This is a genomic window from Streptomyces sp. NBC_00354 (assembly GCF_036106915.1).
GTDB lineage: Bacteria > Actinomycetota > Actinomycetes > Streptomycetales > Streptomycetaceae > Streptomyces.
Genome location: NZ_CP107983.1, coordinates 2511348 through 2569018, shown reverse-complemented (window position 1 = coordinate 2569018; position 57671 = coordinate 2511348). Strand labels below are relative to the sequence as shown.

The 57671-nt window shown below is 69.8% G+C and carries 41 protein-coding genes, 1 tRNA gene and 3 rRNA genes (2 of these 45 cut by a window edge); 31 read left to right on the top strand and 14 right to left on the bottom strand.

Annotated elements, in window-relative coordinates:
- From OHT74_RS11160 to OHT74_RS11150, 3 genes are all read left to right on the top strand, one after another.
- Positions 1 to 353, top strand: partial view of a GNAT family N-acetyltransferase gene (locus OHT74_RS11160; RefSeq protein WP_328620171.1) — the final stretch only. It extends 493 nt beyond the left edge of the window; the window shows 353 of its 846 coding nt (coding positions 494-846); the start codon falls outside the window, past its left edge; it ends in the stop codon at positions 351 to 353.
- An 86-nt stretch (positions 354 to 439) separates the two neighbouring features.
- Positions 440 to 1012, top strand: a complete 573-nt coding sequence (locus OHT74_RS11155; protein ID WP_266997287.1) for a GNAT family N-acetyltransferase — start codon at positions 440 to 442, stop codon at positions 1010 to 1012.
- 43 nt (positions 1013 to 1055) lie between these two features.
- A complete protein-coding gene (locus tag OHT74_RS11150) occupies positions 1056 to 2753 on the top strand; it encodes a proline--tRNA ligase (RefSeq protein ID WP_328620170.1) in 1698 nt (565 codons plus the stop codon).
- A gap of 345 nt (positions 2754 to 3098) precedes the next feature.
- On the opposite strand, the gene OHT74_RS11145 is transcribed toward OHT74_RS11150, so the two are convergent.
- Genes OHT74_RS11145 through OHT74_RS11130 form a run of 4 tightly spaced genes read right to left on the bottom strand, consistent with a single transcriptional unit; the run spans position 3099 to position 6241 of the window.
- Positions 3099 to 4220, bottom strand: coding sequence for a slipin family protein (locus OHT74_RS11145; protein ID WP_328620169.1), 1122 nt, complete (start codon positions 4218 to 4220; stop codon positions 3099 to 3101).
- Between the two features lie 44 nt (positions 4221 to 4264).
- Positions 4265 to 5167: an aminoglycoside phosphotransferase family protein gene (locus OHT74_RS11140; protein ID WP_266663198.1), complete on the bottom strand. Its 903-nt coding sequence runs from the start codon at positions 5165 to 5167 to the stop codon at positions 4265 to 4267.
- A 16-nt stretch (positions 5168 to 5183) separates the two neighbouring features.
- Positions 5184 to 5642, bottom strand: coding sequence for a ferritin-like domain-containing protein (locus OHT74_RS11135; protein ID WP_266663196.1), 459 nt, complete (start codon positions 5640 to 5642; stop codon positions 5184 to 5186).
- On the bottom strand, positions 5639 to 6241 hold the full coding sequence (locus OHT74_RS11130; protein WP_328620168.1) for a hypothetical protein: 603 nt from the start codon (positions 6239 to 6241) through the stop codon (positions 5639 to 5641). The genes OHT74_RS11135 and OHT74_RS11130 overlap by 4 nt, the downstream gene beginning before the upstream one ends.
- Positions 6242 to 6355: 114 nt before the next feature.
- On the opposite strand from OHT74_RS11130, the gene rimP reads away from it, so the two are divergent.
- The 7 genes from rimP to truB all read left to right on the top strand — a co-directional run bounded on the left by rimP (position 6356) and on the right by truB (position 13398).
- Positions 6356 to 6853 (top strand): ribosome maturation factor RimP, encoded by a 498-nt coding sequence (gene rimP / locus OHT74_RS11125; RefSeq protein WP_266663192.1) that lies wholly within the window; start codon positions 6356 to 6358, stop codon positions 6851 to 6853.
- A gap of 2 nt (positions 6854 to 6855) precedes the next feature.
- Positions 6856 to 7866, top strand: coding sequence for a transcription termination factor NusA (gene nusA / locus OHT74_RS11120; RefSeq protein WP_266663190.1), 1011 nt, complete (start codon positions 6856 to 6858; stop codon positions 7864 to 7866).
- 119 nt (positions 7867 to 7985) lie between these two features.
- Positions 7986 to 8273: a YlxR family protein gene (locus OHT74_RS11115; protein ID WP_078622365.1), complete on the top strand. Its 288-nt coding sequence runs from the start codon at positions 7986 to 7988 to the stop codon at positions 8271 to 8273.
- 148 nt (positions 8274 to 8421) lie between these two features.
- The gene (gene infB / locus OHT74_RS11110) at positions 8422 to 11568 is read left to right on the top strand and encodes a translation initiation factor IF-2 (protein WP_328620167.1); all 3147 of its coding nucleotides are present in this window, start codon (positions 8422 to 8424) and stop codon (positions 11566 to 11568) included.
- A gap of 153 nt (positions 11569 to 11721) precedes the next feature.
- A complete protein-coding gene (locus OHT74_RS11105; RefSeq protein ID WP_030651158.1) occupies positions 11722 to 12015 on the top strand; it encodes a DUF503 domain-containing protein in 294 nt (97 codons plus the stop codon).
- Between the two features lie 28 nt (positions 12016 to 12043).
- A complete protein-coding gene (gene rbfA, locus OHT74_RS11100) occupies positions 12044 to 12493 on the top strand; it encodes a 30S ribosome-binding factor RbfA (protein ID WP_266663184.1) in 450 nt (149 codons plus the stop codon).
- On the top strand, positions 12490 to 13398 hold the full coding sequence (gene truB, locus OHT74_RS11095) for a tRNA pseudouridine(55) synthase TruB (RefSeq protein WP_266636236.1): 909 nt from the start codon (positions 12490 to 12492) through the stop codon (positions 13396 to 13398). Before rbfA ends, truB begins: the two co-directional genes overlap by 4 nt.
- A 206-nt stretch (positions 13399 to 13604) precedes the next feature.
- Here the strand turns inward: truB and OHT74_RS11090 are convergent, their stop codons facing one another.
- Complete coding sequence (locus OHT74_RS11090) at positions 13605 to 14225, bottom strand: hypothetical protein (RefSeq protein ID WP_266663181.1); 621 nt, start codon at positions 14223 to 14225, stop codon at positions 13605 to 13607.
- Entirely contained in the window at positions 14222 to 14824 is a 603-nt protein-coding gene (locus OHT74_RS11085) for an RNA polymerase sigma factor (protein WP_328620166.1), read from the bottom strand. Before OHT74_RS11085 ends, OHT74_RS11090 begins: the two co-directional genes overlap by 4 nt.
- Before the next feature lie 228 nt (positions 14825 to 15052).
- Between OHT74_RS11085 and OHT74_RS11080 the strand changes: the two genes are divergently transcribed.
- Positions 15053 to 16009, top strand: a complete 957-nt coding sequence (locus OHT74_RS11080) for a bifunctional riboflavin kinase/FAD synthetase (protein WP_266663177.1) — start codon at positions 15053 to 15055, stop codon at positions 16007 to 16009.
- Positions 16010 to 16090: 81 nt separating this feature from the next.
- Here the strand turns inward: OHT74_RS11080 and OHT74_RS11075 are convergent, their stop codons facing one another.
- The 3 genes from OHT74_RS11075 to eccE form a co-directional block, all read right to left on the bottom strand.
- A complete protein-coding gene (locus OHT74_RS11075) occupies positions 16091 to 18610 on the bottom strand; it encodes an SCO5717 family growth-regulating ATPase (RefSeq protein WP_328620165.1) in 2520 nt (839 codons plus the stop codon).
- Between the two features lie 582 nt (positions 18611 to 19192).
- Positions 19193 to 19891, bottom strand: a complete 699-nt coding sequence (locus OHT74_RS11070) for a hypothetical protein (RefSeq protein ID WP_266663173.1) — start codon at positions 19889 to 19891, stop codon at positions 19193 to 19195.
- Positions 19888 to 21162 carry a type VII secretion protein EccE gene (eccE, locus tag OHT74_RS11065; RefSeq protein WP_266663171.1) on the bottom strand — a complete coding sequence of 425 codons (1275 nt, stop codon included), beginning with the start codon at positions 21160 to 21162 and terminating at the stop codon, positions 19888 to 19890. Before eccE ends, OHT74_RS11070 begins: the two co-directional genes overlap by 4 nt.
- A gap of 275 nt (positions 21163 to 21437) precedes the next feature.
- On the opposite strand from eccE, the gene eccB reads away from it, so the two are divergent.
- From eccB to OHT74_RS11045, 4 genes are all read left to right on the top strand, one after another.
- Positions 21438 to 23000, top strand: a complete 1563-nt coding sequence (gene eccB, locus OHT74_RS11060; protein ID WP_266663169.1) for a type VII secretion protein EccB — start codon at positions 21438 to 21440, stop codon at positions 22998 to 23000.
- Between the two features lie 17 nt (positions 23001 to 23017).
- Positions 23018 to 24289, top strand: coding sequence for a type VII secretion-associated serine protease mycosin (mycP, locus tag OHT74_RS11055; protein ID WP_328623300.1), 1272 nt, complete (start codon positions 23018 to 23020; stop codon positions 24287 to 24289).
- 213 nt (positions 24290 to 24502) lie between these two features.
- Positions 24503 to 24838, top strand: coding sequence for a WXG100 family type VII secretion target (locus tag OHT74_RS11050; protein ID WP_266997297.1), 336 nt, complete (start codon positions 24503 to 24505; stop codon positions 24836 to 24838).
- Between the two features lie 57 nt (positions 24839 to 24895).
- Entirely contained in the window at positions 24896 to 25204 is a 309-nt protein-coding gene (locus tag OHT74_RS11045) for a WXG100 family type VII secretion target (protein WP_266663165.1), read from the top strand.
- Positions 25205 to 25286: 82 nt separating this feature from the next.
- Here OHT74_RS11045 and OHT74_RS11040 read toward each other — a convergent pair whose 3' ends face one another.
- Both OHT74_RS11040 and eccCa read right to left on the bottom strand, forming a co-directional pair.
- The gene (locus OHT74_RS11040; RefSeq protein WP_030303613.1) at positions 25287 to 25532 is read right to left on the bottom strand and encodes a DUF397 domain-containing protein; all 246 of its coding nucleotides are present in this window, start codon (positions 25530 to 25532) and stop codon (positions 25287 to 25289) included.
- Between the two features lie 158 nt (positions 25533 to 25690).
- Positions 25691 to 29656, bottom strand: coding sequence for a type VII secretion protein EccCa (gene eccCa, locus OHT74_RS11035; RefSeq protein ID WP_266663162.1), 3966 nt, complete (start codon positions 29654 to 29656; stop codon positions 25691 to 25693).
- 207 nt (positions 29657 to 29863) lie between these two features.
- Here eccCa and eccD point away from each other — a divergent pair, with 207 nt between their 5' ends.
- From eccD to OHT74_RS11005, 6 genes are all read left to right on the top strand, one after another.
- Positions 29864 to 31369, top strand: coding sequence for a type VII secretion integral membrane protein EccD (eccD, locus tag OHT74_RS11030; protein ID WP_328620164.1), 1506 nt, complete (start codon positions 29864 to 29866; stop codon positions 31367 to 31369).
- A gap of 173 nt (positions 31370 to 31542) precedes the next feature.
- Positions 31543 to 31830 carry a 30S ribosomal protein S15 gene (gene rpsO, locus OHT74_RS11025; protein ID WP_030161433.1) on the top strand — a complete coding sequence of 96 codons (288 nt, stop codon included), beginning with the start codon at positions 31543 to 31545 and terminating at the stop codon, positions 31828 to 31830.
- A gap of 313 nt (positions 31831 to 32143) precedes the next feature.
- Entirely contained in the window at positions 32144 to 34366 is a 2223-nt protein-coding gene (locus OHT74_RS11020) for a polyribonucleotide nucleotidyltransferase (protein ID WP_266672644.1), read from the top strand.
- Positions 34363 to 35742 carry a M16 family metallopeptidase gene (locus OHT74_RS11015; RefSeq protein ID WP_266997300.1) on the top strand — a complete coding sequence of 460 codons (1380 nt, stop codon included), beginning with the start codon at positions 34363 to 34365 and terminating at the stop codon, positions 35740 to 35742. The genes OHT74_RS11020 and OHT74_RS11015 overlap by 4 nt, the downstream gene beginning before the upstream one ends.
- 81 nt (positions 35743 to 35823) lie before the next feature.
- Positions 35824 to 36579 carry a 4-hydroxy-tetrahydrodipicolinate reductase gene (dapB, locus tag OHT74_RS11010; RefSeq protein WP_266663155.1) on the top strand — a complete coding sequence of 252 codons (756 nt, stop codon included), beginning with the start codon at positions 35824 to 35826 and terminating at the stop codon, positions 36577 to 36579.
- Positions 36580 to 36598: 19 nt separating this feature from the next.
- Positions 36599 to 37045 (top strand): hypothetical protein, encoded by a 447-nt coding sequence (locus tag OHT74_RS11005; protein WP_266663153.1) that lies wholly within the window; start codon positions 36599 to 36601, stop codon positions 37043 to 37045.
- Between the two features lie 102 nt (positions 37046 to 37147).
- Here OHT74_RS11005 and OHT74_RS11000 read toward each other — a convergent pair whose 3' ends face one another.
- Positions 37148 to 37717 carry a PH domain-containing protein gene (locus OHT74_RS11000; RefSeq protein ID WP_328620163.1) on the bottom strand — a complete coding sequence of 190 codons (570 nt, stop codon included), beginning with the start codon at positions 37715 to 37717 and terminating at the stop codon, positions 37148 to 37150.
- A 48-nt stretch (positions 37718 to 37765) separates the two neighbouring features.
- Entirely contained in the window at positions 37766 to 38005 is a 240-nt protein-coding gene (locus tag OHT74_RS10995; protein ID WP_053786194.1) for a hypothetical protein, read from the bottom strand.
- 258 nt (positions 38006 to 38263) lie between these two features.
- Between OHT74_RS10995 and thyX the strand changes: the two genes are divergently transcribed.
- From thyX to OHT74_RS10955, 8 genes are all read left to right on the top strand, one after another.
- Positions 38264 to 39004, top strand: coding sequence for an FAD-dependent thymidylate synthase (thyX, locus tag OHT74_RS10990; RefSeq protein WP_266636204.1), 741 nt, complete (start codon positions 38264 to 38266; stop codon positions 39002 to 39004).
- 248 nt (positions 39005 to 39252) lie between these two features.
- Positions 39253 to 40152 carry a 4-hydroxy-tetrahydrodipicolinate synthase gene (dapA, locus tag OHT74_RS10985; protein ID WP_030161419.1) on the top strand — a complete coding sequence of 300 codons (900 nt, stop codon included), beginning with the start codon at positions 39253 to 39255 and terminating at the stop codon, positions 40150 to 40152.
- Positions 40153 to 40272: 120 nt separating this feature from the next.
- Positions 40273 to 41958 (top strand): ribonuclease J, encoded by a 1686-nt coding sequence (locus OHT74_RS10980; protein WP_328620162.1) that lies wholly within the window; start codon positions 40273 to 40275, stop codon positions 41956 to 41958.
- Positions 41959 to 42592: 634 nt separating this feature from the next.
- Positions 42593 to 44117: ribosomal RNA gene (locus OHT74_RS10975) — 16S ribosomal RNA — on the top strand.
- A gap of 284 nt (positions 44118 to 44401) precedes the next feature.
- A 23S ribosomal RNA gene (locus OHT74_RS10970) occupies positions 44402 to 47525 on the top strand.
- Positions 47526 to 47601: 76 nt separating this feature from the next.
- Positions 47602 to 47718 (top strand): 5S ribosomal RNA (gene rrf / locus OHT74_RS10965).
- The 16S, 23S and 5S rRNA genes sit together here with 1 tRNA gene alongside, the layout of an rRNA operon.
- 5 nt (positions 47719 to 47723) lie before the next feature.
- Positions 47724 to 47799 (top strand) — tRNA-Thr (locus tag OHT74_RS10960).
- A 173-nt stretch (positions 47800 to 47972) separates the two neighbouring features.
- Positions 47973 to 48572: an HdeD family acid-resistance protein gene (locus tag OHT74_RS10955; protein ID WP_266663143.1), complete on the top strand. Its 600-nt coding sequence runs from the start codon at positions 47973 to 47975 to the stop codon at positions 48570 to 48572.
- Here OHT74_RS10955 and OHT74_RS10950 read toward each other — a convergent pair.
- Positions 48569 to 51145, bottom strand: coding sequence for a SpoIIE family protein phosphatase (locus OHT74_RS10950; protein ID WP_443047346.1), 2577 nt, complete (start codon positions 51143 to 51145; stop codon positions 48569 to 48571). The two genes, OHT74_RS10955 and OHT74_RS10950, sit on opposite strands and share 4 nt — an antisense overlap.
- A 177-nt stretch (positions 51146 to 51322) precedes the next feature.
- On the opposite strand from OHT74_RS10950, the gene OHT74_RS10945 reads away from it, so the two are divergent.
- Together OHT74_RS10945 and OHT74_RS10940 are read left to right on the top strand one after the other, a co-directional pair.
- Positions 51323 to 56854 (top strand): HAMP domain-containing protein, encoded by a 5532-nt coding sequence (locus tag OHT74_RS10945; protein ID WP_328620161.1) that lies wholly within the window; start codon positions 51323 to 51325, stop codon positions 56852 to 56854.
- A 277-nt stretch (positions 56855 to 57131) separates the two neighbouring features.
- Positions 57132 to 57671 carry the 5' portion of a response regulator gene (locus OHT74_RS10940; RefSeq protein WP_133896729.1) on the top strand. Its footprint extends 138 nt past the window's final position, so 540 of the gene's 678 nt are visible here — the first part of the coding sequence; it begins with the start codon at positions 57132 to 57134; its stop codon lies off the right edge, out of view.

Here is a 57671-nt window from a genome sequence, read left to right as displayed (position 1 = left end):
TCGGCGTCTCACCGATGGCGGGCGACGGCGGGCTGCTCTACCAGGCCCGGGTGGCCGAGCTGGTCGGCACCGGCCGCTCCTTCGCCCGCATCGAGGACGGCAAGGTCGTCTTCAAGGCGGAGATCGGCGCGGCGACCGCCAGGGCCTGCCAGATCCAGGGCGTGTGGGTGGACCCCGAGTTCCGCGGCCGCGGGCACTCCGAGAGGGGGATGGCGGCCGTCGTCGAGTTCGCGCTGCGCGATGTCGCGCCCGTGGTGAGCCTGTACGTCAACGACTTCAACACCGCGGCGCGGGCGTCGTACCGGCGGGTGGGGTTCCATGAGGTGGGCGCGTTCATGAGCGTGCTCTTCTGAACGCGCCTCACACGCCGGCGGAGCCGAGTGCGGTAGGGGTGGGGGCCGTACGGACGGGGTGGGGGAACGCCCAGTAAGGTCGCCGCATGCTGCCTACCCCCGGGGGCGACGACCCCGACCGGCCCGCCGGACTCCGCATCGGTCCCCTCGACCTCGCCGACCGCGTGGACGAGGCGCTGCGCGTGCAGGCCGTGGCCTTCGGGCTCAGCGAGGAGGAGGTCGGCATCCGGCGCTACATCGTGCAGCGCCACATGACCTGCCGCGGAGCCCGTGCCCTCGGTGCGTACACCGAGGACGGGGCGCTCGCCGGGTTCGTGTACGGGATGCCGAACGACCGGGCGTACTGGTGGTCCTCGGTCGTCGAGCCGTACCTGCGGGCCGAGGGGCACGACGGCTGGCTCGACGGTTCCTTCGTGATCACCGAGCTGCACGTCCACCCCGGCTTCCAGGGCCACGGCGTCGGCCGCACCCTCATCACCCGGCTCACCGACGCCGCCGAGGAGCCCCGCTCCATCCTCTCCGCCATCGACACCGAGAGCCCGGCCCGCGGGCTCTACCGCGCCCTCGGCTACACGGACCTGGCCCGCCAGGTGCACTTCCCGAGCGCGAGCCTCCCGTACGCCGTGATGGGAGCCCCGCTGCCGCTCCGCCGCGCTTGAAACGGGTTTCCGGGGGGCCGGGTGCCCCGGGTAGCCTCCCGTCATGTCATCGCAACACGTGCAGCGCATGTCCCGCCTCATGGCCAAGACCCTCCGAGAGGACCCGGCCGACGCGGAGACCCTCAGCCACCGGCTCCTCGTCCGCGCCGGATACGTCCGCCGCAGCTCCGCGGGCGTCTGGACCTGGCTGCCGCTCGGCAAGAAGGTCCTCGACAACGTCTCGCGCATCGTCCGCGAGGAGATGGACGCCATCGGAGCCCAGGAGGTGCTGCTCCCGGCGCTGCTGCCGAAGGAGCCGTACGAGGTCAGCGGGCGCTGGACGGAGTACGGGGACCTGCTCTTCCGGCTCAAGGACCGCAAGGGCGCGGACTACCTCCTCGGCCCCACCCACGAGGAGATCTTCACCCTGGTGGTGAAGGACCAGTGCACGTCCTACAAGGACCTGCCGGTCATGCTCTACCAGATCCAGACCAAGTACCGGGACGAAGCCCGGCCGCGGTCCGGCGTGCTGCGCGGCCGCGAGTTCCAGATGAAGGACTCGTACTCCTTCGACGTGAGCGACGAGGGCCTCGCGGAGTCCTACGCCCTGCACCGGGCCGCGTACCAGCGGATCTTCGAGCGCCTCGGCCTGGACCACCGCATCGTGTCGGCGGTGTCGGGCGCGATGGGCGGCTCGGCGTCGGAGGAGTTCCTGGCCCCGGCGCCGGCGGGCGAGGACACGTTCGTGGACTGCCCGTCGTGCGACTACGCGGCGAACACGGAGGCGGTGACCTTCGCGCTGACGCCGGTGGACACCGAGCACCCCGCGCTCGAGGAGGTGGACACCCCCGACACCCCGACGATCGAGACCCTCGCCGCGCACCTGGGCGTGCCCGCGTCGGCGACGCTGAAGAACCTCCTGGTGAAGGTCGACGGCGAGATCACGGCCGTGGGCGTACCCGGTGACCGGGAGGTGGACCTCGGCAAGCTCGGCGAGCATCTGGCCCCGGCGGTCGTGGAGTTGGTGACGGCCGAGGACTTCGTCGACCGCCCCGACCTGGTACGCGGCTACGTGGGCCCGCAGGGTCTCGGCAAGGTCCGCTACCTGGCCGACCCCCGTGTCGCGCCCGGCACTTCGTGGGTGACGGGGGCCAACCGCGAGAACACGCACGCCCGGAACGTGGTCTGCGGGCGGGACTTCGAGGTGGACCAGTACCTCGACGTGGTCGTCGTCGAGCCCGGCGACCCCTGCCCGCGCTGCGGTGCCGGGCTCCGGCTGGACCGCGCGATCGAGATCGGGCACATCTTCCAGCTGGGCCGCAAGTACGCGGACGCGTTCGGGCTGGACGTGCTGGGCCGGGAGGGCAAGCCGGTGCGGGTCACGATGGGCTCGTACGGCATCGGCGTCTCGCGGGCGGTGGCCGCGCTGGCCGAGCAGACCGCCGACGAGCGGGGCCTGGCCTGGCCGGCCGCGGTGGCCCCGGCGGACGTCCACGTGGTGGCGGCGGGCAAAGCGGTTCCGCTGGCTCTGGCGGAGCAGGCGGCCACCGCGCTGGCCGGCGCGGGCCTGCGGGTCCTGCTGGACGACCGGCCGGGCCTGTCGCCGGGTGTGAAGCTCACGGACGCGGAGCTGATCGGGGTCCCGTGGATCCTGGTCGCGGGCCGCCGCTCGGCGGACGAGGTGGTCGAACTCCAGCACCGCGCCACCGGCACCCGCGAGGAACTCCCCCTGTCCGAAGCCCTGTCCCGCCTGACGGCCTGACCCCCACCCCCCTCCGGCCACCCGCTGCCTCCGGCTGCCTGCCTTCCGTCGTCGGCCAGCGGGTGCCGGCTAGCGGGTGCCGGGTGCCGGGGGCCGGGGGCCGGGGGCCGGGGGCCGGGGGCCGCTGCGCGGAGCTTTCTCCCCGCCCCGCCCCTTCCCGAAACCGGGGGCTCCGCCCCCGGACCCCCGCGCCTCAAACGCCGGCGGGGCTGGAGTTTCCCCCGGTCGGGGCTGGATGGCGCGCAGCGCCATCCAGCCCCGCCGGCGTTTGAGGCGCGGGTCCGGGCCGAGCCCGGGGAACGGAGAAAGGGCGGGGCGGGGAGAAGGCCCGCGCAGCGGCAGCAGTCAGCCGGCCTGCGCTTCGTCCGTGCCGGGTGCGGTGGCGGCGTCCGGGGCCGGGCCCGGTGAGCCGTCCACGCTCGGTCCGGGGCCCGGGGAACCGTCCAGGTCGGGGCCCGCGTCCGGGGAGCCGTTCAGCGTGGGCCCAGGATCCCCGGAGCCGTCCAACGCGGGGCCAGGGCCCGGGGAGCCGTCCACTGCGGGGCCGGGGGCTGCAGAGCCGTCCACTGCGGGGCCGGGGTCTGCAGAGCCGTCCAGCGCGGGGCCGGCGGCAGCCGGGGCGTTCAGTGCGGGATCGGGAGCCGGTGAGGCGTTCAGCGCAGGGCCAGGGTCCGGCGAGGCGTTGAGTGCGGGGCCGGGGGCCGGCCCCGGGGCCGCGCGTTCCAGGAAGCGGAGGAGTTCCACCGGGAAGGGGAGGACCAGCGTGGAGTTCTTCTCCGCAGCCACCGCCACCACCGTCTGCAGCAGTCGCAGCTGCAGCGCCGCCGGCTGCTCCGACATGACCTCCGCCGCCTGGGCCAGCTTGTGCGAGGCCTGCAGCTCCGCGTCCGCGTTGATCACACGGGCCCGCCGCTCCCGGTCCGCCTCCGCCTGTCGGGCCATCGACCGCTTCATCGTCTCGGGAAGGGACACGTCCTTGATCTCGACCCGGTCGATCTGCACGCCCCAGCCCACCGCCGGGCTGTCGATCATCAGCTCCAGGCCCTGGTTGAGCATCTCCCTGTTGGACAGCAGATCGTCCAGGTCCGACTTGCCGATGATCGACCTGAGCGAGGTCTGCGCCATCTGCGAGACGGCGAAGCGGTAGTCCTCCACCGCCACGATCGCGTTCGCCGGGTCGACGACCTTGAAGTACACGACCGCGTCCACGCGCACCGTGACGTTGTCCCGCGTGATGCCCTCCTGAGCCGGCACCGGCAGCGTCACGATCTGCATGTTCACCTTGTGGATCCGGTCGATCACGGGAACGATCATCGCGAAGCCGGGTGGCCGGATCTCATCGCGCAGCCTGCCGAAGCGGAAGACCAGGCCCCGCTCGTACTGCTTCACCACCCGGGCCGCGGCGCCCATGTAGACCGCGACGCCCACACCCGCGGCGATTGCCGCTGTCAGCAGTTCTTCGACCATGACGGCCCCCTGCCGGACGTGCATACCTACCTAAACGGTATGCCCTACAACCAGGCCGCGAACTCCAGCAGCAGCTCCGCGTCCCGGCGCCGCCCCGCGGCCAGCGCCCGGTTCCCGGACTCCACCGCACGGAACAGCGTCCAGCCCCGCAGCCGGTCCCGGTCCACTTCCAGGGAGTCGGCCAGCTTGTTCACCCGGCGCCGGGCGCCCGCCGCCCCCGCCGAGGACGCGACCTGGTCCTCCAGCCGGTCCCGGACCAGCCGGGCCAGGTCGTACGCACGGTCCCCGACCAGCGGATCCGGGCCGACCGCCAGCCACGGCGCGCGCTCGCCCGCCAGCACCTTGCCCTGCCGGAAGTTCCCGTGCAGCAGCAGCTCTTCGCCGGGCAGCGCCGTCAGCTCCTCGCGGACCGCGAGCGCGGCGGACGCCAGCGCCTCGGCCTCCGGCGGGGCCTTGCGCAGCACCTCCGCCTGCTGCGCGGTGCGCTCCGCCACCGTCTCGAACGGGTGCCCGGCCGGCGGGGCCACCCACAGCCTGCGCAGCGTCCCGCTCGCCTCGAGCAGGGCCTTCGCCTCCGGCAGCGACCGCAGCGACACCTCCGGGTGGAGCCGCTCCAGCAGCAGCGCCCCGTCCTCCTCGTGGTGCCGGGTGTCGAGGACCCGTACGGCGCCGAACCCGCCCCAGTGCGCCAGCGCGGCCAGCTCCCGGTCGGGCCGCGCGGACGGGGGAGCCAGCTTCACCGCGGCCGGGGTCCCGTCGGCGTAGTGGACGAGGACGACCAGACTGCTCCGGCCACCCGGGGCCTGCACCCGCTGGGCCTGCACCCCACGCCGGGCCAGCGACTCCTCGGCGAGCCGGGGCAACTGCCCCAGCCAGTCCGCGTTCTGGGCCGGATCCGGCGTCTCGCCGAGCGCCCGTACAAGCCGCTGCGGCGGTTCGAAAGCCATGCGTGCGTGGTCCCTTTCAGCTGGTCCGGGCTCGTTCTCCACGTTCCGTGAGCCCAGGGAAGGCTACGCCGACACCACGCCAGCGTGCCGCGCGCACGGCCGCGGAGCTCAGCGCGTCGGCCGCCTCGCGGCGCAGCCGGCCGTCCGCCGCCCGCACCAGGTCGGAGTACGCACCCGCCACCCGGTCCTCGATCTCGGCGGCCAGCCGCTCGGCATCGGCCGGGGTGCGGACCTCGAAGGGCAGGGCGTACGCCGCCTCCGAGGGCCGCGGAGAACCGCCCATCTCGCGCACCGTCCGGGCGAGCGCGTCCCGGCGGGAGAGGTGCCCGCCGTGCGCCTCGCGGGCCTCGGCGGAGCGCGCCGAGGAGGCTCGCGCGCCGATGACCCCGTAGCCGTACGCGGCCGCGTGCTCGGCGGCGAGCGCCGACTGCGCGGCCTCGAGGGCGCGGTTCGCGGGGGAGGGTTCGGGCTTCACGGCTTGGCTCCCTGGGGCGAGGTCAGCAGGTAGGCGTGTACGGCGCCGCACGCGGCCACCGAGGCCAGCAGCCGGGCCAGCTCCCCGGGCGCCCCGGCCAGGGCGATGGTCCGCGCCTCGGCGAGGCTCCGCTCGGCGTCCGCGAGGGCGGTCAGGGCCTCCTCGGGCTTCGGCGGCACGGGTTCGCCGTTCACCGCGGGGGCGCCGGCCGCCGCGGACGAGGCGGCGGCGGAGGGCGAGGCGGAGCCCGAGGGCTTGCCGGTCGCGGAGTCCGAGGAGGCCAGTGCCCCGGTGTGCGCTGCGACCGCGGCCCGCAGTGGCGCGAGGCGCGCGGCCAGGGCCGGATGGGCGGCGGCGGTCGCGTCGTAACGTTCCAGCAGCCGCTCGCTGTCCCGAACGGCCGTCTCACGCATCCGCCGTTCGAGTGGAACCCCGACAGCGGTGTCCGACGAGCCGTCCCCGTCGGAGCACCCGGTGAGCAGCGCGGCGCCGGCCACACCGGCGGCACCGGCGAGCAGGCTCCTGCGGGAGAGCCGCAAAGGCGAAGTCCAGGGCACGGCGACGTCCTCGAAGGTGGTGACGGGACAGGGTGTGATCACCGTACCCGGGGCCCTGTCCCCACGGAGGACGGCAACACCCTCCGCGACCGGATACCCTTTGACCTGACACGCGACGTAAACCACAACAGCACACGCGGCCGAGGAGTCACCCGGATGAGCACCACCCAGAGCGACAGGCTGCGCGGATTGCTGGAGCCGCTCGTCGCCGCCAAGGGCCTGGATCTCGAGGACGTCGAGATGTCCAAGGCCGGCAAGCGCCGGATGCTGCGCATCATCGTGGACTCCGACGAGGGCGTGGAACTGGACGCGTGTGCCGAGCTGAGCCGCGAGGTCTCGGACAAGCTCGACGAATCCGATGTGATGGGCGAGGACGAGTACGTCCTCGAAGTGAGCTCGCCGGGCGCCGACCGCCCGCTGACCGAGCACCGTCACTACGTACGGGCGATCGGCCGCCTCGTGAAGTTCCAGCCGGTGGAGGGCGGGGAACTGATCGCCCGCATCATCGACGTGGACGACGAGGGAATGGACCTCGAGGTGCCGGGTGTGAAGGGCCGCAAGGCGACCGCCCGCCGTATTGCTTTTACCGACATCGCCAAGGCGCGGGTCGAGATCGAGTTCAACCGCAAGGACAAGAAGGAAGAGGAGGCGTAGCCGTGGACATCGACATGAGTGCCCTGCGGGGTCTGGTCCGGGAGAAGGAGATCTCCTTCGACCTGCTCGTCGAAGCGATCGAGTCGGCCCTCCTCATCGCGTACCACCGCACCGAGGGCAGCTTCCGGCGCGCGCGCGTGGAGCTGGACCGCACCAACGGCCACGTCGTCGTGTGGGCGACCGAGGACCCGCGGGACCTGGAGGAGGGGCAGGAGGCCAAGGAGTTCGACGACACCCCGTCGGACTTCGGCCGGATCGCCGCGACGACCGCCAAGCAGGTGATTCTGCAGCGTCTGCGCGACGCCGAGGACGACCTGACCTTCGGCGAGTTCGCCGGCCGTGAGGGCGACGTCATCACCGGTGTCGTCCAGCAGGGCAAGGACCCCAAGAACGTCCTCGTCGACATCGGCAAGCTCGAGGCCATCCTGCCGGTGCAGGAGCAGGTCCCCGGCGAGGAGTACACGCACGGTCTGCGCATCAAGGCGTACGTCGTACGGGTGGCGAAGGGTGTCCGCGGTCCGTCCGTGACCCTGTCGCGCACCCACCCGAACCTGGTGAAGAAGCTCTTCGCGCTGGAGGTCCCGGAGATCGCGGACGGCAGCGTCGAGATCTCGGCGATCGCCCGCGAGGCCGGCCACCGCACCAAGATCGCCGTACGGTCCACCCGCTCGGGCCTCAACCCGAAGGGCGCCTGCATCGGCCCGATGGGCGCCCGTGTGCGCAATGTCATGGCCGAGCTGCACGGCGAGAAGATCGACATCGTCGACTGGTCGGACGACCCGGCGGAGATGGTCGCGAACGCGCTGTCACCCGCCCGGGTGAGCAAGGTCGAGGTCGTCGACTGGGACACGCGCTCCGCCCGGGTGACCGTGCCCGACTACCAGCTGTCGCTGGCCATCGGCAAGGAGGGCCAGAACGCCCGCCTCGCCGCGAGGCTCACCGGCTGGCGCATCGACATCCGTCCCGACACCGAGGCGTCCCCGGACGCCGACCGGGCCCGGGACGGGGAATAAATCCGGTACCGGCCGGAGCTGTCCAGCCGGTAGACAGGATCAAGACAGCAGATCTCGACAACATCCGTTCGATTTTTCGCCCGAAGGGGTGAGGTCGGTGCGGGGAGGTAGACTTAGGCGTGTCTGGCCGGACGCAAGCCCGCGCATGCCCCGAACGCACCTGTGTGGGGTGTCGGGAGCGAGCGGCCAAGAGCGATCTGCTGCGCATCGTGGCGATCGGGGACGAATGCGTCCCTGATCCAAGCGGTACGCTGCCCGGCCGGGGCGCCTATGTGCACCCTGCCGTGGTCTGTCTGGACAAGGCGGTCCGTCGCAGAGCGTTCCCCCGGGCCCTTCGGTCCCCGGGAGCACTCGACACGACCGGACTGAGCAAAGCCGTGGCCGTCGTGGCCGAGGCGACACCGTAAGAAGTAGTACGGCACGGATACCCCGTGCGGTCAGGTACCTCGCGAGTTGGAAGTAGGTCGAGATTGCGATGAGCACTCGATGAGTACGCGATGAGTACGCCCATGAAGTAGCGACGGTCCGGCGTAACCCGGACCTAAAAGGAGCGAAGTGGCTAAGGTCCGGGTATACGAACTCGCCAAGGAGTTCGGAGTTGAGAGCAAGGTCGTCATGGCCAAGCTCCAGGAACTCGGTGAGTTCGTCCGTTCGGCGTCCTCGACGATCGAGGCGCCGGTTGTACGCAAGTTGACTGACGCACTGCAGGGGCCCGGCGGCAGCGCCGGCAAGGCCGCTGCGAAGCCGGGTGCGCCCCGCAAGGCTGCGCCCGCCAAGCCCGGGGTTCCCACCCCGGGTGCTGTTGCACGTCCCGCTGCCCCCAAGCCCGGCGCCCCGGCCCCCAAGCCGGCCGCTGCCGAGGCTCCGGCACCCAGCGCGTCCGCCCCGGTGACTCCGGCCGCTTCCGGCCCGCGTCCCGGTCCCAAGGCTCCGGCCGCCCCGAAGCCCGCTCCGGCGGCTCCCGTGGCGACCGAGTTCTCCGCGCCTCCGGCGGCCCCGGCCGCCCCGGCGCGCCCCGAGCGCACCGAGCGTCCCGCCGGTCCCGGCTCGACCCCCGGCCCGCGTCCGGCGCAGCAGCGCCCCGCGGCCCAGGGTGGCCAGGCCGGTGCCCGTCCCGGCGCCCCGCGTCCGGCCGGCTCCGCCCCCGGCGGCCAGGGACAGCGTCCCGGCGGTCCCGGTGGCCAGGCCCCGCGTCCGCAGGGCGCCCGTCCGGCCGGTCCCCGTCCGGGCAACAACCCGTTCACCTCTGGTGGCTCCACCGGCATGGCGCGCCCGCAGGCGCCCCGTCCGGCCGGCGCTCCCCGTCCCGGTGCCCCCGGCGCCGGCGGCGGCCAGGGTGCTCCCCGCCCGCAGGGTGGTCCCGGTGGCGCTCCGCGTCCCCAGGGTCCCGGTGCCGGTCGTCCGACCCCGGGCGGCATGCCCCGTCCGCAGGGCGGCGCCCCGCGTCCGGGTGGTGCTCCCGGTGGTAACCGTCCGAACCCGGGCATGATGCCGCAGCGTCCCGCTGCCGGTGGTCCCGGTCCCCGTCCCGGTGGCGGCCCCGGTGGCCGTGGTCCCGGTGCCGGTGGCCCGCGTCCCGGCGGTGGCGCCGGTCGTCCCGGTGGCGGCGGCTTCGCCGGCCGTCCGGCCGGTCCGGGCTCGCGTCCCGCGGGCGGCGGCGGCTTCGGCGGCCCGCGTCCGGGTGGCGGCGGCTTCGGCGGCGGCCCGGCCGGCGCCGGTGGCGGCGGTCGTCCCGGCTTCGGTGGCCGTCCCGGCGGTCCCGGTGCCCGTGGTGGCACGCAGGGTGCCTTCGGCCGTCCCGGCGGGCCCGCCCGTCGCGGTCGCAAGTCGAAGCGTCAGAGGCGCCAGGAGTACGAGGCCATGCAGGCCCCGTCCGTCGGCGGCGTGATGCTGCCCCGCGGCAACGGCGAGACCGTTCGCCTGTCGCGCGGTGCGTCCCTCACCGACTTCGCGGAGAAGATCAACGCCAACCCGGCGTCGCTCGTCGCCGTGATGATGAACCTCGGCGAGATGGTCACTGCCACGCAGTCCGTCTCCGACGAGACGCTCGAGATGCTGGCCGGCGAGATGAACTACGTCGTCCAGATCGTCAGCCCGGAGGAAGAGGACCGCGAGCTCCTCGAGGGCTTCGACATCGAGTTCGGCGAGGACGAGGGCGGCGAGGAATACCTCATGCCGCGTCCGCCGGTCGTGACCGTCATGGGTCACGTCGACCACGGTAAGACCCGACTGCTCGACGCCATCCGCAAGACGAACGTCGTTGCGGGCGAGGCCGGCGGCATCACGCAGCACATCGGTGCGTACCAGGTCGGTACCGAGGTCAACGGTGAAGAGCGCAAGATCACCTTCATCGACACCCCGGGTCACGAGGCGTTCACCGCCATGCGTGCCCGTGGTGCCAAGTCGACCGACATCGCGATCCTCGTGGTCGCGGCCAACGACGGCGTCATGCCGCAGACGATCGAGGCGCTCAACCACGCCAAGGCCGCCGGCGTCCCGATCGTCGTCGCGGTCAACAAGATCGACGTCGAGGGTGCCGACCCGGTCAAGGTGCGCGGTCAGCTCACCGAGTTCGGTCTGGTCGCCGAGGAGTACGGCGGCGACACGATGTTCGTCGACATCTCCGCCAAGCAGGGTCTGCACATCGACTCCCTGCTCGAGGCCGTCGTCCTCACCGCCGACGCCTCGCTCGACCTGCGCGCCAACCCGGAGCAGGACGCTCAGGGTATTGCGATCGAGTCCCACCTCGACCGCGGCCGCGGTGCCGTCGCCACCGTCCTCGTCCAGCGCGGTACCCTCCGCGTCGGCGACACGATGGTCGTGGGCGACGCCTACGGCCGTGTGCGCGCCATGCTCGACGACAAGGGCAACAACGTCGAGGAAGCGGGTCCGTCGACCCCCGTCCTGGTCCTGGGTCTCACCAATGTCCCCGGCGCCGGCGACAACTTCCTCGTCGTCGACGAGGACCGCACCGCCCGTCAGATCGCCGAGAAGCGTGCTGCGCGTGAGCGCAACGCCAACTTCGCCAAGCGCGTCCGCCGTGTGTCCCTCGAGGACCTCGACTCCGTGCTCAAGGCCGGTCTGGTCCAGGAACTCAACCTCATCATCAAGGGCGACGCGTCCGGTGCGGTCGAGGCTCTCGAGTCCTCGCTGCTCCAGCTCGACGTCGGTGAAGAGGTCGACATCCGGGTCCTGCACCGCGGTGTGGGTGCGGTCACCGAGTCCGACATCTCGCTTGCGATGGGCTCCGACGCCATCGTCATCGGTTACAACGTCCGTGCGGCCGGCCGTGCCGCGCAGATGGCGGACCGCGAGGGCGTCGACGTCCGCTACTACTCGGTGATCTACCAGGCCATCGAGGAGATCGAGGCGGCTCTCAAGGGCCTCCTCAAGCCGGAGTACGAAGAGGTCGAGCTCGGTACGGCGGAGGTCCGCGAGATCTTCCGCTCGTCCAAGCTGGGCAACATCGCGGGTGTTCTCATCCGCTCCGGCGAGGTCAAGCGCAACACCAAGGCGCGGCTCCTGCGCGATGGCAAGGTCATCGCGGAGAACCTCAACATCTCCGGTCTGCGCCGCTTCAAGGACGACGTCACCGAGATTCGCGAAGGCTTCGAGGGCGGTATCAACCTCGGCAGCTACAACGACATCAAGATCGACGACGTCATCGCGACGTACGAGATGCGCGAGAAGCCCCGCGCGTAAGCGCGAGGCGGTTCGTACCGTGTCGTAACACCGGGGCCGGTCGGCGGAATATCCGTCGATCGGCCCCGGCCGTTGCGTGTACGGTTCTGGTGACCCTGCCGCGCGACGGCCGGCAGGCCACCGAACCCGCACCGGCGGGATATCCGGAACTGAATGTACGTGGGGACTCTGTCCTTCGATCTGCTCCTCGGCGACGTCCACTCGCTGAAGGAGAAACGCTCCGTGGTCCGGCCCATCGTGGCTGAGCTCCAACGCAAGTTCTCCGTGAGCGCGGCTGAAGTGGGCGACCAGGACCTGCACCGCAGGGCCCGTATAGGGGTCGCTCTGGTGAGTGGGGACGCGGGGTTCCTCTCGGACGTACTCGACCGCTGCGAGCGGCTGGTTGCGGCGCGTCCGGAAGTGGAGCTGCTGTCCGTACGACGGCGCCTCCACGGTGATGAAGACTGATAGCAAGACATAAGAAGGAGACGGACCAGTGGCCGACAATGCGCGGGCGAAGAAGCTGGCGGACCTCATCCGGGAGGTGGTGGCCGAGAAGCTGCAGCGTGGTGTCAAGGACCCCCGCCTCGGTACGCACGTGACCATCACGGACACCCGGGTCACCGGCGACCTGCGGGAGGCCACGGTCTTCTACACGGTCTACGGTGACGACGAGGACCGCGCCAGCGCGGCGGCGGGTTTCGAAAGCGCCAAGGGCGTACTGCGCTCCGCGGTCGGCCGGGCGGCGGGTACCAAGTTCACGCCCACCCTGACCTTCGTCGCGGACGCGCTCCCGGAGACCGCCAAGACCATCGAGGACCTCCTCGGCAAGGCGCGCGCCTCCGACGCCCAGGTGCGAGAGGTTTCCTCCGGCGCGCAGTACGCCGGTGACGCCGACCCGTACAAGAAGCCGGGCGAGGACGACGAGGACGCAGCCGCGGAATGAGCACCAACGCAGGGAAGACGCCGGACGGCCTTGTCATCGTCGACAAGCCGTCCGGCTTCACTTCGCACGACGTGGTCGCCAAGATGCGCGGGATCGCCAAGACACGCCGCGTCGGCCACGCCGGCACGCTCGACCCGATGGCGACGGGCGTCCTCGTCCTGGGCGTCGAGAAGGCCACCAAGCTCCTCGGCCACCTCGCGCTCACCGAGAAGGAATACCTCGGGACGATCCGCCTCGGTCAGAACACCCTGACGGACGACGCGGAGGGCGAGATCACCTCCTCCACGGACGCCTCCGCGGTGACCCGCGAGGCCGTGGACAAGGGCATCGCCAAGCTGTCCGGCGAGATCATGCAGGTCCCGTCGAAGGTCAGCGCCATCAAGATCAAGGGCGTGCGCTCCTACAAGCGTGCGCGCGACGGCGAGGACTTCGAGATCCCGGCCCGGCCGGTGACCATCTCCTCGTTCCAGGTGTACGACATGCGGGACGCAGAGGCCGAGGACGGCACCAAGGTCGTCGACCTCGTCGTCTCCGTGGTCTGCTCCAGCGGTACGTACATCCGCGCCCTCGCCCGTGACCTGGGCGCCGACCTCGGCGTCGGCGGGCACCTCACCGCGCTGCGGCGCACCCGGGTGGGCCCGTACAAGATCGACCGGGCGCGGACCCTGGACCAGCTCCAGGAGGAGCTGACCGTCATGCCGATCGGCGAGGCGGCGGCCGCGGCCTTCCCGCGCTGGGACCTGGACGCCCGGCGGGCCTCGCTGCTCGCCAACGGTGTGCGGATCGAGATGCCGGACGCGTACCCCGCCGGCAAGACGGTGGCGGTCTACGGGCCGGAGGGCCAGCTGCTCGGGCTCGTAGAGAGCAAGGGCGGCAAGGCGAAGTCGCTGGCCGTCTTCGTCTGACCCGCTTTGACGTGGAGCGGTGAGCGCACATCGCCTGCTGCTCACCGCTCCACGACCCCCCTCGGGTAGGTGTCTATCCAGCCGGACCCCCGTATTCACCCGTCCGAGCAGGCGCGCGGAGTGACTGGAGGGAGCGCAAGGGGGCGCTTTTGCGACCCGTGCTCCTCCTCTCGGCCTGAATGCGCCGGCCGCCCCCGCCGAGCCCACTACTCCCCGACGGCCCCACCAGGCTTTATGCCGCTGTCCGGCGCCGGGGACGCGGGCGGGCCCGGGTACTCGGGGAGACAGGACGGCACCAGCGACGCCTTGAGCGAGCCGAAGGACACGGCCTTGGGGTTCGCCCGGGACTGCCCGAGCACGAGCGTGCGCCCCGGCGGAAGCGTCGTCGAGTTGATCTTCAGTACGAATCCGCTGCCGTCGCTGCTGAGCAGCCCCTCCGCGGAGTCGAAACCACCGGCCGGCCATTCGGCGCACTGCGCCGCCGGGATCTTGGGAACCAGCGCGACGCTGACGCCCAGCGCGCGGAGCTCTCGCTCCAGCCCGGGCATCCCCTCAGGATGGAAGAGTCTGACCGTGATGGTGCCGTCGCTCCCCTTGGACAAGGCATACGCGGCCGAGGAGCCCCCGTCGTCGCCGACGACCGGCAGGGCGACCAGGAGGCCGGCGGCCGCCGCCGCTGCCACGCCGACGGCGAGCGGCATCCGGAACCGGCGGGCGGGGGAGCGGACGGCGAAGTCGACCTGCTCCTCGATCCTGCTCCGGTCGGCGGCGATGGCCAGGAGCTCCTCCTTGAGACGCTCCTCGAACCGGGTGGGCCTGCTGTTCATCGCGCTGCCTCCAACTGGTGGGCTGGTACGGGGTGTTCGGACGGAGCGGACGCGGTCCGCAGAATGCGCCGGGCGCGGTGCAGGCGGACCCGGACGGTGGCCTGGGTGACGCCGAGGGCCTGCGCTGCCTCGGCCGGGCTGAGGCCGTCCACGACGACCAGGTCGAGGACGGCTCGAAGCGGCTCGGAGAGGGCCGCATGTCTCTCGGCCAGCGCCCGGAACGCCCGCTGGGCGTCGATCCGCTCCTCCAGCGCGGCGACGTCCTCGTCGTCGAGCAGCCGACGGCCGCTGAGCCGCTCCAGTGCGCCGCGCTCGCGGGCACGGCCGCGGGCATGGCCCGCCAGGACATGCCGCGCGATGCCGTACAGCCAGGCGACCGGGACCCCCCGGCCGGGCCGGTAGCCCGGAGCGGCCTTCAACGCCGCGAGGAAGATGTCGGCCGTCAGGTCCGCCGCCAGATGCGGATCGGCGACGCGGCGCATGACGAACCCCAGCACCGCGTCTATGTGCTGCTGGTAGAACGCCCCGAATCCTTCGGGTGTGGTCAGATCCGGCGGTCCGATTCCCGCCGGCACGGTCTCCTGCTCGGTGCTGCCCACCGGGCCCCCTCCCTGGTGCCGGGGACCCGTACGAGCCCCTCTACCCCTTACTTGGCCGCAGCCGCCCCCACCGTTACATCCGCCAGTCGGCGCTCAGCCCTGCCGACGTGACACAGAGCGCCCGCAGCCAGATGCCGATGCGGGGCCCCGGGCACGGGCATGGCAGTCTTAGACCTGCAATCGGCAACCAGGACAGGGCCTACACGGTTCGGGCGAGGAGCGGTCACAGTGCAGCGCTGGCGTGGCTTGGAGGACATCCCCCAGGACTGGGGACGCAGCGTCGTCACCATCGGCTCGTACGACGGTGTGCACCGGGGCCATCAGCTGATCATCGGGCGGGCCGTGGCCAAGGCGCGCGCGCTCGGCGTCCCGTCCGTCGTCGTCACCTTCAGCCCGCACCCGAGCGAGGTCGTGCGCCCGGGCAGCCACCCGCCGATCCTGGCTCCGTACGACCGCCGTGCCGAACTGATGGCCGGTCTGGGGGTGGACGCGCTGCTGATCCTGCCGTTCACGGCGGAGTTCTCGCAGCTCTCCCCGGCCGACTTCATCGTGAAGGTGCTCGTCGACAAGCTGCACGCGCAGGCCGTCATCGAGGGCCCGAACTTCCGCTTCGGCCACCGGGCCGCCGGAAACGTCGACTTCCTCCGCGAGCTGGGCGGCACGTACGACTACGAGGTCGACGTCGTGGACCTGGTCGAGCGCGGCGCGGCGGGCGGCGGTGTGCCGTTCTCCTCGACGCTGGCTCGAAAGCTGGTCGCAGAAGGCGACATGGCGGGCGCGGCCGAGATCCTCGGCCGGCCGCACCGGGTCGAGGGCGTCGTCGTGCGCGGCGCGCAGCGCGGGCGCGAGCTCGGCTACCCCACGGCCAACGTAGAGACGGCCCCGCACACCGCAATCCCGGCGGACGGCGTGTACGCGGGCTGGCTCACGGCCAACGGCGAGCGGATGCCGGCGGCGATCTCGGTCGGCACGAACCTGCAGTTCGACGCCACCGAGCGGACCGTGGAGGCGTACGCGATCGACCGGATCGGCCTGGACCTGTACGGCCTGCACGTGACCGTGGACTTCCTCGCGTACGTGCGCGGCATGGCGAAGTTCGAATCGCTGGACGGCCTGCTCGAGGCCATCGCCGACGACGTGAAGCGGGCGCGGACGCTGACCGAGTCGTACGACGCGGAGCACTGAGCCGCCGGGCGGCTTCGCCCGGCGCGCACGAGAAGGGCCCGTACCTCCCCGGGGAGGTACGGGCCCTTCCTGCTGCCGTCGTCAGCCGAGGCGCGGGTCGCGCGGGGGCTGCTGCGGGTGCTGGGGCTGCTGAGGCTGTTGGGGCGGTTGCTGCTGCGGCTGCCAGGGCTGGCCCGGCTGCGGGTACGGCTGGGCGTACGGCTGCGGCGGCTGCTGGTACGGGGACGGGCCCTGGGGCTGGCCGTACGGCTGGCCCTGCGGCTGCGGCTGCGGCTGCGGCGGTGACTGGTGCGGCTGGGGCTGCTGCTGGGGCTGCTGGGGTGCTCCCCAGTGGCCCTGGGGGGCCTGCTGGGCGGCGCGGACGAAGTCCTCGGCCACGAGTGCGGAGAGGTTGAAGTACGCCTCCCGGGTCTTCGGCCGCATCAGGTCGAGGTCGACCTCGGCACCGGCTGCGAGGTGCTCGTCGAACGGCACCACGACGACGCCGCGGCAGCGGGTCTCGAAGTGCTGCACGATGTCCTCGATCTTGATCATCTTGCTGGTCTCGCGGACCCCCGAGATGACGGTGAGGGAGCGGGATACCAGGTCGGCGTACCCGTGCGCGGAGAGCCAGTCGAGCGTCGTGCTCGCGCTGCTGGCACCGTCCACCGAAGGGGTCGAGATGATGATCAGCTGATCGGCCAGGTCCAGGACGCCGCGCATGGCGGAGTAGAGCAGGCCGGTGCCCGAGTCGGTGAGGATGATCGGGTACTGGCGGCCGAGCGTGTCGATGACCCGGCGGTAGTCCTCGTCGTTGAACGTCGTGGAGACGGCCGGGTCCACGTCGTTGGCGATGATCTCCAGGCCGGAGGGGGCCTGGGAGGTGAACCGCCGGATGTCCATGTACGAGTTCAGGTACGGGATCGCCTGGACCAGGTCCCGGATCGTCGCCCCGGTCTCGCGGCGGACGCGGCGGCCGAGCGTGCCGGCGTCGGGGTTCGCGTCGATGGCCAGGATCTTGTCCTGGCGCTCGGTGGCGAGGGTCGCGCCGAGGGCGGTGGTGGTCGTGGTCTTGCCGACGCCGCCCTTGAGGCTGATGACGGCGATGCGGTAGCAGGACATGACCGGGGTGCGGATGAGCTCGAGCTTGCGCAGGCGCTCGGCCTCGGCGGCCTTGCCGCCGAAACGGAAGCCGGCGCGCTGGGGCTTGGGCTTCTGCTTCCCGCGCAGCAGCCGGTCGGAGGACAGCTCGACGGCGGCGGTGTAGCCGAGGGGCGCTCCGCCTCCGGCAGGGCCGGGCTGGTAGCGGGGGTCGTGCGGCTGCGGGCCCGGCTGGGGACCGGCGGACCACTGGGCGCCGCCGGTACGGGGGTCGTACTGCGGGTGCGGCTGCGGCTGCTGGTGCTGCGGGGGTACGGGCGCCGGCGCGGGGGCCGGGGCCGGGGCGGGCTGCGCGGGCTGGAACGCGTACTCGCCGGCGTCCACGGGCGGCTGGGGCTGCGGCTGCGGCTGGTGCTGCGCCGGTGCGGGCGGCGGCGGGAAGCCGTAGCCGTCCTGGGGCGCGGTGGCGGCCGGGCCGGGTGCCGGGGGGAACCCGTACCCGTTCTGGGGCGCCGGCGGGAAGCCGTACCCGTCCTGCGGTGCGGTGGTGGCGGGGACGGGGGCCGGCGGGAAGCCGTAACCGTCCTGCGGTGCCGTGGTGGCGGGGAACGCGGGCGGCAGCGCCGGCAGTTCGTCTCCAGGTCCCCCGAAGGGGGCTTCCACGAGCGGGTGAACCGCATCCACGGGGGTGACGGGCTCCGGAGCCTCCGGTACGGGGGGCGCGAAGGGCGCAGGGCCGGCGTCGGCCACCGGCGCGGGAGCGGCGTCCCAGGGAACCTCCGGAGCCGCGGGCTCGGGGTTCGCGAACGGGATGGCCGTCCCGTCGGGCGGGGTGTCGTGCCGCTGGACGGAGGCGGATCCCTCGAAGGAGGCCTTCACGAGCGGTCCGGGCGCATCGGCGGGGGCCTCGGTGGAGGGCGTACCGAAGGGCGCCGGCGCGGGGGCCGGTGCCGGAGCCGGCGTCGGGGCCGGCAGGGCGGGTGCCTTGTCCAGGGTCGGGGCCGCCGGGGGCAGACCGACGGGTGCCGGGGCCGGCGCAGGCAGAGCCGGTACCTCGGCGGGTGCCGGGAGCGGCGCGGGCGCGCCGGTGGCGGACTCGGCGGAGGTGCTGAAGGGCGCCGGTGGCGCCGAGGGGGCGCCCGTGTTGTCGGCGGGTGCCGGGGGCGGGAAAGCCGCAGGCGGGGTGGCATGGTCGGCCGGTGTGCCGAAGGGTGCCGGGGCCGCCGGGGCCGGTGCCGGGAGCGGCGAGGGCACGCCCGCGCCGTCCGACGGGGTGCGCGGGGCCGGTGGGGCAATCCGCATCGTCGGGGGCGAGGCCACGTCCGACGGGCGGTGGGGTTCGAAGCCGCTGCCCTCGGGGAGGCCCGGTACCGGAGTGGCCGGGGCCGCGCCCTGCGTGTACCAGGCGGGCGGGGTGTAGTCGATGGTGAACTCGCCCGTCATCTCGGGCTCCGCGTCGGACTGATCGTCCGTCGGGACGTCCCAAGTCCCGCCGCGCCTCTCGTTCCGATCGCCGCTCACTGGTCCTCCTGGTCTGTCGAACACTGGTCCGGCGCCCACCTCGACGCCGCGCCCGCGTCCAGCCTAATCGCGTGCCGACACCGGTGTCCGCCCCCGTTGGACGTCCCGCGGTGCGAGGGCCCTTGCGGGCCGGCTTTGTGCCGTCGTCCTTGCCGTCCTGCCTACAGGGTGGCCGCTGCCTGAGCAACCGTCACCCGCCGGGTGGGGTGCCGCTGCGCGGGGCTCTTCTCCCCGCCCTTTCTCCGTTTCCCGGGCTCCGCCCGGACCCGCGCCTCAAACGCCGGCGGGGCTGGAAAGACCCCGGGGCTCCGCCCCGGACCTTGCGCCTCGAACGCCGGAGAGGCTGTGGTACCGGCGGGACCGGAGACCGGGGCGCCGCCCCGGGGGCTCTGCCCCCGACACCGCGCGTCAATCTCCGGCAGCGCTGGTGATGCCGGCAGGGCTGGATCGGGCCGGTCGGCCTGCCCGCCCGGCCCCGGCCGGAGCGGCCGGGCCCGCCCACCCCGCCCCGGCGGCCCAAACGGGCCGCTCGGTCGTCCGGACCGGCCCTGGCGCCGGCCTGGTGGCCGGGCATCAGGATGGTCAGTCGATGCGGCGGGAGGGGCCCAGAAGGCCGGTTTCCGGTTCCGTGCCCTGGGTCATCACGAACTGGCGGTCCCGCGGCGTGCACCACAGCGTGACCCCGTCGCCCAGCGTCGGCAGGGAATCCACCGCCGCCCGCGGCAGGTTCATCAGGCGGCCGAGTTGCTCCGCCTCGTCCGGGGACACCCGCTGGACGCCCACCAGCGAGGAGTTCTGCAGCAGCCTCGGCGCCGTCGGGCTCAGGTACGGCAGCAGGGTCAGTACCGACTGCCAGGGTCCCGCCACCACGCGCCCGCGCGGCGGCCGCATCCCGCAGTCGCGGATCACCAGCACCGGGCTGCCCGCGGACGCGCCCTGCGGCGGCACCCGGCCGACCTCGTGCAGCGTCACGCACTGCTGGCCGCCGCCCGCAGCCTGGGCCAGCCCGGACCACACCTGCCCGCGCCCGGTCTCCACCGCCACCCGCGCGCCCGTGGCCGCCGCGCGCAGCGCCAGCACCTGCGCCGTCCACAGGCCGCCGATCAGGGTCACCTCGTACGGCGTCGGCCGGTTGATGCCGAGCACCGCCGGACGCCCCTCGGCGTCCACGCCGATGACGACCCCGTCGTCCCCGACGGGCAGCGCCAGCGCATCCAGGTCCGCCGCGGGGACCGCATGCCGTTCCCGGCGCGGGCCGATCAACCCGAAGCCGCCCCTCATCGCGCCCCTCCCAGCGGCAGCGAAGCCAGCAGCCCCGGTACCTGTTCACGGTCGAGCCGGACCAGCCCGGTGCGTACACCGCGGGCCGTCCGTTCCAGTTCCCGGCGGGCCGCCACGAGTTCCTCGTCGCTGCGCCCCGTGACCCGTACATGGCCGGTCAGCGTCACGCCCTGGCGCTCCGCCGGAGCCATCGTCAGGCTGAAGTTCGTCGCCAGCGCCGGCAGCGAGGTCAGCAGCGCCACGAACTGCGGCAGGGACGCCGCCCCGCTGCCGCCGAGCTGCGGCCAGCGGCCTATCCAGTACGTGGTGTGCCGCCGGTCGTCGCAGCGCCAGATCCGCGCCGTCTCCTCCGTCCGACGGCCGGTGCTCGCCGAGCGCCCCGCCTGCGTGATCGCCATCGGGTTCGCGCACGAGGAGGTGGCCAGTGCCGCCGTCAGCTCCTGCTCGGTGAGCACGGTGGCCCGGAAGCCGGCCCCGGTCAGCCGGCTCGCCAACTGGTCGGCCGCCCGCACCACACAGCGCTGCGCGCCCGCCAGCCCGCCGCCGCGCGCGGTGACCGCCTCGGGGCACAGCTCCGGGTCGAGCTTGAGCGCGATCCACGTCAGCCGCACCGCCGGAGTGCCCGTGGTGGCCTGCAGCGGCGCGTAGTTGCGGGTGGCCATCGACTGGGCCGGCAGGTGCGGGGCCGGCGCCGGCTGGGTGTGCAGCACCAGCTGCGCGGACTCCAGCCGGATGCCGTCGACTTCGAGGATGTCCCGTACGAGGGCCAGCGGCAGCGGCCGGGCGCCGCGGTCGGGCCGCAGCGCGGTGGCGTCCGTGTCCACCTGGACGACGGCGGTCAGGAACGTCCCGTCACCGACCATCCCGACGGGCCGCCGGTCGCGGTCGCTGAACGTGAGGGTCCGCAGCGCCGGATCGGCCTCGACGAGCGGGGCCAGCCCCGGCTCGGTACCCGCGGGCACCGCGAACGACGCGGCCCGGCGCCGCCGGGAGCGCAGCGCGAGCGCGCCGCCGATCCACTCCGGCAGGGAGCGCTGGTGGCGGCGTACGACGGCGAGCACCACCAGGACGAGCGCCAGGACGCCGGCGGGGATCAGCAGCATCGGCTCCACGACCCAGGCCGCCAACAGGGCGGCCACGGCGATCTGGAGCAGTACGAGTTGTTGCAATCGGAACGGGCCGAAGCGGCCCGGGCTCGACTTCGGATACGGCGTCACCCCGCCGCGAGCGGATGCGGGTGCACCCGTCTGCGGCTGCGTCGCGGTGGCCATCACTCGCCCACCTCCCCTTCCCGGGGCCGTACCCCGTGAGTGCCGGAGCCGGGCGCTGCCCGCCGCATGACCCCGGATCTCCCAATCCACCCCAACAAGCCCTGAATACCCCGACGACCCCTGAATCGTGCGGTCCGGAAGACAGTGAGCGGCGGCCTCACCCTACCCGGCCCCTGCGCACCCTCCGTCAAGAGGCATAGTAGGTCCCCGGTCCGACAATCGAGGCCCGGGGACCGTACTCACCGACCGGGCCGTGCGGGGAGAAGCAGGCGGTCATGGCATCACGACGTGATGAACTCAACGCGTACACCTTTGCGAAGCGGCGCACGGTGGCCGCGTTCCTCCAGCCTTCCGCCACGGGGTCCGAGGAAGGTGCGCCGCGTCCGCTGCGCGCGGTCCTGCCCGGGCTGGTGGCGGGGGCGCTCGTACTCGCCGCGTTCGGTGCCTGGGGAATGTTCAAGCCGCAGGCGCCCAAGGGCTGGGACGAGGCCGGTACCAAGGTCATCGTCGGCAAGCAGTCGACGACCCGGTACGTGGTGCTCACGACCAAGGTGAACGGCAAGGACCAGACCCGGCTGCACCCGGTGCTCAACCTGGCTTCCGCCCGACTCCTCCTGGATCCACAGAAGTTCAAGGTCATCCAGATCGACGACAAGGTCCTGGACGCGGGCAAGCCGCCGCGCGGGCCCATCATCGGCATCCCGTACGCGCCCGACCGGCTGCCGGCCCCGCAGGACGCCGGCAAGGCGAAGCGGTGGGCCGTCTGCCAGGCGCCGGGCGGCAACGGCAAGACCGTGCAGACCGCGACGTTCGTCCTCGCCGACCGCGAGGCGGGGCTGATGGACGACGCCCGCAAGGTCACCGACAGCCAGATGCTGTACGTGCAGAGCACCGGCGGGGCCAAGGAGCGCTACCTGGTCGACGCGACGGGGACGAAGTACAAGTTCCCCGAAGGCGGCGCGGACGCCGGGAAGATGACCAACGCGCTGGTCGGCAGCACCGGCGCCACCCCGCAGCAGGTCACCGAGACGTGGCTGGCCACCCTCAACTCCGGGGACGACCTGGCCTTCCCGCAGCTGCCCGTCGCGGCCGGCACGAAGGCCGACGTGCAGGGCCTGACCACCGGCGACAACAAGGTCGGGATGGTGCTGAAGGCGCAGACCGGCTCCGGTACGCAGCACTACGTCGTGCTGCCCGGGAAGGTCGCGCCGGTCTCCGACTTCGTGGCGTGGCTGCTGATCTCGGCGCCCGCGACCGACGGCCTCAACATGCACGGAAAGCCCCGCGAGGTCGACCTCCAGTCGCTCAACCCGGACGCCACGGCCTTCAAGGGCGAGGCCAGGTGGCCGCAGAAGAAGTCCGACCGGATCAACCAGGCCGCCGGCTCCGGCGCCCGCGACACCGTCTGCAACGTGCTGCGCTCGGTCGACGGCCAGGGCAACCAGACGCTGAGCACCTGGGCCGGCACCGGATTCCCCATCGACATCACCGCCAGCGGTACGAGCGCGTACGTCACGCCGGGCTCGGGACTGCTCTACACGCAGGTCCAGGGCAAACAGACCACCGCGGGCGGCTCCCTCTTCCTGGTCACCGACACCGGCCTGCGGTACGCGGTGCAGGCCAACGGGGACAGCGACGCCGAGAAGTCGAAGATCGGCGCCCCCGACCAGCCGAACGGCCAGGCCGGTGCGGACGGCCGCCCCGAGGCCAGCCAGGCGCAGATCCGGCTCGGCTACGGGACGGTCACACCGGCCATGGTGCCCATCGCCTGGTCCGAGTTCCTCTCGAAGGGGCCGCGCCTGGACACCAACTCCGCCCGCCAGCCCCAGGGTTCGTGAGGACGCCGCCGATGCCCATGCCCTCGTACACGCGCAGCGCACTCGCCACCGCGGCCCTCGCCGTGGCCGCTCTGTCCGGCACGACCGCCGCAGCCGGTGCCGCCACCGCCGCCGCGGTGGCCGTGCCGTACCCGGAACCCGTCCGCGCACCGGCCCTGGACCTCGCGGGCGCCGGCGAGTGCACCTTCCCCATGAAGAAGCAGATCGCCGACCGCCCCTGGGCCCTGCAGCGGCTGCTGGTCGACGAGCTCTGGGCGCAGACCAAGGGCAAGGACAAGAACGGCAAGCCCGTCCGCGTCGCGGTCATCGACACCGGCGTGGACCGGGCGAACCCGCAGCTCAGCGGCGCCATCGACGTCGGCGCCGGCAAGGACTTCGTCGATCCCAAGGGCGGCGACGGCACGGGCGACACGGTCGGCCACGGCACCAAGGTGGCCGGGCTGATCGCGGCCCGACCGCAGGAAGGCACCGGCTTCGTCGGCCTGGCCCCCGACTCGACGATCATCCCGATCCGGCAGAACGACGGGCAGGGCAAGGGCAACGCCCTCTCCCTGGGCCAGGCGATCGACCACGCGGTGTCCAAGGGCGCCCAGGTCATCAACATCTCCCAGGACACCGACGTCCCCCTGAGCGCCGACTCCGAGCTCGGCAAGGCCGTCCAGCGCGCCATCGACGCGAAGGTCGTGGTCGTGGCCTCGGCCGGCAACGACGGCATGAGCGGCGAGAAGCGCAGGACCTACCCGGCGGCCTTCCCCGGCGTCCTCGCCGTGGCCGCCTCGGACCGCAACAACGAGCGGGCCGCGTTCTCCCAGCCCGGCGACTTCATCGGGGTCGCCGCGCCCGGCGTCGACATGGTCTCCACCGTCCCCGGCTTCGGCCAGTGCATCGACAACGGAACCAGCTTCTCGGCGCCCTACGTCGCCGGAGTCGCCGCCCTGCTGCGCGCGAAGCACGAGGACTGGTCCCCGCAGGAGATCGTCTGGCAGATCCAGGGGACCGCCGAGCGCTCGGTCAACGGCCGTGACGACTACGTCGGATGGGGCGTCGTCGACCCGGTCCGCGCGGTCACCCAGGACCACGACCGCCCCAAGGCCCCCGTCCCGGACCCCGGCCCGCCCCCGGCGGCCGCCCCCGAGGCGGCGGCGCTGCGGATCACCGAGACGGCGCAGGAGCGCGAGGAGCGGTTCGGTACGTACGCTCTCGGGATCGCAGGCGTGCTGATCGCGGTCATCGCGGGCACGGCGACGGTGGTCCGGGACGCCCGCAAGCGCCGAGGCCGTTTGCAGTGAACCGTCACAGTTCATCAACGGAAGCGGCCCACCGGTGTTGGGACCGTCCGATGAACTGGCTAGAGTGACACCAGGCTTCACGACTGTGATCGGGGGATCGCGTGAGGCGGAGGGGGAGTTCCAGGGCGCGCGGCTCGAATCCGCGCCGGGAACGCCCGCTCTGCCGCGCAATCCGCCGGTTCTGCCGGCGAATTGAGAAGTGAGGAGCTTCGGATGAGCAATTTCGGACTCGCAGACGATCCGATCGTCCAGGCGAAGAACAAGATCGAGACGACGGCCCGTGCCGTCACCACCCAGTCCCGCGAGCTGGCCGACATCCTCGCCACGGTGAGCGCCGGCTGGACCGGTGTGGGTGCCTCGGGCTTCGTCTCCGCCCAGACGGTCGTCAACGAGGACCACGACGAGATCCGTCGTCTGCTCGGGGTGCTGCACAACGCGGTCTCGCAGACCAAGAACCTCAGCAACGCGCAGGACGACGAGGTGCGCGCGGCGTTCAAGAACGTGCAGGCCTCCGCGGGCCAGGGCGGCTCCGGCCTCAACAGCATCTGACCTGCCCTTTACGTCTTTACGTCGTTTCCCACTCAGCTCAGCGCGAAGGAGAAGAACATGGCTGGTTCTGACGGCCACACCAAGGTCCGGTATGAGAGCGTCCAGGAGATGGCGAACCGCATCCGCGTCGTCTCGAAGAAGATCGTGACGGACCTGCAGGACATGGAGCAGGCCATCAAGGTCGTCACGGACACCTGGGACGGTGATGCGCACCAGGCGTACCTCACCCTCCAGAAGCAGTACAAGAGCAAGGCTGACGACATGCACAGGCAGCTCGAGCAGGTCGCCGCGCTGATCGAGCGCGGCAAGGGCGACTACCGCGCCACCGACGTGAAGGCCTCGCGCCTGTTCACCGAGGCCTACTGAGCCAGGTCGAACGCAGCCGCATGCGGATACGGGGCGCGCCCGCACCGGGCGCGCCCCGTCGTCGTACCCCGGGGTACCGGCCTCAGCGGGGGCCGCGGTCGAGGTCGAACTCCCCGTCCCTGGCCCCGAGCACGAAGGCCTCCCACTCGGCTGCGGTGTAGCGCAGGACGGTGTCCCGGTCGAGCGAGGACCGCATGGCCACGGCGCCCTCGGGCAGCCGGGCGATCTCGACCCGCTCCTCGTCGGGGCTGGTCCCGGGCGGGCCCTCCCACTCCACGCCGCTGATGTCGAGCGCGTACAGCTCGTCCTTCTCCTGCTGGGTGCCCATGTGCGGCCTTTCCCTCGGCGGTGCGGTGCTACCGCGGTCTTCACTGCCGATTATCGGTGCTCCGCGCGGCCCCGGGGGAGCGTTTCCCGTTGATCACGAGAAAGCGGGGCCTGGCCGGTGGCCGGGCCCCGCTTCTTGTCCGCGCTCGTCGTCCGGTCCTACATTCCCGGCAGGCGGCCCAGCTGGACCAGGGACGTGCCGCGCTTGCGCGAGGAGAAGTACGCCCGGCCCGGGGGCATCGGACGGGGGCGAACGTTGCCGATCAGGTCGCCTTCGGACGGGTCGCCCGACAGGACCACGCCCTGCGCGCCGAGCTCCTTGAAGCGCTGCATGAACGGCTCGTACAGCGAACGCGAGGCGCCCGCCGAGTTGCGCGCGATGATGAAGCGGACACCCGTGTCACGGGCGAACGGCAGGAACTCCACCAGCGGGGCCAGCGGATTGCCCTGGCTGGTGGCCACCAGGTCGTAGTCGTCGATGACGATGAACACGTCCGGGCCGGTCCACCAGCTGCGGTCGCGCAGCTGCTGCGGAGTGACGTCGGTCGGCGGCTGCCGCCGGGAGAACACCCCGCCCAGCGCCTCCATGTGCGTCTGCAGCGAGCTCGCCATCGGCGCGTACTCCAGCAGGTGCTCCTCCGGCAGCGCACCGAGCAGGCTCCGCCGGTAGTCGCCGACGACGAGCCGGGCCTGGTCCGGGGTGTACCGCTCCGCGATCTGCTGGCAGATCAGCCGCAGCAGGTTCGTCTTGCCGGATTCGCTCTCGCCGAACACCAGGAAGAACGGGTCGCTCTCGAAGTCGACGAACACCGGTTCCAGGTCCGTCTCGTCGATGCCGATGGCCAGCCCGCGGCCGGGGTTGTCCCCGCCCCTGGGCAGCTGGTCGGCGTGCAGCAGGCGCGGCAGCAGCCGTACGCCGGGAGCCGCGGCCCCCGCCCAGTTCTGCTTCACCGCCGACACGAAGGCGGCCGTGGCCTCCGACAGGTCCTCCGGGTCGTGCGCACCGTCGATCCGCGGCAGCGCGCCCAGGAAGTGCAGCTTCTCCGCGACCTGGCCGCGGCCCGGCATCCCTGTCGGCACGTTCGCCGCGACCTTGCGGTCGAACTCGGAGTCCATGACATCGCCGAGCCGCAGCTCCAGCCGGTTCAGCATCTGGTCCTTGAGCGCGGCCCGCACCTCCATGTACCGCGCCGCCGTGATCACCACGTGGATGCCGTAGCCCAGACCGCGCGAGGCGATGTCCGTGACCACCGACTCCAGGCCCTCGTACTCGGTGCGGAAGCCGCCCCAGCCGTCGACGACGAGGAACACGTCGCCCCACGCCTCGCCGGGCAGCTCGCCCGCCGCGCGCCGCCGCCGGTACGTGCCGATGGAGTCGACGTTGTTCGCGCGGAAGAACTCCTCGCGGCGGTTGAGGATGCCCCCCACCTCCGCGACCGTACGCCGCACCCGCTCCGGGTCCAGGCGCGAGGCGATCCCGCCGACGTGCGGCAGCTCGGCGAGCGACGACATGCTGCCGCCACCGAAGTCCAGCCCGTAGAACTGCACCTCGCGCGGCGTGTGCGTCAGCGCGAACGAGGAGATCAGCGTCCGCATCAGCGTCGACTTGCCCGACTGCGGACCGCCGACCACCATCATGTGGCCGGCCGCACCCGAGAAGTCCCGGTACAGCACCTCGCGGCGCTGCTCGAAGGGCTTGTCGATGAGGCCGAGCGGTACCACGAGCCCGCCGGGCCGTGTGTACCCCTCCGCGTGCAGCCCCCGCTCCGCCGAAGGCGCCAGCGCCGGCAGCAGCTGGTCCAGCGGCGGCGCCTGGTCGAGCGGCGGCAGCCACACCTGGTGCGCCGGCACGCCCTGGCCCTCGAGCCGGGCCACGATCACGTCCAGCACCGTGTCCGCGAGCGCGTCGTCCTCCCGCTCCGACTGCGCCGCCAGGTACGCCGGGTCCGGCGCCGCGTACACGACCGGCACCGGCGTCGCGGTGAACAGCGCGGGACGCCGCTCCACCGGGAACAGGCCCACCGACAGGTCCGGCCCGCCCGAGCGGTAGGTGCCCGAGACGTACGCCGCCTTGAACCGCGTCATCTCGTCCGTACCGAACTTCAGGTAGCCCGAACCCGGCACCGACGGCAGGTGGTATGCGTCCGGCACGCCGATCGCGGTACGCGACTCCGCCGCCGAGAAGGTCCGCAGACCGATCCGGTACGACAGGTACGTGTCCAGCCCGCGCAGCTTGCCCTCCTCCAGGCGCTGCGAGGCCAGCAGCAGGTGCACACCCAGCGAGCGGCCGATGCGGCCGATCTGGATGAACATGTCGATGAAGTCGGGCTTCGCGGTCAGCAGCTCGCTGAACTCGTCGATGACCAGCACCAGCGAGGCCAGCGGCTCCAGCGGGGCACCCGCCGCGCGCGCCTTCTCGTAGTCGTGGATGTTCGCGTAGTTGCCCGCCGAGCGCAGCAGCTCCTGCCGGCGCTGCAGCTCACCGCGGATCGAGTCGCCCATGCGGTCCACGAGCGTGAGGTCGTCCGCCAGGTTGGTGATGACCGCGGCCACGTGGGGCATCTGCCCCATGCCCGTGAAGGTCGCACCGCCCTTGAAGTCCGCGAGGACGAAGTTCAGCGTCTCCGAGGTGTGCGTGACCGCGAGGCCCAGCACCAGCGTGCGCAGCAGCTCCGACTTGCCGGAACCGGTCGCGCCCACGCACAGGCCGTGCGGGCCCATGCCCTCCTGCGCGGCCTCCTTGAGGTCCAGCATGACCGGCGCGCCGTCCTCGCCGACACCGATCGGCACGCGCAGCCGCTCACCGGCCGAACGCGGCCGCCAGGTGCGGGCCACGTCGATCGAGGCCGCGTCGCCCAGGTTCAGCAGATCCGTGAAGTCCAGGTTGGCCAGCAGCGGTTCGTCGTCGTCCCCGCCACCGGTGCGCAGCGGCGCCAGCTGCCGCGCGAGCGCCTCCGCCGCGGGCAGCGACAGCGTGTCGGGTACGCCCTCGTACGCGATCCCCGCGCCCGACTCCAGCCGCAGCCGGCCCGGCCGCACCACGACCGACAGCCCGCCGCGCGGCTCGTCCAGCTCGCCCGCGACCACCTCGACGATGGTCACGCCCTGCAGTCCCTCGGCCGCCGCGAACGCCGAGTCCGGCGGCACCAGGCCGCCCCGGGAGTTCGCGTCCAGTACGACGACCAGGTGCGGCTGGTCCAGCACCGGGGAAACGTCCCGGCTGAACCGCGGCCGCCCCTCCAGACGCGGCGCCAGCAGCCCCTCCAGCTCGGCCAGGTCATCGCTGAACAGCCGCTTCGTGCCGGCCCCGTCGACCTGCCCGGGGACCTGCGTGTGCGGCAGCCACTTCGTCCAGTCCCACGCGGGCACCGCGCCGGGCGCCGCCACCACGGCCACCACCAGGTCCTCGGGGGAGTGCAGCGTGGCCAGCTGTGCCACCAGCGCCCGCGCCGCCCCGCGCGCCGACTCCGGCTCGCCGGACACGGTCACGTGGTAGAACGCCCGCAGCGACACCGCCACCGGCAGCCCGTCCAGCGAGGAGTGCACCTTCAGGAAGCGCTGCATCGCGCCCGCCGTCAGCGGCTCCAGCTCGTCCACGGGCGCCGTGTCCGGCGCCACCAGCGGAGTCGCGAGGCGCTGCGCGCCCAGCCCGAGCCGGGCCTGGCCGAAGTCCTCGTCGCCGACGCGCCGCTCCCACAGCCGTGAACCCTCGGCCACAACCGACCACAACTGCTCGGGGGCCGGGTGCAGATACAGCTGCGCGTCGCGCTGCGCCCGCGCGGTCCTGCGGACCTGACGGCGGGTCTGCGCAAGATATTTCAGGTAGTCCCGCCGCACATCGGCCATTTGCCCCTGCGTACCGCGCCGGTGGCGCGCCAGCTGGGCGAGGACCATGCCCACCGTGGACACCAGCATCAGCACACCCATGATGCGCATGAAGGGCGCCGCACCCGGCATGAAGAAGAAGACGACCGACGAGCCCATGCCGAGCATCGGCAGGAGCTGCATCAGCATGCCCTCCTGCTGCCCGCGGGGAAGCTCCGGCGGAGCCTCCAGTCTCAGCTCGTCCGAAGGAACTTCGGGCGGCAAGGACCGCGGCGGGCGTTTGACGACGATCTGACTCACCGGAGCATCAATCCCTCGAAAACGGACGGGACGTCGCAACCGGCGCCCCCAAGTCCCGGGCGCGAAGGGGGTCTCCCCTGCGCGACGGTGATCCTACTTGCCGACAGTCACTCATACTCCCGGTAGGGTGGCCCGCGCAGTATGCGCATCCGCGAATCCAAGGCGAGAGCCCATGCATCCGCTTCGCCAACCAGGGGGGTCACACAGGTGAGTACGGCCGCAACGACGGGCTTCTGCAGGGTCACCGTCGTGGCTCCCGACAGCCGCATCGACGTCGCCCTTCCCGAGGACATCGCCGTCGCCGACGTCTATCCCGAACTCCTGCGCCTCACCGGCCAGACCCAGCCCGTCGGCGCCCCCACCGGTTTCCACCTGGTCCGGCGCGACGGCACGGTCCTCGAGGGCGCCCGCACGCTCGCCGCCCAGCAGGTCCTCGACGGCGAGGTGCTGAGCCTGCGCCCGTTCGCCGAGTCGCTGCCGCCGGCCGTGTTCGACGACGTCTCCGACGCCGTCGCCTCCGCCGTCGTCCGCGACCGCCACCTCTGGAGCGACGACATGTTGCGCGGCGCGGGCCTGGCAGGCGCCGCCCTGCTGCTCGTCCTGCTCGGCTTCGTCCTCTGGTACGCCGACCCGGTCCGCCACGACATGCACGGCCTGCCCGGCATCATCGCCGGCGCCGCGGGCGTGCTCCTCACCGCCGCCGCCGGAGTGCGCGCCCGGGTCTACGGCGACCGCGGCTCCGCCGTCGCCCTCGGCCTCGGCGCCCTCCCGCTCCTGCTGATCGCCGGCTCCGGCATCATCGCCGCGGGCGCCGGCGAAGGACCCGGCCGACTGCAGTTCCTGCTCGGGTGCGTCTGCGTCCTGGTCGCCTCCGTGGCCCTGGTCGCACTCACCCCCAACGGGGACGCCCCCTTCGTCGCGGCCACCTTCCTCGCCACCACCGGAACCCTGGCCACGTTCGTCGCCATCGTCACCGAGGCCTCCGCCACCGCGACCGCCGCCGTCTGCGCCCCCGTGGCCATCGGCCTCGTCGCCTTCCTGCCCGGCCTCTCCGCCCGCTTCGCCCGGCTGCCCATCGGCTACGCCGCCCCGCAGAGCGCCGTGGAGAGCTACGAGACCCCGGACCGCTACGAGACCGAGCCGTACGGTGACCCCGCCGGCTCCGAGCAGCTCGACCCGGGCACCCCGCTCGACGCCGAGGCCATAGCCACCCAGGCACGCCGCGGCCACGAGATGCTCCTCGGCCTGGTCGGCGGCTGCGCCGCGGTCGTCGTCGGCTCCGCCGCCGTCCTCGGCTTCTCCGACAACACCTGGGGCCGGCTGCTGGCCCTCGCCACCGGGCTGGCCATGCTGCTGCGCGCCCGCCTCTTCCGCTACACCTCCCAGGTCGTGTGCACCCTGGTCGCCGGCCTGGCCGCCATCGGACTGCTGATCCTGGGCCTGGCCCTGCACCCGCCGGCCGACCTGGTCCGGGAGCTCGTCCAGTACCACGACCGCGGCGGCCTGGACCTCCGTACGATCTGGCTCTCCGCGGCCGTCGCCGCCGGCGCCGCCCTCCTCGCGGGAATTGCGCTTGTCATCCCCCGCAAGGGCCTGTCACCCTTCTGGGGACGGCTGCTCGACCTCACCGAGGCGGCAGTACTGCTCAGTCTTGTCCCGCTGGCCCTCGCCGTGCTGGACGTGTACGCCCGGGCCCGCGCTCTCACCAGCTGAGACAGGGGCCGCGCGGCAGCCTGGTACGCTGTGTGACGGCCGTTTGTGTACGCGCCCCCGGAAACCCTCTGGAGGCTGCGCTCAGCGGACCCCGCCTCCCGAGTTACGGAAGATCCCCAGAGAATTCGACCTGGGGCACTCGGTGGCCACGAAGACCTATACGAGGAGTACGCGTGTCGCTCGACGCCGCTACGAAGAAGCAGATCATCGCCGAGTTTGGTGCCAAGGAGGGCGACACCGGCTCCCCCGAGGTCCAGGTCGCGATGCTCTCCAAGCGCATCACGGACCTGACCGAGCACCTCAAGACCCACAAGCACGACCACCACTCCCGTCGTGGTCTGCTGATCCTGGTCGGCCAGCGTCGCCGCCTGCTGCAGTACCTGGCCAAGAAGGACATCCAGCGCTTCCGTACGCTGGTCGAGCGCCTCGGCATCCGCCGCGGTGCGGCCGGCGTCAAGTAAAGACGCTGTGAAGGGAGCGGTTCCCACACTGAGGGGGCCGCTCCCTTTGCTGTACGTGCAGTCGCTCTACGTGCGGGACGTACCGGACGCTTTGTAGTCTGGACGCACGTGCATGGCGAACCACGTGCACAACTGAAGAGGAGGAGCGCCCTCCCTACGCCGCCGGTCCTCGGTAGTGGTACCCGGAGAGCCCCACGGGCACTGGACCGGGTACTTCGATCGAAGACCGGCCCGCACGCAAGGAGCGCTTCTCCGCAACCGTCCGCAGCCACACGGGCAGCGGACGGAGACGACGAAAATGGAGAAAACGCTAGTGGAGAACGAGACCCACTACGCCGAGGCCGTCATTGACAACGGTTCCTTCGGCACCCGCACGATCCGCTTCGAGACGGGCCGTCTGGCCCGCCAGGCCGCCGGCTCCGCCGTTGCCTACCTGGACGACGACACGATGGTGCTTTCCGCCACCACCGCGTCGAAGAAGCCCAAGGACCAGCTCGACTTCTTCCCCCTGACGGTGGACGTCGAGGAGCGCCAGTACGCGGCCGGCAAGATCCCCGGATCCTTCTTCCGCCGCGAGGGCCGCCCCTCCGAGGACGCGATCCTCACCTGCCGTCTGATCGACCGCCCGCTGCGCCCGTCCTTCAAGAAGGGCCTGCGCAACGAGATCCAGGTCGTCGCCACGATCATGGCGCTCAACCCGGACCACCTGTACGACGTCATCGCGATCAACGCCGCGTCCGCGTCCACCCAGCTGGCCGGTCTGCCCTTCTCCGGCCCGATCGGCGGCGTCCGCGTCGCGCTGATCCGCGGCCAGTGGGTGGCTTTCCCGACGCACACCGAGCTCGAGGACGCCGTCTTCGACATGGTCGTCGCGGGCCGCGTCCTGGACGACGGCGACGTCGCGATCATGATGGTCGAGGCCGAGGCCACCGAGAAGACCATCACCCTGGTCAAGGGCGGCGCCGAGGCCCCGACCGAGGAGATCGTCGCCTCCGGTCTGGACGCCGCGAAGCCGTTCATCAAGGCCCTCTGCAAGGCCCAGGCCGACCTGGCCGCCAAGGCCGCCAAGCCCGAGGGCGAGTTCCCGGTCTTCCTGGACTACCAGGACGACGTGTACGAGGCCCTCGCGGCCGCCGTCAAGGGCGATCTCTCCCAGGCGCTGACCATCGCGGGCAAGCAGGACCGAGAGGCCGAGCTGGACCGCGTCAAGGAGATCGCCGCCGAGAAGCTCCTCCCGGCCTTCGAGGGCCGCGAGAAGGAGATCTCCGCCGCCTACCGCAGCCTGACCAAGGCCCTGGTGCGCGAGCGCGTCATCAAGGACAAGGTCCGCATCGACGGCCGCGGCGTCACGGACATCCGTACGCTGGCCGCCGAGGTCGAGGCCATCCCGCGCGTGCACGGCTCGGCGCTGTTCGAGCGTGGCGAGACCCAGATCCTGGGCGTCACCACCCTGAACATGCTCCGCATGGAGCAGCAGCTGGACACCCTCTCCCCGGTGACCCGCAAGCGCTACATGCACAACTACAACTTCCCGCCGTACTCCGTCGGTGAGACCGGCCGCGTGGGCTCGCCCAAGCGCCGCGAGATCGGGCACGGCGCGCTCGCCGAGCGCGCGATCGTGCCGGTCCTCCCGACCCGCGAGGAGTTCCCCTACGCGATCCGTCAGGTGTCCGAGGCCCTCGGCTCCAACGGTTCGACGTCCATGGGCTCGGTCTGCGCCTCCACCATGTCGCTGCTGAACGCCGGTGTGCCCCTCAAGGCCCCCGTCGCCGGTATCGCCATGGGCCTGATCTCCCAGGAGATCGACGGCAAGACGCACTACGTCGCCCTCACCGACATCCTCGGTGCGGAGGACGCCTTCGGCGACATGGACTTCAAGGTCGCCGGCACCAAGGAGTTCGTCACCGCGCTCCAGCTGGACACCAAGCTCGACGGCATCCCGGCCTCCGTCCTGGCCGCCGCCCTCAAGCAGGCCCGCGACGCCCGCCTCCACATCCTCGACGTGATGATGGAAGCGATCGACACGCCGGACGCGATGTCCCCGTTCGCCCCGCGGATCATCACCGTCAAGATCCCGGTGGACAAGATCGGTGAGGTCATCGGCCCCAAGGGCAAGATGATCAACCAGATCCAGGAGGACACCGGCGCCGAGATCACGATCGAGGACGACGGCACCATCTACATCGGTGCCTCCGACGGCCCGGCCGCCGAGGCCGCCCGCGCCACGATCAACCAGATCGCCAACCCGACCATGCCGGAGGTCGGCGAGCGCTACCTGGGTACGGTCGTCAAGACCACCACCTTCGGTGCCTTCGTCTCCCTGATGCCCGGCAAGGACGGCCTGCTGCACATCTCGCAGATCCGCAAGCTCGCCGGTGGCAAGCGGGTGGAGAACGTCGAGGACGTGCTCGCGGTCGGCACCAAGGTCCAGGTCGAGATCGCCGAGATCGACCAGCGCGGCAAGCTCTCCCTGATCCCCGTGATCGACGGCGAGGCCGCCGGCGACGACGCTGACAAGGACGACTCCGACAAGTGACGTCGCGTAGTTCCCGTGTGACGGCCCGCCCCTCTTCGGAGGGGCGGGCCGTCGCCCGTACCCAAACTCTCCTCAAGGGCGAGAACGGCATCGGCACCGTCCGGCGCACCGTCCTCCCCGGCGGACTGCGCATCGTCACCGAGACGCTGCCCTCGGTCCGCTCCGCCACCTTCGGCATCTGGGCGCACGTGGGCTCCCGCGACGAGACGCCCACGCTCAACGGTGCGACGCACTACCTCGAGCACCTCCTCTTCAAGGGCACCGCCAAGCGCAGTGCCCTCGACATCTCCTCCGCGATCGACGCGGTCGGCGGCGAGATGAACGCCTTCACGGCGAAGGAGTACACCTGCTACTACGCACGGGTGCTCGACACCGACCTGCCGCTGGCGATCGACGTCGTCTGCGACATGCTCACCGGCTCGCTGATCCGCGAGGAGGACGTCGACGCCGAGCGCGGCGTCATCCTCGAAGAGATCGCGATGACCGAGGACGACCCGGGCGACTGCGTGCACGACCTGTTCGCGCACACGATGTACGGCGACACCCCGCTGGGCCGCCCCGTCCTCGGCACCGTCGACACGATCAACGCCCTCGGCGCCGACCGGATCCGCCGCTTCTACAAGAAGCACTACGACCCCCGCCACCTGGTGGTGGCCGCGGCCGGCAACGTCGACCACAACAAGGTCGTACGCCAGGTCCGCGCGGCCTTCGAGAACGCCGGCGCCCTGCGGCACACCGACGCCGAGCCGATCGGCCCGCGCTCCGGAGCCAAGCGCATCCGCACCTCCGGCCGCGTCGACCTGATCAACCGCAAGACCGAGCAGGCCCACGTGGTCCTCGGCATGCCCGGCCTGGCCCGCACCGACGAGCGCCGCTGGGCGCTCGGCGTGCTGAACACGGCCCTCGGCGGCGGCATGTCCTCGCGCCTCTTCCAGGAGGTCCGGGAGAAGCGCGGCCTCGCCTACAGCGTGTACTCGTACACCTCGGGCTTCGCCGACACCGGGCTCTTCGGCGTGTACGCGGGCTGCCGCCCGAACCAGGTCCACGACGTGCTGCGGATCTGCCGCGGCGAGCTCGACAAGGTCGTCTCCGAGGGGCTCACGGACGAGGAGATCAAGCGGGCCATCGGCCAGCTGTCCGGCTCCACCGTCCTCGGCCTCGAGGACACCGGCGCGATCATGAACCGCATCGGCAAGAGCGAGCTCTGCTGGGGCGACCAGATGTCGGTCGACGACATGCTGGCCCGGATCGCGTCCGTGACCCCGGACGACGTCCGCTCGGTCGCGCAGGATGTACTGGCCCAGCGGCCGTCGCTCGCGGTGATCGGCCCGCTGAAGGAGAAGCAGGCCGCCCGCCTCGACGAAGCGGTGTCCTGAGACCCCGAGACCCTGGATACCTTGGGGCCGGGCACCGGCCGCCGGCCGGTACCCGGCCCGTACGACAGGAAGCGAAGAAGCATGAGCAGCAAGCTGCGGGTGGCCGTTCTCGGCGCCCAGGGCCGCATCGGCTCCGAGGCGGTCAAGGCCGTCGAGGCCGCCGAGGACATGGAGCTGGTGGCCGCCCTCGGCCGCGGCGACAAGCTGGAGACGGTGGCCGAGGCCGGCGCGCAGGTCGCGGTCGAGCTCACCACCCCCGCCTCGGTCATGGAGAACCTGGACTTCCTCATCCGCCACGGGATCCACGGCGTGGTCGGCACCACCGGCTGGAACGAGGAGCGCCTCGCCCAGCTGGACACCTGGCTCGCCGCCTCCCCGCAGACCGGCGTGCTCATCGCCCCGAACTTCTCCATCGGCGCCGTCCTCACCATGAAGTTCGCCGCCCAGGCCGCCCGCTACTTCGAGTCCGTCGAGGTCGTCGAGCTCCACCACCCGAACAAGGTCGACGCCCCCTCCGGCACGGCGACCCGTACGGCGCAGCTCATCGCGGCCGCCCGCGCCGAGGCCGGCTGCGCCCCGCAGCCCGACGCCACGGCCACCGCCCTGGACGGCGCGCGCGGCGCGGACGTCGACGGCGTCCCGGTGCACGCGATCCGCCTGCGCGGCCTGCTGGCCCACCAGGAGGTGCTGCTCGGCGGCGAGGGCGAGACCCTGACCATCCGTCACGACTCCCTGCACCACAGCAGCTTCATGCCGGGCATCCTGCTCGGCGCGCGCCGCGTCGTGCAGCACCCGGGCCTCACGTTCGGCCTGGAAAACTTCCTCGACCTCGGCTGATGAGCAGGCAGTAGTACCCATGCGCGCGAAGATCACTTACTTCCTCACGGCCGCCGTCCTGGTCGTCTACTTCGTCCTGGCCGGCAGCCGGGGCGTGCTGCTGATCCGGCAGGGCACCTGGCTGACCGTGACCTTCGGGGCGGCCGTGCTGATCCTGCCGGTCATCGGCGTCTGGTTCCTCTGGAAGAACACGCAGTTCGTGACGAAGGCGAACCAGCTCGCGACCGAGCTGGAGGCCGAGGGCGGGCTGCCCGTGGACGAGCTGGAGCGGGACGAGTACGGCCGGATCGTGCGGGACTCCGCCGACGAGGTCTTCGCGCGCCGCAAGGCCGAGACGGAGGACGCACCGGGGGACTGGCGCAGCTGGTTCCGCCTCGCCGTCGCCTACCACGACGCCCGCGACACCCCGCGGGCCCGCAAGGCCATGCAGCGGGCCATCGCCCTGCACGGCGGACCGCGCGGCTGAGCCGGCCCGCAAGCCCGGTAAGCCCCGCAGGTAAAACCCTGGAAGCCCGTACAGCCGCCTGAGCGGATCCTGTACGGGCTTCCAGGGCACTGCACGTCGGTGTCAGGCGGGCACGGCGGCCCGGTACTCGTCGGCCCAGGCCTCGACCATGTCGGCGGCCCGGTCGAACGCCTCGGCCCGCGACAGGAAATCGGCGTTGTGGTCGGTCAGCAGCACCGGCAGCTCCGCGCCGTCGCGGGCGGCCGCCGTCAGGGCCTGGCCTTGGACGGTCCGCGGCAGCCCCAGCCAGCGCACCGGCTGCTGGACCGTACGGACCTCGGTGATCTCGTCCCAGCCGATCGAGCGGGTCCGGAAGAAGCCCACCCGGCGAAGCCCCGTGGGGCTCACCCAGACGCCCGCCATGAGCAGGCGCAGCGCCGACCCGATCACGGCGAGCGCGGCGGCCACGCAGACACCGGCACCGGCCCAGGCGCCCGCGAACGCGATGATCATGGTGGCGAGCAGCATGAACGCCGCCAGCAGGAGCAGCAGGGCGGCGCCGGCCACCCGCCAGGGCCCGGGCCGGTACGGCCGGCGCCAGCGATCGGGGTCCTCGTGGGCCAGTACGTCCTCGTCGGCAGTGTCTTCGTGCGCGTCGAACGCGCGGTCGGCCGTCAAGAAGGGCAGGGGCACGGCTGTACCTCACTCACATGCACGTTCGGTTGGGCTGTGCCCGTGAGGCTACCGCCCCTCGGAGGCCTCCGACTGCTGCGACTTGGCGGGCGCCTGGTGGGGCTGCAGTGCGGGCATGCCGAAGAGCAGGGAGCCCACGAGCCCCGCCACCACGGTCAGCCCGACCAGACTACGGGCGGCCATCTGGGCCGCGCCCAGTCGTTCGCGCGGCGGCGGAGTGACATTGCTGCGGAAACGGTCGGCCTCGGCGACGAAGGCGAACGGGACGGGTTCGCTCCGGCGAAACATAAAGCGACTCTCCTCACGGTCAGGGCCCTGGGGCGGCGGTGGCGGGTGTGTGTGGCGTGTACCGGTGAAGACGTACGAGCCGCTCAATCGGTGCCTGAATTCGGGACATTAACCAATTTTTATGGCTGGGCGTCAGCTGAAAGGGTGACGGAGCCGCCGCCGTGGCCTGCGCCTGATCCGCGCGAGAGCTGCGCGGGGAGCCGCCGGCTGCGCCGTAGAGTGAGCGCGCCCCAAGTGAGTCGTTCGGAAGGACCCCCGGTGAGCGAGACCGCCGCTTCAGACCTGAAACCCAGCTTCCGCAGTGATGTGACGGTGGAGCTGGTGAAGCACTCCGCCGCCGACTCCGACGTGCTGTGGGCCGCCCGTGTCTCCACGGCCGGCGAGCAGTCGCTCGAAGAGCTCCAGAAGGACCCGGAGCGCTCCAAGGGCCTCATCAACTACCTGATGCGGGACCGCCACGGCAGCCCCTTCGAACACAACTCGATGACCTTCTTCATCAGCGCCCCGATCTTCGTGTTCCGCGAGTTCATGCGGCACCGCGTCGGCTGGTCGTACAACGAGGAATCGGGCCGCTACAGGGAGCTCGAGCCGGTCTTCTACGTCCCGGACGCCGAGCGCAAGCTCGTCCAGGAGGGCCGCCCGGGCAAGTACGTCTTCGTCGAGGGCACCGCGGCCCAGCAGGAACTGACGGGCCGGGTCATGGAGGACTCGTACCGTCAGGCCTACGAGGCCTACCAGGAGATGCTGGCCGCGGGCGTGGCCCGCGAGGTTGCCCGTTCGGTCCTGCCGGTCGGACTTTTCTCCTCGATGTACGCCACCTGCAACGCGCGCTCGCTCATGCACTTCCTCGGCCTGCGCACGCAGCACGAGCTCGCGGCCGTCCCCTCCTTCCCCCAGCGGGAGATCGAGATGGTCGGCGAGAAGATGGAGCAGCACTGGGCCGCGCTCATGCCGCTGACGTACGCCGCGTACAACGCCAACGGCCGCGTCGCCCCGTAAGGGTCGGTACGGCCCGATGGGCACGGATGGACCCACTCCGTACTGATGTACGGAGTCAAGTCCGAAGTGTCCGTATTGCCACGTTTCGTAAAGTTCATCTAGGCTGATCAAACGGACCCGGCACTGCTTGAACCCCCGAGCAGGCAGTGCCGGGATCCAACAGACCTCCCAGCCCGTGCCGGGAGCCACACCCTCTTGACGTCCCCCGAGGGGACAACGTGAGCATGGCAGCGAGTAGCGTGTTACCCATGGCTCCGATCTCGACTCCGCAGACCCCCTTCGGGCGGGTCCTCACCGCCATGATCACGCCCTTCACGGCGGATGGCGCACTCGACCTCGACGGCGCGCAGCAGCTCGCCGTCCACCTGGTGGACGCAGGCAACGACGGCCTGATCATCAACGGGACCACCGGTGAGTCCCCGACCACCACCGACGCGGAGAAAAACGACCTCGTACGAGCCGTCCTCGAAGCGGTCGGCGACCGTGCCCACGTCGTCGCCGGCATCGGCACCAACGACACCCGGCACACCCTCGAGCTGGCCCGCCAGGCCGAGCGCACCGGCGCACACGGCCTGCTCGCGGTGACCCCGTACTACAGCAAGCCGCCGCAGGAAGGCCTCTACCGGCACTTCACGGCGATCGCCGACGCCACCGAGCTCCCGGTGATGCTCTACGACATCCCCGGCCGCAGCGGCGTCCCGATCAACACCGAAACCCTGGTGAGGCTCGCCGAGCACCCCCGTATCGTGGCCAACAAGGACGCCAAGGGCGACCTCGGCCGCGCCAGCTGGGCCATCGCCCAGAGCGGACTCGCCTGGTACTCCGGCGACGACATGCTGAACCTGCCGCTGCTGTCCGTCGGCGCGGTCGGCTTCGTCTCCGTGGTCGGCCACGTGGTCACCCCCGAGCTCCGCGCGATGCTCGAGGCCCATCTGGGCGGCGACGTCCAGAAGGCCACCGAGATCCACCAGAAGCTGCTCCCCGTCTTCACCGGCATGTTCCGCACGCAGGGTGTGATCACCACCAAGGGCGCGCTGAACCTGCAGGGCCTGCCCGCGGGCCCGCTCCGCCTCCCGCTGGTCGACCTGACGGCCGAAGAGACGGCCCAGCTCAAGATCGATCTTGCCGCCGGCGGGGTACAGCTCTGACATCAGACTTCACAACTGAATAAGCAAGACGAACAAAACAGACGAATGCAAGTGCACGAATGACATGCGCGCCACGTGCCTTACGACGAGGTACGTGGCGTGTGTGGTGAGGAGATACTTTTGAGCCATCCGCACCCTGAACTCGGCCCGCCGCCCAAGCTCCCCAAGGGCGGCCTCCGGGTCACCCCGCTGGGCGGTCTCGGCGAGATCGGCCGCAACATGACCGTCTTCGAGTTCGACGGTCGCCTGCTGATCGTCGACTGCGGCGTTCTCTTCCCCGAGGAGGAGCAGCCGGGCGTCGACCTGATCCTGCCGGACTTCTCGTCCATCCGGGACCGCCTCGACGACATCGAGGGCATCGTCCTCACGCACGGCCACGAGGACCACATCGGCGCCGTCCCCTACCTCCTCCGGGAGAAGCCGGACATCCCGCTGATCGGCTCCAAGCTGACGCTGGCCCTCATCGAGGCCAAGCTCCAGGAGCACCGCATCCGCCCCTACACCCTCGAGGTGAAGGAAGGCGAGCGCGAGAACCTCGGCCCCTTCGACTGCGAGTTCATCGCGGTCAACCACTCCATCCCGGACGCCCTGGCCGTGGCCATCCGTACCGGCGCCGGCATGGTCGTGTGCACCGGTGACTTCAAGATGGACCAGCTCCCGCTGGACAACCGCCTCACCGACCTGCACGCCTTCGCGCGCCTGAGCGAAGAGGGCATCGACCTTCTCCTCTCGGACTCGACGAACGCCGAGGTCCCGGGCTTCGTCCCGCCGGAGCGCGACATCTCCAACGCCATCCGCGGAGTCTTCGCGGGTGCCCAGAAGCGGATCATCGTGGCGTCCTTCGCCAGCCACGTGCACCGCATCCAGCAGATCCTCGACGCCGCCCACGAGTACGGCCGCAGGGTCGCCTTCGTCGGCCGCTCGATGGTCCGCAACATGGGCATCGCCCGTGACCTGGGCTACCTGAAGGTCCCGGCCGGTCTCGTCGTCGACGTCAAGACCCTCGACGACCTGCCGGACGACGAGGTCGTACTGGTCTGTACGGGCTCCCAGGGCGAGCCGATGGCGGCCCTGTCCCGTATGGCCAACCGCGACCACCAGATCCGGATCGTCCCCGGCGACACCGTGATCCTGGCGTCGTCGCTGATCCCGGGCAACGAGAACGCGGTCTACCGCGTGATCAACGGCCTGACCCGCTGGGGCGCCAACGTCGTGCACAAGGGCAACGCCAAGGTGCACGTCTCCGGCCACGCCTCCGCAGGCGAGCTGCTGTACTTCTACAACATCTGCAAGCCGCGGAACCTCATGCCGGTCCACGGCGAATGGCGGCACCTGCGCGCCAACGCCGAGCTCGGCGCCATGACGGGTGTCCCGAAGGACCGCATCGTCATCGCCGAGGACGGCGTGGTCGTCGACCTGATCGACGGCAAGGCCCGGATCTCCGGCAAGGTCCAGGCCGGCTACGTGTACGTGGACGGCCTCTCGGTCGGCGACGTCACGGAAGTCCACCTCAAGGACCGCAAGATCCTCGGCGACGAGGGCATCATCTCGGTCTACGTCGTGGTGGACAGCACCACGGGCAAGGTCGTCAGCGGCCCGAACATCCAGGCCCGCGGCTCCGGCATCGACGACTCGGCCTTCTCCTCGGTCATCCCGAAGATCGAGGAAGCCATCGCCCGCGCCGCGGCCGACGGCGTCGCCGAGCCGCACCAGATCCAGCAGCTCATCCGCCGCACGATGGGCAAGTGGGTCTCGGACGGCTACCGCCGCAGGCCGATGATCCTCCCGGTCGTCGTCGAGGTCTGAGCCTCGCCGTAGCGCCGTCACTGGAGCGGAGCAACCGGATTTGCATCCGGGGGCCCCGCTCCAGTACGTTTACGGCTCCACCTCGCACGGACCCCCGGCACGCACGCGTGCCCGGACGTGTTCGGCGAGCGGGTGGGATTCAAGACCCAGGGAGACCTGATAAAGTCTGATCCGCCCGAAAGGGAAAGGCCCTCCAACGGCCACCGAATTCAAATCCACTCCGGAAACGGAGCGGAAAGAATCTGGTAAGGTTGGAACCGCCGGAAAGGGAAAACGCGAAAGCGAATACCTGGAAAGCGAACCCCGCTTCGACCGGGAATCGGACACGAAAGAGTCTGATAGAGTCGGAAACGAAGAACGAAGCCCGGAGGAAAGCCCCAGTAAGTGTTACTGAGGGTGAGTACAAAGGAAGCGTCCGTTCCTTGAGAACTCAACAGCGTGCCAAAAATCAACGCCAGAAGTTGATACCCCGTCCACTTCGGTGGATGAGGTTCCTTTGAAAAAGACCTGTGAGGTCGCGGTTCGCCGTGATGCTTGCAGGCAATTACACAGCGAGGACGCAGTGGTCAGTCGGTCTTATTCCGACCATGACTGGCCCGCTCAACGTGTGTGTGCACCGGATTACCGGTAAACATTCATGGAGAGTTTGATCCTGGCTCAGGACGAACGCTGGCGGCGTGCTTAACACATGCAAGTCGAACGATGAAGCCCTTCGGGGTGGATTAGTGGCGAACGGGTGAGTAACACGTGGGCAATCTGCCCTTCACTCTGGGACAAGCCCTGGAAACGGGGTCTAATACCGGATAATACTCCTGCCTGCATGGGCGGGGGTTGAAAGCTCCGGCGGTGAAGGATGAGCCCGCGGCCTATCAGCTTGTTGGTGGGGTAATGGCCCACCAAGGCGACGACGGGTAGCCGGCCTGAGAGGGCGACCGGCCACACTGGGACTGAGACACGGCCCAGACTCCTACGGGAGGCAGCAGTGGGGAATATTGCACAATGGGCGAAAGCCTGATGCAGCGACGCCGCGTGAGGGATGACGGCCTTCGGGTTGTAAACCTCTTTCAGCAGGGAAGAAGCGAAAGTGACGGTACCTGCAGAAGAAGCGCCGGCTAACTACGTGCCAGCAGCCGCGGTAATACGTAGGGCGCAAGCGTTGTCCGGAATTATTGGGCGTAAAGAGCTCGTAGGCGGCTTGTCACGTCGGATGTGAAAGCCCGAGGCTTAACCTCGGGTCTGCATTCGATACGGGCTAGCTAGAGTGTGGTAGGGGAGATCGGAATTCCTGGTGTAGCGGTGAAATGCGCAGATATCAGGAGGAACACCGGTGGCGAAGGCGGATCTCTGGGCCATTACTGACGCTGAGGAGCGAAAGCGTGGGGAGCGAACAGGATTAGATACCCTGGTAGTCCACGCCGTAAACGTTGGGAACTAGGTGTTGGCGACATTCCACGTCGTCGGTGCCGCAGCTAACGCATTAAGTTCCCCGCCTGGGGAGTACGGCCGCAAGGCTAAAACTCAAAGGAATTGACGGGGGCCCGCACAAGCGGCGGAGCATGTGGCTTAATTCGACGCAACGCGAAGAACCTTACCAAGGCTTGACATATACCGGAAAGCATTAGAGATAGTGCCCCCCTTGTGGTCGGTATACAGGTGGTGCATGGCTGTCGTCAGCTCGTGTCGTGAGATGTTGGGTTAAGTCCCGCAACGAGCGCAACCCTTGTCCTGTGTTGCCAGCATGCCCTTCGGGGTGATGGGGACTCACAGGAGACCGCCGGGGTCAACTCGGAGGAAGGTGGGGACGACGTCAAGTCATCATGCCCCTTATGTCTTGGGCTGCACACGTGCTACAATGGCCGGTACAATGAGCTGCGATACCGTGAGGTGGAGCGAATCTCAAAAAGCCGGTCTCAGTTCGGATTGGGGTCTGCAACTCGACCCCATGAAGTCGGAGTCGCTAGTAATCGCAGATCAGCATTGCTGCGGTGAATACGTTCCCGGGCCTTGTACACACCGCCCGTCACGTCACGAAAGTCGGTAACACCCGAAGCCGGTGGCCCAACCCGTAAGGGAGGGAGCTGTCGAAGGTGGGACTGGCGATTGGGACGAAGTCGTAACAAGGTAGCCGTACCGGAAGGTGCGGCTGGATCACCTCCTTTCTAAGGAGCACAGTACCGATTGCAGACAAATGTTCTGCACGGTCAGCTCATGGGTGGAACGTTGATTAGTTGGCACCAGACGGTCTGATGGTTCTCGAGTACTGCTTCGGCGTGGAAAGAGGAGACGGAAGACTGACTGGTGCTTGGCACGTTGTTGGGTCCTGAAGGTACGGCCGTAAGGTCATGTCTTCAGTGCCGGCCCCAGTGAACTCGCCAGCTTGTCTGGTGGGGTGATGGGTGGCTGGTCGTTGTTTGAGAACTACACAGTGGACGCGAGCATCTGTGGCCAAGTTTTTAAGGGCGCACGGTGGATGCCTTGGCACCAGGAACCGATGAAGGACGTGAGAGGCCGCGATAGGCCCCGGGGAGCTGCCAACTGAGCTTTGATCCGGGGGTGTCCGAATGGGGAAACCCGGCAGTCGTCATGGGCTGTCACCCACTGCTGAACACATAGGCAGTGTGGAGGGAACGAGGGGAAGTGAAACATCTCAGTACCCTCAGGAAGAGAAAACAACCGTGATTCCGGGAGTAGTGGCGAGCGAAACCGGATGAGGCCAAACCGTATGCGTGTGATACCCGGCAGGGGTTGCGCATGCGGGGTTGTGGGAATGAGCTTGATCGGTCTGCCGGCCGGTCGGCGAGTCAGAAACCGTTGATGTAGTCGAAGGACATGCGAAAGGTCCGGCGTAGAGGGTAAGACCCCCGTAGACGAAACATCAGCGGCTTGCTTGCTCATCTCCCAAGTAGCACGGGGCCCGAGAAATCCCGTGTGAATCTGGCGGGACCACCCGCTAAGCCTAAATATTCCCTGGTGACCGATAGCGGATAGTACCGTGAGGGAATGGTGAAAAGTACCGCGGGAGCGGAGTGAAATAGTACCTGAAACCGTGTGCCTACAAGCCGTGGGAGCGTCGCTGTATGTGCTTGCACATACAGTCGTGACTGCGTGCCTTTTGAAGAATGAGCCTGCGAGTTAGCGGTGTGTAGCGAGGTTAACCCGTGTGGGGAAGCCGTAGCGAAAGCGAGTCCGAATAGGGCGATTGAGTTGCACGCTCTAGACCCGAAGCGGAGTGATCTAGCCATGGGCAGGTTGAAGCGGAGGTAAGACTTCGTGGAGGACCGAACCCACCAGGGTTGAAAACCTGGGGGATGACCTGTGGTTAGGGGTGAAAGGCCAATCAAACTCCGTGATAGCTGGTTCTCCCCGAAATGCATTTAGGTGCAGCGTCGTGTGTTTCTTGCCGGAGGTAGAGCACTGGATAGGCGATGGGCCCTACCGGGTTACTGACCTTAGCCAAACTCCGAATGCCGGTAAGTGAGAGCACGGCAGTGAGACTGTGGGGGATAAGCTCCATGGTCGAGAGGGAAACAGCCCAGAGCATCGACTAAGGCCCCTAAGCGTACGCTAAGTGGGAAAGGATGTGGAGTCGCAGAGACAACCAGGAGGTTGGCTTAGAAGCAGCCACCCTTGAAAGAGTGCGTAATAGCTCACTGGTCAAGTGATTCCGCGCCGACAATGTAGCGGGGCTCAAGCGTACCGCCGAAGTCGTGTCATTGCAGCAATAGGGCCAACGCCCGCTGTGATGGGTAGGGGAGCGTCGTGTGCCGGGTGAAGCAGCAGCGGAAGCTAGTTGTGGACGGTTCACGAGTGAGAATGCAGGCATGAGTAGCGATACACACGTGAGAAACGTGTGCGCCGATTGACTAAGGGTTCCTGGGTCAAGCTGATCTGCCCAGGGTAAGTCGGGACCTAAGGCGAGGCCGACAGGCGTAGTCGATGGACAACCGGTTGATATTCCGGTACCCGCTTTGAAACGCCCAATATCGAATCAGGCGATGCTAAGTCCGTGAAGCCGTTCCGGACCCTTCGGGGAAAGGAAAGTGGTGGAGCCGACGAACCAGACTTGTAGTAGGTAAGCGATGGGGTGACGCAGGAAGGTAGTCCAGCCCGGGCGGTGGTAGTCCCGGGGTAAGGGTGTAGGCCGAGGGGTAGGCAAATCCGTCCCTCATATAAGGCTGAGACCTGATGCCGAGCCGATTGTGGTGAAGTGGATGATCCTATGCTGTCGAGAAAAGCCTCTAGCGAGTTTCATGGCGGCCCGTACCCTAAACCGACTCAGGTGGTCAGGTAGAGAATACCGAGGCGTTCGGGTGAACTATGGTTAAGGAACTCGGCAAAATGCCCCCGTAACTTCGGGAGAAGGGGGGCCATCACTGGTGATCGGATTTACTCCGTGAGCTGGGGGTGGCCGCAGAGACCAGCGAGAAGCGACTGTTTACTAAAAACACAGGTCCGTGCGAAGCCGTAAGGCGATGTATACGGACTGACGCCTGCCCGGTGCTGGAACGTTAAGGGGACCGGTTAGTGCGCTTTCGGGCGTGCGAAGCTGAGAACTTAAGCGCCAGTAAACGGCGGTGGTAACTATAACCATCCTAAGGTAGCGAAATTCCTTGTCGGGTAAGTTCCGACCTGCACGAATGGCGTAACGACTTCTCGACTGTCTCAACCATAGGCCCGGTGAAATTGCACTACGAGTAAAGATGCTCGTTTCGCGCAGCAGGACGGAAAGACCCCGGGACCTTTACTATAGTTTGATATTGGTGTTCGGTTCGGCTTGTGTAGGATAGGTGGGAGACTTTGAAACCCCAACGCCAGTTGGGGTGGAGTCGCCGTTGAAATACCACTCTGGTCGTGCTGGATGTCTAACCTCGGTCCGTGATCCGGATCAGGGACAGTGTCTGATGGGTAGTTTAACTGGGGCGGTTGCCTCCCAAAGAGTAACGGAGGCGCCCAAAGGTTCCCTCAGCCTGGTTGGCAATCAGGTGTTGAGTGTAAGTGCACAAGGGAGCTTGACTGTGAGACCGACGGGTCGAGCAGGGACGAAAGTCGGGACTAGTGATCCGGCGGTGGCTTGTGGAAGCGCCGTCGCTCAACGGATAAAAGGTACCCCGGGGATAACAGGCTGATCTTCCCCAAGAGTCCATATCGACGGGATGGTTTGGCACCTCGATGTCGGCTCGTCGCATCCTGGGGCTGGAGTCGGTCCCAAGGGTTGGGCTGTTCGCCCATTAAAGCGGTACGCGAGCTGGGTTTAGAACGTCGTGAGACAGTTCGGTCCCTATCCGCTGTGCGCGTAGGAATATTGAGAAGGGCTGTCCCTAGTACGAGAGGACCGGGACGGACGAACCTCTGGTGTGCCAGTTGTCCTGCCAAGGGCATGGCTGGTTGGCTACGTTCGGGAGGGATAACCGCTGAAAGCATCTAAGCGGGAAGCCTGCTTCAAGATGAGTATTCCCACCTCCTTGAGAGGGTAAGGCTCCCAGTAGACGACTGGGTTGATAGGCCAGATGTGGAAGCCCGGTAACGGGTGGAGCTGACTGGTACTAATAGGCCGAGGGCTTGTCCTCAGTTGCTCGCGTCCACTGTGTTAGTTCTGAAATAACGAACAGCTGTGTTCATGCCAGCGTTCAAATTTCATAGTGTTTCGGTGGTCATAGCGTTAGGGAAACGCCCGGTTACATTCCGAACCCGGAAGCTAAGCCTTTCAGCGCCGATGGTACTGCAGGGGGGACCCTGTGGGAGAGTAGGACGCCGCCGAACAACCCGCCCTTTTAGCTCAGTCGGTAGAGCGTCTCCATGGTAAGGAGAAGGTCAACGGTTCGATTCCGTTAAAGGGCTCCAAAGAAAAGGCCCCCGCCTTATGGCGGGGGCCTTTTTGCGTTTCCGGAAGCCCGCCCGTCCGCTGGACGGGCGGGCTGCACCACAACTCTCTAAAATGGGCGGCAAGGGTGGACAAGGCATGACCGGCGGCTTCGCGGTGCCCTGAGGGGCGCCCGGCAGGCCTGGGAGGCGTGATGACCGTACCCTTCGACGCGGCACCGCAGCACACGCAGAGCGACCCCGAAGACGTCCTCAAGCAGGTCGGAAGCACCTGGCGTTGGGCACTCGGCTTCGCCCTCGCGACCCTGATTCCCGGCATTCTGGTACTCGTCTGGCCCGACGAGACGCTGCACATCCTGGCCGTCATCATCGGTCTGCAGCTCCTTGTGGCGGGTGTCTTCCGTTTCGTCAGCGCCTTCTCGCACAGCGACGGCGGCGGCAGACTGGCGGGCGTCCTGGTCTCCATGCTGGCGTTCCTGGCGGGCGTCCTGGTGCTGCGGCATCCGATGCAGACGATCGGCGCGCTGTCCCTGATCCTCGGGGTGTTCTGGTTGCTGAGCGGAGTGCTCACCGCATACACGGCGATCGCGGACCGTGAGCTCCTGCACCGGGGCCTGCTCTTCGGCCTGGGCGTTCTGGGCACCGTCGCCGGAATCGTCGTGCTCTGCTTCCCGGTGGATTCCGCGGTCGCGCTGACACGGCTGCTGGGACTCTGGCTCGTCCTGCTGGGCGTGTTCGAAGTGGTGATGGCCTTCGCACTGCGCTCAGCCACCCGTCACATGAAGTCCGGCTAGTCGCCCTCGCGCTGGTGGGGGACGCGGAAGGCCAGGATCGCCATGTCGTCCGAGGCAGGTTCGGCCGCGAAGCGTTCCACCGCGCGCAGGACGCGGGAGGCGACGGCGCCGGCAGTGAGGCCCGTGCACGTCGTGAGGACCTCGGCGAGGCCGTCGTCGCCCAGCATGCGGGTGCCCTCGCGGCGTTCCGTCACGCCGTCCGTGACGCAGAGGAGGACATCGCCCGGGTCCAAGGTGAGGGTCTGCTCGTAGAGGTCGAGGTCGTCGATCACGCCGAGCAGGGGCTGCGGGTCCGCGGCCGGCGTGACCCGGCCGTCCGGGCGCAGCCGGAGCGGCAGCGGGTGGCCGGCGCAGACGACCTTCATCAGGGCGCCGCCGTCCGGCTGGGGGTGCAGCTCGCCGTACAGGAGGGTGAGGAAGCGGCTGCGGGCGCCCTCGTCGAGGATGGCCGCGTTGAGTCGTTCCAGCACCGCCGGGCCTCCGAGGCCCTCGCGGGCCAGGAGGCGCAGGGCGTGCCGGGCGAGGCCGGTGACGGCGGCCGCCTCGGGGCCCGTACCGCAGACGTCGCCGATGGCGAAGCCGTACGCTCCGTCGCGGATCGGGAAGACGTCGTAGAAGTCGCCGCCCACCTCGTTGCCCTCGCCGGCCGCGCGGTAGATGACCTCGACCTCCATGCCGGGGATGGCGGGGGAGCCGGGCGGGAGCAGGCTGCGTTGCAGGGAGCGGCTGATGGCGGTGCGCTCGGAGTAGAGGCGGGCGTTGTCGAGGGCGAGGGCGGCGCGGCGTGAGAGGTCCTCGGCGAGTTCGAGGATCTCCTGGCGGAAGTGCTCCTCGGACGGCTTGCCGAGGGTGAGCATGCCGATCACGCGGTTGCGGGCCAGGAGGGGGAGGACGACGGTCTCCCCGCCGACGGCCGAGGTCGTCGCGGGCCAGGGGCGGGCGCCGGCCTCGCGGACCGGTTCGGGCGGGCTGACACGGGAGAGCAGGGCCTTGAGGCCGTCGATGCGCTCCTCGTCCTCGTGCAGGACGTACGAGAGGTACGGATCGGAGGACTGGTCGGCGATGGTGTAGACGGCGCACCAGGTGGCCAGGGTCGGGACCGTCATCTGGGCCATGAGGGCCAGGGTCTGGTCCCGGTCGAGGGTGCCGGCGAGCAGGTCGGAGGCCTCGACGAGGAAGGACAGGGAGCCGCGGCGCAGGCGTTCGAGCTCGCCGAGGCGGGCGGATTCGACGGCCAGGGCGATGCGGTCGGCGGCGAACTGGAGGCGCAGGGCCTCGGCGTTCGAGTAGCGGCCGGGGTTCTCGCTGGCGACGCCGAGTGAACCGGTGAGCCGGCCCTCGACCTTGAGCGGGACGGTGATCACCGAGCGCATGCCGGTGGCCTCCAGGAGCGGGACGGCTCCGGGGACGGCGGCGAGGTCGTCGTGGACGGCGGGCATGCGGGCGGAGCCGTACCGGTTGGTGCCGGCCTCGACGGGGACGCGGGCGAAGCGCTGGCGGGTGGAGGGGAGCCCGGTCGTGGCGCGGACCTCGAGCTCCGTCTCGTCGTCGGTGGCCAGCAGCAGGAAGGCGGAGTCGGCGTCGAGCATGTCGCGGGCGCGTTCGACGGTGCGCTGGAGGAGTCCGTCGAGGTCGTCGGGGGCGGGGGAGCCGATGAAGACCTCGAAGGGGTCCGCGGGGCGGGGCTCGGTGAGCTGGAGGCTGTCGGCGGGTGCCGCCCGTACGGGGGTCTGGAGCAGGGCCCGCTCGTCGTCGTGGACCAGCAGGCAGACGATGGAGGGCTCTCCGTGGGCATCGCGGACGCGCAGGTGGGAGGCGTACACGGGGATCACGCGGCCGTCTGCGCCGCGGATGCCGTAGCTGCCCTCCCAGCGGGACAGGCGCAGGGCCTCGGCGATGCCGGTGCCGGTGCCGGGGGTCTGGGGCCAGGCGGCGAGCTCGGCGAGGGGGCGGCCGACGACCTTCTCGGCGGAGTAGCCGAAGACGTGCTCGGCGTCCTCGTTCCAGGCGGAGATGGAGTCGGAGGCGTCGATCTGGAGGACGGCGACGCGGACCCGGCTGTCGGCGAGCGGGAGGAGCCGGTCCGGGACGACGGGCCCGGCGGAGCGGGTACCGACCGGCCGGTCTGGCAGGTCGAGCCGGAACCACACGTGCTTGTGGGTGGCGGTGTACTCGACGCCCCAGCGGGTGGCGAGGGCGGCGCAGAGCATCAGCCCGCGGCCGTTCTCGCGGTCGGGGTCGGCGTAGGGGCGCTCGCCGGGGTGCCGGAGCGGGAGCTCGCGTTCGGGATACCGGTCGGCGATCTCGACCCGTACCCCGTCCCCGGAGCGCAGGCACAGGACCTCGGCCTTGGTGCCGGCATGGACCACGGCGTTGGTGACGAGCTCGCTGGTGAGCACCACGGCGTCGTCGACGATGTCCGCGAAGCCCCAGCCCTGGAGGGTGTCGCGGACGAACGCTCGGGCCGCGGCGACCGAGCGCCCGAGGGGGTCGAAGCTGGCAGCCGCCCGAGCCGTGATCACGAATCTCCTTCGACGCGGTTGGACATCGGATGCCAGGTTACTTACCTTCACGGTCGGCTTGGTGCCGTCGTCAGGGATTCCACCCGCAGGGTGCGGCCGGTGTGCGATGGTGCCGAAGTGTTATGGCCGGGTTCGGCCAGGGTGAAACACTGGGCAGGATCGGATAGCCGGGCGTGCGACTCGCCGGGTGTCGGTGGAACAGCGGTCGACCCTTTCGGGAGGGACACGGTGGAGTCTGGCGCAGCGGTGCGGCGTACGGGAACGCGCCCGAAAGGCGGGAGGTCCCGCCGGAACGGCACGACGGAAGTCGATACCGCCGCCCTGAACCGGCTGCTCACGGCCCTGGTGTCGATGCGGGACGGGAATTTCCGCAAGCGGCTGACGGTGTCCGGCGAGGGCGTGATGGCGGAGATCGCCGCCGTCTACAACGAGGTCGCCGACCGCAATCTCCATCTGACGGGAGAGCTCTCCCGGGTGCGGCGGATGGTGGGCCGGGAGGGGAAGCTGAGCGAACGGCTGGAAACAGGTGCCTGCGAGGGCTCCTGGGCGGCCGCGATCGATGCCTCCAACCAGTTGGTGGACGATCTGGCCCGGCCGGTGTCCGAGGTGGGCCGGGTGCTGTCGGCGGTCGCCGAGGGTGATCTGGACCAGCGGATGGAGCTGCGGACGCAGACTGCGGACGGGGTCGGGCATCCGCTGCGCGGTGAGTTCCTGAAGGTCGGGCGTACGGTCAACAACCTGGTCGACCAGCTGTCCGCGTTCACCGACGAGGTGACGCGCGTGGCGCTGGAGGTGGGTACCGAGGGCAAGCTCGGCGGTCAGGCCCAAGTGCGCGGAATGTCGGGTTCTTGGAAGGACCTGACCGACTCCGTCAACACGATGGCGTACCGGCTCACCGCTCAGGTGCGTGATATCGCTCTCGTCACGACGGCGGTCGCGAAGGGCGACCTGTCGCGCAAGGTCACCGTGCACGTGGCCGGCGAGATGCTCCAGCTGAAGAACACCGTGAACACGATGGTGGACCAGCTGTCGTCGTTCTCCTCCGAGGTGACGCGGGTCGCCCGTGAGGTGGGTACGGAGGGTGAGCTCGGCGGCCAGGCGAAGGTGCCCGGGGTCGCGGGTGTGTGGAAGGACCTGACCGACTCCGTCAACACGATGGCGGGCAACCTGACGGCCCAGGTGCGCGGGATCGCACAGGTCACGACGGCTGTCGCCAATGGTGATCTGTCGCAGAAGGTACGGGTCAGCGCGCGCGGCGAGGTGGCGCAGCTGGCCGAAACGATCAATCAGATGACGGAGACGCTGCGGACCTTCGCGGACGAGGTCACGCGGGTGGCCAGCGAGGTCGGAGCGAAGGGCCTGCTCGGTGGCCAGGCCCAGGTGCCGGGTGCGGCGGGTACGTGGAAGGACCTCACCGATTCGGTGAACACGGTCTTCCGCAACCTCACCACGCAGGTACGGGACATTGCGCAGGTGACGACCGCCGTGGCCAACGGTGATCTGTCGCAGAAGGTCACGGTCAACGTGGCCGGCGAGATGCTCGAGCTGAAGAACACCGTCAACACGATGGTGGACCAGCTCCAGTCCTTCGGTGCGGAAGTGACGCGAGTGGCCCGTGAGGTCGGCGTCGAGGGTGAGCTCGGCGGTCAGGCGCAGGTGCCGGGTGCGGCGGGTACGTGGAAGGACCTCACCGATTCGGTGAACACCGCCTTCCGCAACCTCACCGGCCAGGTGCGCAACATCGCGCAGGTGACGACCGCGGTGGCCAACGGCGACCTGTCGCAGAAGGTCACCGTGGACGTCTCGGGCGAGATGCTCCAGCTGAAGAACACCGTGAACACGATGGTGGACCAGCTGTCGAGCTTCGCCGACCAGGTCACGCGGATGGCGCGGGACGTGGGCACGGAGGGCCGCCTGGGCGGTCAGGCCCGGGTGGAGGGGGTGTCCGGGACGTGGAAGGAGCTCACCGACTCCGTCAACTTCATGGCCGGCAACCTGACCTCCCAGGTGCGCCAGATCGCGCAGGTGACGACGGCGGTGGCCCGTGGTGACCTGTCGCAGAAGATCGACGTGGATGCGCGCGGCGAGATCCTGGAGCTGAAGAACACCATCAACACGATGGTCGACCAGCTCTCCGCCTTCGCCGAGCAGGTGACCCGGGTGGCCCGGGACGTGGGTACGGAGGGCCGCCTCGGCGGTCAGGCGCAGGTGCCGGGCGTGGCCGGTGTCTGGCGCGACCTGACCGACTCGGTGAACGGCATGGCCGGGAACCTGACCTCGCAGGTGCGCAACATCGCGCAGGTCGCGACGGCGGTGGCCCGTGGTGACCTGTCGCAGAAGATCGACGTGGATGCGCGCGGCGAGATCCTGGAGCTGAAGAACACCCTCAACACGATGGTGGACCAGCTCTCGAACTTCGCGGAGCAGGTGACCCGGGTGGCCCGCGAGGTGGGTACGGAGGGCATCCTGGGCGGCCAGGCGGAGGTGAAGGGGGTCTCCGGCACCTGGAAGGACCTCACGCAGTCCGTCAACTTCATGGCGAACAACCTGACCTCTCAGGTGCGCAACATCGCCGAGGTGACGACGGCGGTCGCCATGGGTGATCTCTCCAAGAAGATCACCGTGGACGCCAAGGGCGAGATCCTCGAGCTGGTCACGACCGTCAACACGATGGTGGACCAGCTGTCCTCGTTCGCGGAGCAGGTGACGCGGGTGGCCCGCGAGGTGGGTTCCGAGGGCATTCTCGGCGGCCAGGCCCGGGTGCGCGGGGTGACGGGCATCTGGAAGGACCTGACCGACAACGTCAACCTGATGGCCAACAACCTGACCTCGCAGGTGCGCAACATCTCGCAGGTCTCGGCGGCGGTCGCCAACGGTGATCTGACGAAGAAGGTCACGGTCGAGGCGCGCGGCGAGGTCGCGCAGCTCGCCGACACGGTCAACACGATGGTGAAGACCCTGTCCTCGTTCGCCGACGAGGTGACGCGAGTCGCCCGCGAGGTGGGTACGGAGGGCCGGCTCGGCGGTCAGGCGCACGTGCCGGGGGTCTCCGGGACGTGGAAGGACCTCACCGATTCGGTGAACTTCATGGCCTCGAACCTCACCGGCCAGGTGCGGCAGATCGCCATGGTCACGACCGCCATCGCCAAGGGCGACATGACCAAGAAGATCGACATCGATGCGCGCGGCGAGATCCTGGAGCTCAAGACCACGATCAACACGATGGTCGACCAGCTGTCCTCGTTCGCCGACCAGGTGACGCGGGTGGCCCGCGAGGTGGGCACCGAGGGGATCCTGGGCGGTCAGGCGCGGGTCCGCGACGTGGACGGCACCTGGCGCGACCTCACGGAGTCCGTGAACGAGATGGCCGGGAACCTGACCCGGCAGGTGCGCGCGATCGCGGCCGTGGCCACCGCGGTGACCCGCGGTGACCTCAACCTGAAGATCGACGTGGACGCGGCGGGCGAGATCCAGGTCCTCCAGGACAACATCAACACGATGATCGCGAACCTGCGCGACACCACCTTGGCCAACAAGGAGCAGGACTGGCTGAAGGGCAACCTCGCCCGTATCTCGGCCTTGATGCAGGGCCGCCGCGAGCTGGACGACGTGGCTTCGCTGATCATGAGCGAGCTGACCCCGGTGGTCTCGGCGCAGCACGGGGCGTTCTTCCTGGCGCTTCCGTCGGGCGGCACCACCGAGATCGGGACCGAGGGCGGTCCCGACGGTGCGTACGAGCTGCGGATGCGCGGGAGTTATGCGTACGCGGGCGGTCAGATGCCCACCTCCTTCCGGCCGGGGGAGGGGCTGATCGGGACCGTCGCCGAGGAGAAGCGGACGATCCTCGTCGAGAACACCCCGCCCGGCTACCTGAAGATCTCCTCGGGGCTCGGGGAGGCGCCGCCGGCGCACGTGATCGTGCTGCCGGTGCTGTTCGAGGGGAAGGTGCTCGGCGTCATCGAGCTGGCGTCCTTCCAGCCGTTCACGCAGATCCAGAAGGACTTCCTGAGCCAGATCGCCGAGATGATCGGTACGAGCGTCAACACGATCAGCGTCAACTCCAAGACGGAGATGCTGCTCAAGCAGTCGCAGGAGATGACCGAGCAGCTGCGCGAGCGTTCCGACGAGCTGGAGAACCGGCAGAAGGCGCTCCAGGCGGCCAACGCCGAACTGGAGGAGAAGGCCGAGCTGCTGGCCCAGCAGAACCGGGACATCGAGGTGAAGAACACCGAGATCGAGGAGGCCCGGCAGGTCCTCGAGGAGCGTGCCGAGCAGCTCGCGGTCTCGATGCGCTACAAGTCCGAGTTCCTGGCGAACATGTCGCACGAGCTGCGTACGCCGCTCAACTCGCTGCTGATCCTGGCCAAGCTGCTCGCCGACAACGCGGACGAGAACCTGTCGCCGAAGCAGGTGGAGTTCGCGGAGACCATCCACGGTGCGGGCTCCGACCTGTTGCAGCTGATCAACGACATCCTCGACCTGTCGAAGGTCGAGGCGGGGAAGATGGACGTCTCGCCGACCCGGATCGCGCTGGTCCAGCTCGTGGACTACGTGGAGGCGACCTTCCGGCCGCTGACCGCGGAGAAGGGCCTGGACTTCTCGGTACGGGTCTCCCCGGAGCTGCCCGCGACCCTGCACACGGACGAGCAGCGCCTCCTCCAGGTGCTGCGCAACCTGCTGTCGAACGCGGTGAAGTTCACCGACACCGGGGCGGTGGAGCTGGTGATCCGCCCCGCCGGGTCGGACGTGCCGACGGCGATCCGGGAGCAGTTGCTGGAGGCCGGTTCGCTGCGGGAGGCGGACGGGGACCTGATCGCCTTCTCCGTGACGGACACCGGGATCGGGATCGCGGCGAGCAAGATGCTGGTCATCTTCGAGGCGTTCAAGCAGGCCGACGGAACCACCAGCAGGAAGTACGGCGGTACGGGCCTGGGGCTGTCGATCAGCCGGGAGATCGCCCGGCTGCTGGGCGGGGAGATCCATGCGGCGAGCGAGCCCGGCCGCGGGTCCACGTTCACGCTGTACCTGCCGCTGCACCCGAGCGAGCTGCCGCCGCAGGGGTACGCGCCGCCCACGCCCGGCGGTGGGCGCGGCGAGGTGTACCGCAGGCAGATCGACGGGCCGCGGCCCGCGCTGCCGGCGACCCCGGCGGCGCCCGTCACCGCGGCGCAGGTGCAGCCGCAGCACGTACGGCCCGGGGTGCCGGCCGCCGAGACGGCCGGTCAGGGACAGGGCGGCGCTGCGCTGTTCCGGCGGCGGCGCAAGGCGCTGAGCGACCTGGAGCCGCGTACGGCGGTGCCGGGGCAGCCGAACGCGCTGGGTCCCGAGGACGGTTGGGCCAATCCGGAAGACGAGCTTCCGGTGGTGCCCCGGACGTATGACTTCCACGGTGAGAAGGTGCTCATCGTGGACGACGACGTCCGGAACGTCTTCGCGCTCACTAGTGTGCTGGAGCAGCACGGGCTGGCGGTGCTGTACGCGGAGAACGGCCGGGAGGGCATCGAAGTCCTGGAGCAGCACGACGATGTGACCGTCGTGCTGATGGACATCATGATGCCCGAGATGGACGGGTATGCGACAACCTCGGCGATCCGGCGGATGCCGCAGTTCGCCGGGCTGCCGATCATCGCGCTGACGGCGAAGGCGATGAAGGGGGACCGGGAGAAGGCGATCGATTCCGGTGCTTCCGACTATGTCACCAAGCCGGTCGACCCGGACTATCTGCTGTCGGTGATGGAGCAATGGATGCGCGGCAAGTGATCGACTGCAGAGCGCTCTGATACCAATTGCTGACTGACTGTGGCGAAAACGGTGTGGAAGGGCGGGAGACGGGGAACCTTCTGCTCTCCCACACCGTTTCTGCTTCGTGCACAGTGACATCTTGGTGACAGGGTGTGGCGATCTCGGGACTGGGGCTACGATGACCGGCACAAGGACGGACGGCGCAAGGATGCCGTCCTCTTCTGGGGCGGGGCCCGGCGTACAGGCCGGTGCCAGGAGCCGGGGAGGCCCCATGCCGGGGCGAGGAGGACAGGGCATGGTGCAGAAGGCCAAGATCCTCCTGGTCGACGACCGGCCGGAGAATCTGCTGGCGCTGGAGGCCATCCTCTCCGCGCTCGATCAGACACTGGTCCGGGCGTCGTCGGGGGAGGAAGCGCTCAAGGCGCTGCTGACGGACGATTTCGCGGTCATCCTGCTGGATGTGCAGATGCCCGGGATGGACGGATTCGAGACGGCCGCGCACATCAAGCGGCGTGAACGGACCCGGGACATCCCGATCATCTTCCTCACCGCGATCAACCACGGTCCGCACCACACGTTCCGCGGCTACGCCGCCGGCGCGGTGGACTACATCTCCAAGCCCTTCGACCCGTGGGTGCTGCGGGCCAAGGTCTCGGTGTTCGTGGAGCTGTACACCAAGAACTGCCAGCTCCGGGAGCAGGCGGCGCTGCTGCGGCTCCAGCTGGAGGGCGGCGGCTCGGGCGGTGACAGCAAGGAGACGGCCGGCCTGCTGGCCGAGCTCTCCGCGCGGCTCGCGGCGGTCGAGGAGCAGGCCGAGGCGCTGACCAAGCAGCTC

Excerpts from the sequence above, each read along its gene's own strand:
- OHT74_RS10995 (WP_053786194.1), bottom strand. The coding sequence starts at position 38,005 with ATGTTTCGCCGGAGCGAACCCGTCCCGTTCGCCTTCGTCGCCGAGGCC.
- OHT74_RS11090 (WP_266663181.1), bottom strand. The coding sequence starts at position 14,225 with ATGAACAGCAGGCCCACCCGGTTCGAGGAGCGTCTCAAGGAGGAGCTC.
- dapA (WP_030161419.1), top strand. The coding sequence starts at position 39,253 with ATGGCTCCGATCTCGACTCCGCAGACCCCCTTCGGGCGGGTCCTCACC.
- mycP (WP_328623300.1), top strand. The coding sequence starts at position 23,018 with ATGCCCTCGTACACGCGCAGCGCACTCGCCACCGCGGCCCTCGCCGTG.
- OHT74_RS11155 (WP_266997287.1), top strand. The coding sequence starts at position 440 with ATGCTGCCTACCCCCGGGGGCGACGACCCCGACCGGCCCGCCGGACTC.
- truB (WP_266636236.1), top strand. The coding sequence starts at position 12,490 with ATGAGCACCAACGCAGGGAAGACGCCGGACGGCCTTGTCATCGTCGAC.
- OHT74_RS11070 (WP_266663173.1), bottom strand. The coding sequence starts at position 19,891 with ATGAGGGGCGGCTTCGGGTTGATCGGCCCGCGCCGGGAACGGCATGCG.
- eccB (WP_266663169.1), top strand. The coding sequence starts at position 21,438 with ATGGCATCACGACGTGATGAACTCAACGCGTACACCTTTGCGAAGCGG.
- OHT74_RS11005 (WP_266663153.1), top strand. The coding sequence starts at position 36,599 with ATGCGCGCGAAGATCACTTACTTCCTCACGGCCGCCGTCCTGGTCGTC.
- OHT74_RS10955 (WP_266663143.1), top strand. The coding sequence starts at position 47,973 with ATGACCGTACCCTTCGACGCGGCACCGCAGCACACGCAGAGCGACCCC.
- OHT74_RS11105 (WP_030651158.1), top strand. The coding sequence starts at position 11,722 with ATGTACGTGGGGACTCTGTCCTTCGATCTGCTCCTCGGCGACGTCCAC.
- OHT74_RS11150 (WP_328620170.1), top strand. The coding sequence starts at position 1,056 with ATGTCATCGCAACACGTGCAGCGCATGTCCCGCCTCATGGCCAAGACC.
- OHT74_RS11145 (WP_328620169.1), bottom strand. The coding sequence starts at position 4,220 with ATGGTCGAAGAACTGCTGACAGCGGCAATCGCCGCGGGTGTGGGCGTC.
- OHT74_RS11140 (WP_266663198.1), bottom strand. The coding sequence starts at position 5,167 with ATGGCTTTCGAACCGCCGCAGCGGCTTGTACGGGCGCTCGGCGAGACG.
- OHT74_RS11045 (WP_266663165.1), top strand. The coding sequence starts at position 24,896 with ATGGCTGGTTCTGACGGCCACACCAAGGTCCGGTATGAGAGCGTCCAG.
- rimP (WP_266663192.1), top strand. The coding sequence starts at position 6,356 with ATGAGCACCACCCAGAGCGACAGGCTGCGCGGATTGCTGGAGCCGCTC.
- OHT74_RS11040 (WP_030303613.1), bottom strand. The coding sequence starts at position 25,532 with ATGGGCACCCAGCAGGAGAAGGACGAGCTGTACGCGCTCGACATCAGC.
- dapB (WP_266663155.1), top strand. The coding sequence starts at position 35,824 with ATGAGCAGCAAGCTGCGGGTGGCCGTTCTCGGCGCCCAGGGCCGCATC.
- OHT74_RS11050 (WP_266997297.1), top strand. The coding sequence starts at position 24,503 with ATGAGCAATTTCGGACTCGCAGACGATCCGATCGTCCAGGCGAAGAAC.
- eccE (WP_266663171.1), bottom strand. The coding sequence starts at position 21,162 with ATGGCCACCGCGACGCAGCCGCAGACGGGTGCACCCGCATCCGCTCGC.